This window comes from Pseudochrobactrum saccharolyticum (genome assembly GCF_008801715.1).
Taxonomy (GTDB): domain Bacteria; phylum Pseudomonadota; class Alphaproteobacteria; order Rhizobiales; family Rhizobiaceae; genus Pseudochrobactrum; species Pseudochrobactrum saccharolyticum.
Genome location: NZ_VZPG01000001.1, coordinates 978,133 through 1,034,908 on the forward strand (window position 1 = coordinate 978,133; position 56,776 = coordinate 1,034,908).

The following is a 56,776-nucleotide window of genomic DNA, read 5'->3' on the forward strand; positions in this document are numbered from 1 at the left end:
CGTGTCAAAACCGGAGCGCAGCATCGCACTCACCTGATCAATATGCACAGCGCCTGATGCTCTGATCTCACCGGCAAATCCGTAATGAGAGCGCAGCCGTGCGGCTTTGGAAAAAGAGCGCCCATCATTAAAAGCCGGAAAATCCAGCACCAGCACATCAATCCGGTCGAGACCGGCTAGCAGCGCATCCAGCGTTTCACCGGCTTCCACCCGCACACCGATACGGATATTGCGCAGGCGATTTGGCTGTGTGTTCAGCTCTGCCCAGAGTGTCAGCGATAGCAGCACAGCTGTGTGACCCGCAATTTCCTCAAGCGTCTCAACCGCTACAAATTCATCCTCGGTCAGGCCGCGGCGTGACCAGACGACAGGTAATGCAACATCCGTCATGCATCTGCTCCCTTTGTTTTATCCTGCTGCAAATGCTGCTCCAGCCCACCCAGATGAATACCGCATTCGGTTTTACCGGAACCTGACCAGCGCCCTGCCCGCTGATCTTCATCATCACTGACCGGCCGCGTGCATGGCATGCAACCAATAGAGCGGTAGCCCTGCTCCACCAGCGGATGCGGCGGCAGATGATGCACCTCGCGGTAGGCTTCCAGCTGTTCTGCATTCCAGTCTTTGAGAGGATTGATACGGATATGCTGCCCTACAGCTTCAAAGGCAGGCAGACTGTTGCGCGTTGTCGCCTGAAACTGCTTGCGCCCTGTGAACCATGCCTGAAATGGTGCAATGCCCTGTGCAAGCGGCTGGACTTTGCGTAAATCGCAGCAACGGTCTTTGTCCGTCAGGCACAGAGCGCCCAGCGGATCATGCGTTTTCAAAGCGCTTGCATCCGGCAGAAGATCACGGACATCTGTCAGCCCCAGCTCCTGCACCAGTTGCGCCTGATAGCGCAATGTTGCCGGAAAATGCTTATTGGTTTGCAAAAACAAAACCGGCAGTGACGGCTGCGCCTGCGCAATCAGATGCAGCAAAATTGCAGAATCCGCACCGAAAGAGGATACGGCTGCCAGCCCTGCACCAAATTCCTGCACACTGGCAGCAATAATGTCCTCAGCCGGTGCCTCACCATAAAGATGATTGAGATGCTGAACCCTGTCCGCAACCCGTTGATGCGTATCAGGCTGCATGGGCAGCCTCCCCGTAGAGTGCGGTTTTAAACGGCTGCGCCCCTAAACGCCGATAGGTTTCCAGAAAACTTTCCTGCGGTGCGCTGCGGATAGTCAGATAGGTATTGACCACCGTCTCAATAGCATCCACCACGTCTTCAGATGAGAAGCCGCGACCGGTAATGTCACCGATAGATGTCTGCTCATCACCGGAACCGCCGAGCGTGATCTGGTATAGTTCCTCACCTTTTTTCTCCACGCCGAGAATACCGATATGGCCGACATGGTGATGACCACAAGCATTGATGCAGCCGGAGATTTTGATCTTCAGATCACCGATCTCTTCCTGCCGCGCCTGCGAACCGAAACGCTCGGAAATACGCTGCGCCACAGGAATGGAGCGGGCATTGGCCAGCGCGCAATAGTCCAGACCAGGACAGGCAATAATATCGGTAATCAGCCCTGCATTGGCTGTGGCAAGACCGGCCTGCTGCAATTGCGCATAAAGCACAGGTAAATCGGCCAGTGCTACATGCGGCAGCACCAGATTTTGCTCATGGCTGACGCGGATTTCTGCCTGCGAGTAATGCTCAGCGAGATCAGCCACAATGTCCATCTGATCGGCAGACGCATCGCCCGGAATTTCACCGATCGCTTTGAGCGAGATTGTCACCACACCATAATCAGGGTGCTTATGCGGTGTCACATTACGGGAAAACCATGAGGCAAAACCCGCATCATTTTTACGTGTTGCAGCGACAAGCCCGTGCCCCTCTGCGCGCTCCGGCAAATCAGGCGCAGCAAAATAGGCATTAATGGCCGCAATATCGGCCTCCGGCAGTTTCAGATCACTGTCTTTAATCACCTGCCATTCGGCTTCAATCTGCGCCTGCAAATCCTCCAGTCCGGTTTCATGAACGAGGATTTTGATACGGGCCTTATATTTATTATCACGGCGGCCATGGAGATTATAAACCCGCACAATAGCGGTGATATAGGTCAGCAAATCGGCTTCCGGCAGGAAATCCCGCACCTTCTTGGCAATCATCGGCGTACGCCCCTGCCCGCCGCCGATATAAACCGCAAAGCCACGCTGTCCTTGCTCGTTCTCTTTCAGATGCAGCCCGATATCATGCACCTGAATGGCTGCACGATCTGCCTCAGCCCCTGTTACCGCAATTTTGAATTTGCGCGGCAAGTAAGAGAATTCCGGATGTAATGATGACCATTGGCGTAAAATTTCGGCATAGGGGCGCGGATCGGCCACTTCATCGCGTGCCGCACCGGCGAAATGATCGGCTGTTACATTGCGGATGCAATTACCGGAGGTTTGGATAGCATGCATCTCCACCTCGGCCAGTTCTTCCAGAATGGCGGGAATATCGGTGAGTTTCGGCCAGTTGAACTGTAAATTCTGTCGCGTGGTAAAATGCCCGTAACCACGGTCATAGACACGGGCAATATGCGCCAGCTTGCGCATCTGACGCGAGGATAAAGTGCCGTAAGGAATAGCAATGCGCAGCATATAGGCATGGAGTTGCAGATAGACACCATTCATCAGCCGCAGCGGCTTGAAATGATCTTCGCTCAGCTCACCGCTCAGACGACGTGCAACCTGATCGCGAAACTGTTCCACACGGGCGAAAACAAATTCGCGGTCAAACTCATCATACCGATACATTCAACGCTCTCCCAATGCGCATTAAAATTCAACCAGCTACAGAATGCAGCCGTACAACAGGTGTGATTGTCGGGCCGGACAGACGAATGCGTTCACGCAGGCGAACCGGAAACAGTTCATTGCCACGCTCTTCGACCTCAATCAGATTGATATCCACCACCTCGTCAAAACGGCTGGCCTGCTGACCGGCCGCTTCCAGCGCTGCCACAGCTTCAGGATGACGCGCCAACAATGCCCCGCGAATGGAACTCGCCCAATGACCATCCGCAGCAAGCCAGACCGAAACACCGTCGCTCAGACGATTGGCACTCAGAACTTTGACTGTCATTATGCTTTCTCCTTTTCACCGGCTTGCAAGGCATGCAATACCGGTGTCTGTTGCTGGGCAAGCGGGCGGGCATCTTCCAGAGAGGCACCGGCAACCGCATCGCCGATAATCACCATCACCGGCCCTTGCAGCTCTTTATGATTTTTCAGATGTGCCAGATCTTTTAAGAGGCCGTGCAGCATTACACGCTCGCTCCGTCCGGCATTTTCCACCACGGCCACCGCCGTATCTTCATGCAGACCGGCACCGATCAGGCGGCTCGCAACAGAAGCGGCAACGCTTGCGCCCATATAGACAGCAATGGTTGCGCCGCTGAGAGCAAGCCGCGCCCAGTCCGGCAGTATGTCCCCCGCCATATCGTGACCGGTGGTGAAAATCAGGGAGGATGCAACACCACGCAATGTCAAAGGCAACTGCATATCTGCGGCAGCGGCAATGGCTGAAGTAATGCCGGGCACGATCTCGAAACCGATATTGGCTGCACGCAAAGCGGCCATTTCTTCACCGGCACGGCCAAAGACCAGCGGATCACCGGATTTGAGCCGCACAACGCGCTGCCCTTCCTGAGCAAGCTCAACAAGCAGCTGATTGATCTCGCTCTGGCTTTTGCTATGGCAGCCTTTGCGCTTACCCACAGGAATGCGTACCGCATCGCGCCTGCCCATAGTAACCACGCTCTCCGGCACCAGCGCATCATAAAGGATCACATCCGCCTGCATCAGCACGCGTTGCGCACGCAAAGTCAGCAGATCTTCAGCCCCCGGTCCAGCACCGACCAGCCAGACATAACCGGCAGGGATATTCACCTCAATCAGAGCCTGATCGGCCAGCTCCCGCGCAAGGTTCAGATCACCGCGCTCAACAGCCTGTGTAATTGTGCCGTTGAAAAATACATTCCAGAACTGACGCCGCGCTGTACCTCTCGGCAGTGTGCTTTCCACCTTGTCACGATAATCCGCAGCCAGTTGCGCCAGTGCACCGATCTGCGGAGAAAGCGCTGCACCGATCTCGCGGCGCAGTTTTTGCGCCAATACCGGCCCTGCACCTTCCGTGCCGATTGCCACGGCAACCGGTGCGTGAGCCACCAGCGCAGGTGTGAAGAAATCGCACAGATGCGGCCTGTCGACCACATTGACCGGAATATGCCGTGCTTTTGTCTCATCAGCGATATTCGCATCCTGTGCGGCATCACCTGTCGCCACGAATGCGAGTTTCACCTGAGCGAAATCATTATCCTGCAAAGCACCGGTACGTAAATTATAGCCACCATCCAGCACGAACTGCACCAGATCAGCTTCCGGTGTCTCACCTTCCGGTACCACGATGCGGATTTGCGCTGTTGTTTCAGCAATCAGCCGCGCTTTGTTCAGCGCCTCTTCACCACCGCCAACGATCAGCACTGCCGCGCTGTCCACGCGGAAGAAAGCCGGAAAAGCCGTTAATCTGGTTGGGTGAGCCGTCACAATCAGCACCTTTCAAAGGGTGGTTAAAGATTGTGCCGAGTATCGCGCATTCTGCGACAGCTTATAAGCAACAGGCTTGTGCGCTTGACCGCTGCGCCGCATCGCTTTTGCGAGTTTTGCAAATTTCGTGAAATTTAGTTCCGGAAACTGACAGCCGCCGGAATATGCACCGGCCAGCGGCGCGGCAGCACCGCGATAAGATCAAAGCGAAGAGAAAGCCTGTCATGATCCGGCTGACGGGCAAGCCAATGATCGGCTGCGGACTCAATCCGGTACAGGTTCATAGCACCGACAGCTTCCATTGCCGCTTCAACAGAAGCACGCGCTTTGACCTCAACAATCAGCACCAGACTGCCGCGTCTGGCGATCAGATCAATCTCGCCAAAGCGGGTTTTATAGCGCCGCTCGACAATACGAAAACCTTTAAGCATCAGAGCAAAAGCGGCCAGCCGTTCCGCCCGTATCCCGCGAGAAAATGCCTGTTGCTTTTTCTCACGAGACGTACTCATTATTTTGGAGCCTTCAATATCATCAGGCGCTGATACAGCTCGCCTTTTTGTTTACCGGTCATACGGGAGGCTTCACCCGCAGCTTTAGACGGTGAAAGCTCCTGTGCAAGCGAGAGCAACAGAGCATCAATATCCTGCTCGGTCACCAGCACGGAATTTTGCAACGGCGCACCGACCAGCAACACCACTTCACCGCGAATACGGTCTTCGCCGTCATATTGTTCGCACAGCGCACCCAAAGTCGAGGTTGAAAAAGTCTCATAGGCTTTGGTGAGCTCACGGCACAAAGCGGCAGGACGATCAGCACCAAAGACTGCCGCCATATCCTGCAAAGTATCCGATGCACGGTTAGGCGATTCAAAGAAAATCAGCGTCGTATCAATGGTCTTATAGGTCTCAAGTTTATTGCGGCGCTGCCCCTGTTTCGGCGGCAGGAAGCCGCAAAACATGAAACTGTCGGTCGGCAGGCCGGAGGCCATCAAAGCCGCCATCACCGCCGAGGCACCGGGCACCGGCACCACTTTATAACCGGCATTGCGGGCTTCCTCGACCAGACGATAGCCCGGATCGGAAACCAGCGGCGTACCGGCATCGGAAACCAGTGCCACGCTTTTACCGGCCGCCAGAGCTTCCAGAATTTTTGGCCCGGCTTCAGCAGCATTATGCTCGTGATAGGCCATCGGACGGCGGGCAATTGCAAAACGATTGAGCAGCACACGGGTAACGCGCGTATCCTCACAGGCCAGCACATCACACGATGCCAGCACTTCCAGCGCCCGCAATGTTATATCACCGAGATTACCGATTGGCGTGGCGACAATATAGAGCGCAGGCTCAATCGGGCGGGCACGGAAGTTCTTTTCCCCCACCACATAGCCGCGCGTTTCCTGTAGATTGTCTTCCACGTTCTATCCTTATTTTAAAGGCTTATGCAGTCAGTTCTGCAACCAGCGTATTGAGCAGCAAAGCACCATCCGGCGTTGCCCGCAAGAAACGCTCATCGCGCAGTTCCAGCAATTTTTGCTCCAGCAACTGTTCCAGCCGCTGCGGGTTCAGACCATGGCCGGTCAGCTTCTGATAGCGGTTGAGATCAACACCTTCTTTCAGGCGCAGTCCCATCATCAGAAACTCATCGCCTTCCTGTTCCGCTGTCAGATATTCTTCCTCAATAATACCGTGACCGGAGGCTTCAACCTTATCCACCCATGTTTCAGGATGTTTTTCGGTAATGGTTACCGTGCGTGTGCCATTCTCACGGAAACGCCCATGCGCACCGGGGCCAACGCCGACATATTCGCCATAGCGCCAATAGACCAGATTATGCTGGGACTCACGCCCTGCAACCGCATGATTGGAAATCTCATAAGCAGGCAGACCAAGCTCTGCTGTCACGCGCTGCGTCTCTTCATAAAGCGCTGCCGCATGATCCGGCTCCGGCGTGGTCAGTTTGCCAGCCTTCCAGAGATTATAGAACTGTGTGCCTTCTTCAATCGTCAACTGATAGAGCGACAAATGATCGGCTGCGAGGGCTACGGCCTCACGCAATTCCGCATTCCAGTCGGCAATCGTCTGGTCAGGGCGGGCATAGATCAAATCGAAGGACAGACGCGGGAAAATCTCACGTGCCAGACCGATCGCCACTTTCGCCTCGGCAACAGAATGCAATCGTCCGAGACGCTTGAGATCACGGTCATTCAGTGCCTGCACACCGAGCGATACGCGATTGACACCGGCAGCGCGGTAGCCTCGAAAACGGTCGGCCTCCACACTGGTCGGATTGGCTTCCAGCGACACTTCAATATTGTCAGCAACGGACCAGTATTTGGCGATTCCATCCAGCAACGCGCCGACAGTCTGCGGCTGCATCAGTGATGGTGTGCCACCGCCCAGAAAAATACTGGTAACCGTGCGTGGTCCTGTCCGCTCGCGCAAAGTCGCCATCTCGCGCAAGAAACTCTGCGCAAAACGCGGCTGATCCACCGGCTGATGCCGCACATGCGAATTAAAATCGCAATAAGGACATTTAGCCATGCAGAACGGCCAATGTAGATAAATGCCGAAAGCATGATCCCCGTCTGCCTGCAGTATGGGCAACGGGTTCACACTATTTGCATTAGCGACGGCAGACAGAGACTGCATTATTTAACATCCGCCAAAGCAAATTTTGCTTCGGCAAAAAGTTTGAATGCGCGGGCACGGTGCGACAAGGCATGAGCATCACCCGGCTTCCAGCCGTGTTTTTCCGTTGCTGTCATTTCACCGAATGTCTTGTCATAACCATCCGGCAGGAACAGCGGGTCAAAGCCGAAACCGTCATTGCCGCGTGGCGTTACAATCTGGCCTTCAACTTCACCGCGGTAATATTCCGCGTGACCATCCGGCCAGCACAGGCAGATCACAGAGACAAAGCGGCCCTTGCGCTGTTCCGGCTGCATCGCACCTGCGGCTGCAAGCTTATCGATGACTTTGCCCATCGCCATATTGAAATCACGGCTACCATCCGGCAGCTCCGCCCAATTGGCGGTGTAGACGCCAGGCTCTCCGCCAAGCGCATCCACCATCATACCGGAATCATCCGAGAGAGCCGGCAGACCGGTTGCTTCAGCCGCAGCAAAAGCTTTGATATAAGCATTCTGCTCAAAAGTTGTGCCGGTTTCATCCGGCTCAGGCAGGCCAAGCTGACCGGCTGACTGGGTATCAAAACCAAATGGCCCGATCAGATCGGCAAACTCTTTGAGCTTACCCGCATTGTGACTTGCAACAACCAGTTTGCCTTTGTTCAGCTCTCTCATCAGTTTATCCATTATTCCATAATTTGGGTTCAGCGAATTCCAGTGAATTGCCGGAAGGATCGCGGATGTAAAGTGAGCGCGCGCCATTCGGCCAGTCAAATTCGCGCTCAACCTCGATACCATGTTTTTCCAGATGTTGCTTCCAGTCTGCGATTTCCTCGCGGCTGGCTGCAAAACACATATGGCCTGCACCGGTTGTACCATGGCTCGGGACAGGCAGCGCCCCTTCCGGTGCCGGTTTTACCGTCTCTTTGGCGTCGAAAATCAACAATACGCCCTCGCCGCAGCGAAAAAATGCATTGCGATGATTATAGGGCAATGCCAGTTCCAGCCCCAGAATATCGCGGTAGAACTGCACAGCCTCTTCGATATCGCGCACATAAAGCGCGGTTTCAAGGATCTGTTTCGGTTTCAGCTGTTCGTTCTGCATTATGAATTTCCCACCATCATCATTGTTACGGAAATGCTCCGGCCCGTTATAACAGGTTCCGGAACATTCTCCGCTCACGATCGGGTGAATTATCCAATTAAACTATTGGATAATTTGGAATGCATTCAGAGCCGCCTGTTTCCGAATTAAGAAACAGCCATTTTCTGCAGGTCAACCAGACGCTTAATGCCGTTGCGTGCCAGCACCATCAGCGCCGCAAACTCTTCATCCGAGAATGGTTCACCTTCGGCAGTGCCCTGCACTTCAACAATACCGCCGCGACCGGTCATCACGAAATTCGCATCGGTCTGCGCGGATGAATCTTCCGGATAATCCAGATCAATCACCGGCACACCTTCGTAAATACCGCAGGAAATTGCAGCAACATGGTCCTTGAGAACCTTGTCGACCTTGACCATCTGGCGGGCTTCCATCCAGCGCAGGCAATCATGCAGTGCAACCCAGCCGCCGGTAATCGCCGCAGTACGGGTGCCGCCATCAGCCTGAATAACATCGCAGTCGACGGTGATCTGATATTCGCCCAGAGCCTGCATATCGACAACAGCGCGCAAGGAACGGCCGATCAGACGCTGAATTTCCTGTGTGCGGCCACCCTGCTTACCGCTGGCGGCTTCACGACGCATACGATCGCCGGTTGAGCGTGGCAGCATGCCATATTCTGCTGTGACCCAGCCCTTACCGCTGTTGCGCATCCAGCCCGGAACTTTTTCTTCAAGACTTGCGGTGCAAAGCACATGGGTATCGCCGAATTTCACAAGGCAGGAGCCTTCTGCATGTTTGGAAATACCGCGTTCAAAAGAGATTGCACGCATTTCGTCCGGAGTGCGTTTGGATGGACGCATGGATTTTCCTTTTAAAACAAGACTGCATCGCCAATGAGCGGCAGCCTGACTGTAATCTGATGACACCTTTGAAAGGCAGTTATCCTGCTTCTAAGCCTGTAGTCGCCAAATTTAAAGGAAAATCGAAGGGGAAACATGCAAAGGGCATCTCCCGCCCTTTGCCCGCGCTGCACAATAGCCTATATATTGCTCATAAACGGAGCCAATGAACCTATGATAAGACCGGATCGTGCTGACACTCTGCATGCCCCTTTACAGGTGCTGGATCAGCGGTCACGCGATATTTTCCAACGCATTGTTGAAAGCTATCTGAATGACGGCGAGCCGGTCGGTTCGCGTAATTTGTCACGTCTGCTGCCTTTGTCTTTGTCTCCGGCAACCATCCGTAATGTGATGAGTGATCTGGAACATCTGGGACTGGTCTATTCTCCGCATATTTCCGCAGGCCGGATGCCGACCCAACTGGGTCTGCGCTTCTTTGTCGATGCCTTTATGGAGGTCAGCGACCTTCCCGCTGATGAACGCAGCAGTATTGAACATCAGGTGCGGGCAGCAGGGCAAAATAACTCTGTCGAGCATGTGCTGACCGAAGCCAGCCAAATCCTCTCCGGCCTGTCACGCGGTGCCGGTCTGGTACTGGCGACCAAGGCCGAAGGCGCGCTCAAACATATTGAATTTGTACGGCTCGACCCGACCCGTGCTTTGGCGGTGATGGTCACGCAAAGCGGGGACGTGGAAAACCGTGTGCTTGATCTGCCCGCAGGTGTTACCTCTTCTCAGCTGATCGAAGCCTCGAATTTTCTGAATGCCCATATTCACGGTAAAACCCTTGCCGAAGCCCGCAATCAGATTGCAACTTTGCAAGAGGAAACCCGTCAGGCGCTCGACAGCCTCTCCCAGCATCTGGTGGAACAGGGGCTGGCAGTGTGGAGCGGTGCATCCGGTGACCAGCAAACCCGTTTGATTGTGCGCGGACGTTCCAATCTTCTGGAAAACATCTCCGCGCAGGATGATCTGGAGCGGTTGCGCCTGCTGTTTGACGATCTGGAAACCAAAGAAGGCATGATCCAGCTGCTGGATCTGGCGGAAGCCGGTTCCGGCGTGCGGATTTTCATCGGCTCGGAAAATAAACTCTTCTCCCTATCCGGCTCCTCACTGGTGGTTGCGCCCTATCGCGACTCCGAACAACGGGTCATCGGCGCGCTTGGCGTGATCGGCCCGACAAGGCTCAATTATGCCCGTATCGTGCCGATGGTGGACTATACGGCCTCGCTGGTTTCCCGCCTGTTACGAGGTTAAAACCGGTTTCACCCTGTTAATTTGCCGCGCCACAGAGCGATGGCCTTGATTTTCAGTACACAAACATCGATATCCCAGACAATATGATTCAAGACGGAAGAGAATAATGGCTGACGAAAAGAAAAACGGCGAAACCCCAGATCTTGGCCAGCGCGACCTGAATAATCCGCGTGACCGCGATGCTCTGAAGCGTGCCGCTGATGATTTTCTGAAAGCGCGCAAGGATGAAGCAGTGGCTGAAGCTGCAGAAGATGATGCTGCCGCTGAAGATGCCATCAACCCGCTTGCCGAATTGCAGGTGGAAAATAATGCGCTGAAAGACCAGATGCTGCGTCTGGCTGCGGATATGGAAAATCTGCGTAAACGCACTGCCCGCGAAATGCAGGATGCGAAAGCCTATGCGGTAACCAATTTTGCCCGCGACATGCTTTCAGTTTCCGACAATCTGCGTCGTGCGCTGGATGCTATTCCAACAGATGCGCTTGCTGAAGACACAGGCCTGAAAGCTCTGGCTGAAGGCGTGGAAATGACTGAACGCGCAATGATCAATGCGCTGGAACGTCATGGCGTAACCCAGTTGTCGCCGGAAGGTCAGAAATTCGACCCGAATTTCCATCAGGCGATCTTTGAAGTACCGAATGCTGAAGTGCCTAATAATACAGTCGTTCAGGTCATGCAGACCGGCTATGCCATCGGCGACCGCGTTCTGCGTCCGGCCATGGTCGGCGTATCACGCGGCGGTCCTAAAGAATAAAATTTTCTGACATTGCGGCTTAACATCAGTCTCAGTCGCTCAGTGTAAAGACAAAAACGGACGCAGGGCTTTCCTTGCGTCCGCTTTTTATTGGGCTGAATTTTCATAAAATTGCGCTACACAGGAATAAGCAATCCGGTGCGATTTGCTTAGATAAGGGAGGACAAGACATGACATTTATCGATTTTATCGACTATGCCGGTGTCTTTGTCTTTGCCGCAACCGGTGCGCTGGCAGCCTCGCGCTGCCGTCTTGATATTATCGGCTTCATCTTTCTTGCCAATATGACCGCCGTCGGCGGTGGTGCCCTGCGCGATCTGATGCTCGGTAATACACCGGTCAACTGGGTGCGTGAACCGCTCTATCTGCTGATCGGCACCAGTGCGGCTGTTCTGGTCTATTTCACCGCACACCGTGTTGAATCGCGTTATCGTATTTTGCTCTGGCTTGATGCGATCGGCATGGCGATGTTCAGCGTGATGGGCGCAGAAAAAGCATTGCATCTCGGTTTCAATGCATGGGTTGCCATCGTTGCCGGTATTTTCACCGCAACAATGGGCGGCGTTTTGCGCGATGTCGTGGCAGGGCAGCCGTCCGTATTGATGCGCCGTGAAATCTATATTTCCGCAGCGCTGGCCGGTGCCTGTACGTTTGTGGCGCTGAGTGCACTCAGTGCGCCGATCACATTCTCTGTGCTGGCCGGTACCGGCATCGCTTTTCTGATCCGTGGCGGCGCTTTATATTACGGCTGGGTACTGCCTGCACACAAAGCGCGACGCGGGCGCACAGAAGAAGAACTCAAACGTGACGGTATTGTGCGCGACGAATAAAACGGGAAGTAATATTTCCCTCCCCGTTTCGTTTTATGTCTTTAGCTGGCTTTGATAAGACCGGCCTGTGCAGCAATATCTTTCAGATTATTCTGCGGACGCGGACCGATTTGCTGGATAACAATACCGGCAGCCAATGAGCCGAACGCACCGCATTCTTTCAGCTGATAGTCGTTGGTATAGCCATAGAGAAAACCGGCGGCATAAAGATCGCCTGCACCGGTTGTATCGACCAGCGCGTCAATTTCAATCGCCTGCACTTCCACGGTTTCATCACCACGCAGAATGATCGAGCCCTGCTCCGAACGGGTCACTGCAGCCAGCTTGCAATCGGCACGCAAGGCTTCGAGCGCACTCTCAAAAGATGAAGTTTGATAGAGCGATTTAACCTCCGCCTCATTGGCGAAAACAATATCGACGGTACCGGAGCGCATCAGATCAAGAAACTCATCACGGTAACGATCCACACAGAACGGATCGGAAAGGGTCATAGCCACTTCACGGCCATGCTCATGGGCGATTTTCGCCGCCAGCAAAATTGCTTCTTTGGCGCGTGGCGGATCCCACAAATAGCCTTCAAAATAAACCAGCTTGGATGTGCTGACTTTAGAGCTTTCAATATCTTCAATACCAAGCTCCACGCAGGCACCGAGATAGGTATTCATGGAACGCTCGCCATCGGGCGTCACAAAAATCATGGAACGCGCGGTTGGTACGCCTTCCTGCAATGGTGCCGTATCAAACGCCACACCCTGACTACGAATATCATGTGTAAAAATCGTGCCGAGCTGATCCATCGCAACTTTGCCAAAATAGGCAGAGCGACCGCCCAGACTGGCCACACCTGCCGCAGTATTGCCTGCGCTGCCGCCTGACGCTTCAATCGCAGGGCCTTTGCGGCTGTAAAGCAGCTCGGCTCTTTCGCTGTCGATCAAATTCATAGCACCTTTGATGATGCCGTTATTGACCAGAAAATCATCTTCGGTGCGGGAAATAATATCAACAATTGCATTCCCGATGCATAGCACGTCATATTTGGCGGCAGAAATGGCTTTTACTCCCATAAAAACTTCGCGGCGGATGACCGGAACTCAGCCCTCGCATCCATTGCGGCACCAGTTCTATCTATGGAATGTGTTTTTTGCCAGTGCAGAAAAGCGTTTTCATTTTCATCAATACAGCGGGTGATCTGTAAAACTCATCTTGTTGCCCCTGTACAGGCTCCCTATCTATCGGAAAAAGAGCGCATCCCGAAAAGTGTAAAGCGGTTTTCGGATAAGATGCGCGCCAGACAAAAAAGACGGAGCCCCGATGATCCTCACCGCCGCGCTTAATGCCCTCTACCGCCTGCCCTCACCGGAGTTCCGCTCAGTCCTGTGGAAATCGCTCGGCCTGACCCTGCTGGCACTGATCGCATTATGGGCACTGGCACGGCAGTTCTTTTTCTGGCTGGCATGGCCGTGGTTTGAAAATATGCTGCCTGCTATGCCGGACTGGACAAGCTGGCTCGGCCTGTTTGCCGCGATTGCCGCCGGTTTTGTGCTGGCGCTGTTGCTCGCCTTTCTGATTGCGCCGGTGACTGCATTGATTGCAGGTATGTTTCTTGATGATGTGGCAGAGATTATCGAGCGCGAAGATTACAGCAATGAACCGGTCGGCACACCGATGCCGGTTGGCCGTTCCCTCGTCTATTCGCTCAAATTTCTGGTTGTGGTCATTCTCGGCAATTTGTTCGCATTGCTGATGCTGCTGATACCGGGCGTTAATCTGATCGCCTTTTTCATCGTCAACGGCTATCTTCTCGGACGTGAGTTTTTTGAATTTGCAGCCATGCGCTATCGCGGCGAGGATGGTGCCAAAGCCTTCCGTGAAGAAAACCGGATTACAGTTTTTCTCGGTGGTCTGGTGATTGCCGGATTTATGGCGATACCGCTCATCAATTTGCTGACACCGCTTTTCGCCGCTGCCATGATGGTGCACCTGCATAAAGCCCTGAGCGGTAAGAAACCGGTCACTAGAGCGCCGTGTGCCAGACTTGGCACACGGCGCTCTAACACTTTTAAATTAGAGCATAATTTTACCTTAAACTGATCCAAGTTTAAGGAATTATGCTCTATCAACCGCCATTAATTGAGAGAACCATGCGCATTGCCTGCCTGCATACGGCCGCCAGTAATATTGAAATTTTCGGGAAAGCTGCCTCAGCCTTGCAGCTTGATGCCGGAGATATCAGCCATGCGGTTCACTGTGAGTTGCTGGAAGCAGCAGAAAAGCAGGGAGGCCTTACACGAGCCATTGAAATGGCAACGCTGCATATCATCCAAAACCTCATCACTGAGGCAGATGCAGTTCTTGTGACCTGTTCAACCCTTGGTGCAATCGCTGACAGTGCCCGCACCGCATTTACCAAGCCGGTTCTGCGCACAGACCGTGCTTTGGCAGAGCAGGCTCTGGAGAGCGGTTTATCTGTGAGTGTTCTTTGCACTGCCCCGACAACACTGGAGCCGACGACAGAATTATTCCGTCAGGTCTTTGTCAATGCGCAGGCCGCACCGGATATCAGGCTGATTGACGGTGCATGGGATTTATTCCGTGCCGGTGAGATCAAAGCCTATGAAAGAGCAATCGCAGATGCTGCGAACGCCGCTCATGATACAGGCAGCCAGCTGGTAGTTCTGGCGCAAACCTCTATGGCAAATGCCGCTGCACTTATCCGCCACAAGACACACGTGCTTGATGCACCAACTGCCGCCCTGCGCCAGCTTCTGCACCGTGTTTAATCGTCGATCCGCTTCAGCGGTGCCGGAATCGTATTGGTTTTCTGCGCCGATTTGCAAATATCGGCGATCACGCAATTGACGCAATCCGGCGTGCGGGCCTTGCAGACATAGCGGCCATGCAGGATCAGCCAGTGATGGGCATGCATCATAAATTCTGCCGGAATGATCTTCACCAGCTTGGCTTCGATCTCATCCGGTGTTTTGTAAGGCGCAAGACCGATCCGGTTGCCTATTCGCAGAATATGCGTATCCACCGCCATTGTCGGTTGGCCGAAAGCCATATTCAACACCACATTGGCTGTTTTGCGCCCCACCCCCGGCAAAGTCACCAGCGCATCACGGTCACCCGGCACTTCACCGCCGAAATTATCAATCAGCGCCTGAGACAATAAAATTGCATTCTTTGCTTTATTGCGCCACAGGCCGATGGTGCGAATATAATCACCGACAACCTCTTCACCCAGATCGACCATTTTTTGCGGTGTATCAGCAATGGCAAACAAAGCCCGTGTTGCTTTATTCACGCCCGCATCGGTTGCCTGCGCCGACAGCATCACCGCCACCAGCAGCGTGAAAGTGTTGACGTGCTCAAGCTCGCCTTTCGGCTCCGGACGCTGCACGGAAAACCGCCGGAAAATCTCATGGATTTCTGCCGGTGTATAAAGCGTGCCGCTGACACGACGCTGAGATTTTGCGGGAATCTGGGTCTGGTTGTTCTGCATGGCATTTATATAGTAAGCTATAAGCAAGAAGCCTATCTGCAAGCTTGCCGCAGGCTGGAGTGCCGTGCTCTTTTTCGGGCACACAAAGGTGCTCTAGCATTTCATGCTGCCGAGCTTTTACCAACGATATGTGACCCCGAGAGTTATTGCCATGAATGCACCTTACCATCCGGACGGTGCTGATCCGGACGCCTATGGCGCAGAGTTTTTCAAAGCGACCCTGCTTCCTTACCGCTCGCTTTCACCGCGCGGTTTTCAGATCATGATTTTAAGCCTGCTGCTGCTCTGGGCCTGTATCGGCATGGTTTTCATGCAGATCGGCGCATTGCCAGTAGTCGGGCCGGTGGTCGGACTGTTCGGACTGGATATTGCCCTGATCTATCTGGCGTTCCGGCTTAATTATTATGCCGCCAGACAACGAGAAGAAATTACGGTTTCACGCGAACAGTTGCTCATCAGGCAAGTCTCCGCTTCAGGACGTATCCGCGCATATCAGTTTAATCCTTTCCGCACACGGTTTCACATTACCCGTAAAGATGATATCGGCATTATCCAGATGCAGCTGCATAGTGACGGCAGAACTTTGGATATCGGCAGATTTTTGCCGCCCGATGACCGCGAGAGCTTTGCAAGTGCTTTTTCCAACGCCCTGACACGCAGCCGCCGCTGACGATCGGGTTTAAATACCGGATGTTTTATGATTACGATTATCGGTTCGATTAATTTTGACCTCATCGTCCGCAGTCCGAAACTGCCGGAGCCCGGTGAAACCCTCACAGGCAGAAACTTCTCAACAGCCGCCGGCGGCAAAGGTGCCAATCAGGCACTCGCTGCCGCACGTGCCGGTGCATCCGTGCGTATGGTCGGTGCTGTTGGTGATGATTCCTTCGCTTCGCAGGCCGTTGCATTGCTGCGTGCCGACGGCGTGGATCTGACCCGAGTCGCCACACGCGGCGATGCCACCGGTATCGCGCTCATCACTGTTGAAGACAGCGGCGAAAATACCATTATCGTCATTCCGGGTGCCAATGGTCTGGTTACGCAAGACGATGTAAACACCGCTGATCTGGATGGCGGTTATCTGCTTCTGCAAATGGAAATTCCGCTGCCGACGCTGGAAAAAGCCATCGCTGCATCGGAAACCAGCGACACAACCTGCATTCTCAATACCGCGCCTTGGCGCGATGATGCCGCAAGCCTGTTGCCGCGCGCCGATATTATTATTGCCAATGAAACGGAATTTGATCTGGCCAGTGTTCAGCTTGAATTGTCCGGCGATGACCGTCAGGCCAGAATGATCGACTTTGCCGAACATTATGGCCGTACCATTATCGTAACGCTGGGTGCGCAGGGCATTATGGTGGCAACACCGGACGAGCATTACAGCCTGCCCGCCCTGAAGGTTAAGCCGGTGGATACGGTTGGTGCCGGTGACACATTCTGCGGCTATCTCGCGGCCGGTCTCGACAGCGGCCTGTCTTTGCGTGATGCCTGCCAGCGCGCTGCAAAGGCAGCATCGCTCGCATGCCTGAAAGCCGGTGCTCAGCCTTCCATTCCTTACGCGGCAGAAGTCCAGTAAAAGAAAAGGCCGGAGCAATCTCCGGCCTTTTTTATCGTCTCTATATTTAAAGCGTTGCGATACGCTCAGTCAGCAATGTGAAGAAACCTTCGTGGTCAACATCGCGCATCACGATTGCATTTTTCGGGCGTTTGGTAACACCCCACCAGTCGATTACCGACATACCGAGGCAAAGCTCAGACGCGGTTTCGATCTCAACATTGCAATGACGGCCTGAATAGAGTTCCGGCTTCAGCAGATAGGCAATCACATTCGGATCATGCAGCGGTCCGCCGTCTGTACCGTATTTTTCCTCATCAAAGCGTTCGAAAAACTCTAGCATTGCCACACAGGCATCACCCACCTTGTTACCAAGCGAGCGGAAAGCCTCAATACGTTTTGCGGTTGTCAGCGCCTTATGGGTAACATCCAGCGGCATCATCACAATCGGCACACCGGAGGCATAAACGACTTTCGCCGCTTCCGGATCCACATAGAAGTTGAACTCAGCGGTTGGCGTGATATTGCCGCCTTCAAAGAAACCGCCGCCCATCAGCACGATTTCCTGAATGCGGGAAGCGATTTCCGGTGCCTTGTTCAGCGCCAGCGCAATATTGGTCAAAGGTCCGAGAACGCAAAGCGTGACTGTGCCCGCAGCTTCATGCAGCAAAGTCTCAATGATGAAATCCACACCATGTTGCTTGTGCAGTTTCATCACCGGCTCAGGCAGATCAGGACCATCAAGACCGGTGCGGCCATGGACTTCCTCTGCAGTAACCAGCGGACGAACCAGCGGCTTGGACGCACCTGCAAAAACCTTTGTCTGCGGCTTGCCTGCCAGCTCGGCAATTTTCAGAGAATTATGCTGCGTCAGAGGCAAAGGCACATTACCGGCCACAGCAACAATACCCAGCACATCCAGCTCCGGACTTGCCAGAGCCAGCAGGATTGCCAATGCATCATCCTGCCCCGGATCTGTGTCGATAATAATTTTGCGGGCCATCAAAGCCATCCCTTTCATCAAAAAATCTGCGCATGGCGTCATGTGAACTCATGAGCTTTCAGGCGCACTATAAATGCAGTGAAATTATTTTCAGCACGAATCTTGAACGATAACGCACATATCAGCTGTTGCTCTTGAAGTGGAGCTTTTCTCAAGCCATATAAAGAACAGGAAAACGCCGCTACGGGTTTTCCCCAAACGGTCGCTCTTAAGGACTGAACAATGACCAGACTTACACCTTTCTCCAGCCCGCTGCTGCTGGGTTTCGATACGATGGAAAAAACGCTGGAACGGATTGCTAAATCCGGTGACGGCTATCCGCCATATAATATCGAAAGACTGCGCAGTTCTGCGCAGGATCAGGAACAACCGGTTCCTGAGAAATTACGCATCACACTTGCTGTTGCCGGTTTTTCTGATGACGATCTGGAAGTTACGACTGAAGATAACCAGCTGGTTATCCGCGGACGGCAGACCGATGAATCCGAGCGGGAATATCTGCATCGCGGCATTGCTGCACGTCAGTTTCAGCGTGTTTTTGTGCTGGCAGACGGTATGCGCGTGGTCAACGCGGAACTAAAAAACGGATTATTGTCGATTGATCTCGACAGACCGGAACCAGAACGCCTCGTCAAGCGTATTAGTATAAACGTGAAAGAGTGACCGTTCTCAGGATTATAAAAGAACTGTAAAGGGTTCATTGTTATAATCAGCTCCGTGGTTGCAGTTTTATCGGCTGATAAATGCAACTGCAAATGCTCTCGAAAGGCAGCGTCAATTTTGAGCTGCCAGGACAGGAGGCCTAAAATGACTGCTGACAAACACATTTTTACAGAATTCGAATTTGCCCATCTCGGCGAAGGTGAAATCGCCTATTTGCGCAAAGTTCGCTCCGAAGATTTGTCACGGCGCTTCCCTGCATTACCACCAATGGCGCCGGGCATGGAACTCTGGGCTCTCTTCGGCGCCAGCGGAACTCCGATCATGCTTTCCGATATGCGCGCCACAGCATTGGCCGGAGCACAGGAACATGAACTCCACACAGTGATGCTGCATTAAGCGCATCCTGAAAAGTGAAACCGGTTAAACACATTAAAACCCGCCTGTATCACAGGCGGGTTTTGTTTTTATTCCCGCTTCATGAAAAATGCCGCGCTGCACAGGGCAAACACGGCATTTTTAATTCCACTCAACCCTGCTTACTCAGCAGAATTATCAGCTTTTCAGGCCGCATTGGATGCAGGCGGTGCAATCAAAAACGAATGCAGAGCCTGCGCATCAACGGTGCCGCGCAATTTGGCAACCATATCCGGATCGCGCAGCAAACGCGCAATACGGGACAGTGCCTTCAGATGATCGGCGCCGGCATTTTCCGGTGCAAGCAACAGAAAGACCAGATCAACCGGCTGGTCATCCAGTGCTTCAAAATCCACCGGCTGCTCAAGACGCGCAAAAACACCGGTAATTTTACTGATATTCGGCAGTTTGCCATGTGGTATCGCGATGCCGTTGCCAACACCGGTAGACCCCAAACGCTCACGCTGAGTCACAGTTTCAAAAACTTCTCGCTCAGAAAGACCTGTGAGTTCAGCAGCCTTCTCAGCCAAGATCTGCAATAATTGCTTCTTGGAGCTTGCCTTCAGCGAAGGGATAATCGCCCCTGGCTGAATCAGATCGCTAAGATCCATTTTCTCCATTCCTTCTCTCATGCGGAGTAATCATCTCCGTAACCGGGAGGTGCAGTGATCTACTGCCCATTCAACAGATACTCAAGTCAAATTCGCGATTCTACTCACACTTTTCACGCATCAAATCCGTAACGCATTGATTTCAATCATAAATAAAAATTAAAAAAAGATTACAACACGCATTCACTGACGCCTGCTTCGCGGCATTCCGCTCAAGGTACACCAGTAACACAAAAATTCCTATCTCTAGATATCGTGAATAACAGCTGCAACCACGCAGAAAACAGGGCAGAAAACATTATTTGATTTTTTATATGTTATTTCAGTGAGTTAAAATATGAGAAAAATTTCAAGTTTTTTGATTGATGTATAAATACATCCGGAAACGGGACAGGCACCCCACTCATCGCTTCAATATTCTGTTCCGGAAAAGCAAAACCCCGCTATCTGCGGATTCGCAAATAGCGGGGTCTGTCTGTTCAGCCTTAAACGCGGGCTGCCTGTGCGACTCTGGACGGATCAATCCAGCCAATATTGCCATCCGGACGACGATAGACAATGTTGACTTCTTCACTTCCTGCATTGCGGAAGACCAATACAGGATGCTCTGTCAGATCAAGCTCAACAACGGCAGATGCAACACTCAGCGTGCGCAGGGAAACGGATGATTCCGCGACGATCGTCGGCGCATAATCCTCAGGAAGATCATGATCTTCGTCGGGAGCCGGTTCCATCACGCTATAGGCGATATTCTGATGATTGTTGCGCGCTGACTGAACCAGAGAGCGGGACTTGAGGCGGCGCATATAGCGGCGCATCCTTGTCTCCAGCTTTTCAGCCGCTGCGTCAAAAGAAAATTGCGGATCCTGCGCTTCTGCAGAAGACTGCAGAGTCGCTCCGGTATCCAGATGCAAAGTGCAATCCGTAGTAAAACGGGAACCTGATTTAACGACTGTAATTGTACCGGAAAAGCCACCTTCGTAATATTTGCTAACAGCATCACGGACACGGTCTTCAATTCTGATGCGGAAAGCATCACCGATGTCCATATGTTTACCCGAAACGCGGAGACTCATGTGGCAGTACCTCGCTGTCTATATTCGAACACCTCAATCTAACCACAAGCGAAGGCATTGCGCAAAGCGAACTGACATAAAATAAAATAAACTTTGCATGTGCCAAAAGAATATGCGGACAGCTCTTTGATTGACACAATCAGTCACTATATAAGCGCCTGTCGAAAATTCCGGCGAAATAAACGTCCGTCATCAAAATCATCAACGATTTCAAATAAATTCGGGAGCAGAAACTGCTCCCGGGATTCGCTGACCTGTAGCTCTTAGCGTAAAATTCTGAACTTACAGAGTAAACTGATCGCCCAGATACAATCTGCGCACATCGGGATTGGCGACGATCTCTTTCGGACGGCCATGGGTCAGCACCTGTCCGGCATGGATAATATAAGCGCGGTCAATCAGGCCGAGCGTTTCACGCACATTGTGATCGGTAATCAGCACACCGATGCCGCGGCTGGTGAGGTGACGCACAAGTTGCTGAATATCCGCAACAGCAATCGGATCCACACCGGCAAAAGGCTCATCCAGCAGCATAAAATTCGGGCGGGATGCCAGCGCGCGGGCAATTTCGAGACGGCGGCGTTCACCACCCGACAGTGAAATCGCCTGCGCCTTGCGCAGATGCGTTATATGGAATTCTTCCAGCAGCGCATCGAGTTCAATGGCACGCTTTTTGCGGTCTTTTTCGACCACTTCCAGCACGGCCTTGATATTATCTTCAACCGACAGACCACGGAAAATCGAAGCTTCCTGCGGCAGATAGCCGATGCCGAGCCGTGAACGGCGATACATCGGCATAGATGTGACGTCAAAACCGTCAATCTCAATCGTACCGCTGTCGACCGGCACCAAACCGGTCACCATATAAAAGCAAGTGGTTTTACCGGCACCGTTCGGGCCCAGAATACCGACAGCCTCACCGGCACGCACACCAAAGGACACACCATTCACAACCTGACGGCCGCGATAGCTCTTGCTGATGCCTCTGGCAACCAGCGTTCCTTTAAGCCGTGACAATTCCTGAGGCGGACGCTGTCCTTCCGCACCGGCAGACTGCGCCTGCAAATTGCCCGCGGCATCAGCCGCGGCATTATCGGGAGCATGATCGGTTTGGGCGTTTAAAGAGGACAATAGAAATCCAGACCAGTTATCAAAGCCGGTGCCTGCATTCAAAGCACAAGCAAAATTAAATTTATCAGCTCAGTTGCAGACCAGAACAGCTCTGATCTGCAATTTTATTCGGCTTTAGGAGACAGAATAATGGAGACGCGGCCGGACTGTCCTTTACAGCTTTCCAGATAGGCTTTGCCTGTCTGGGTATTGGCTGTCAGCTTGCACCCGGTGGCAATATTATCACCATCAGACAGCACAACTTTCTGGCCGGTCAGTACCATTGTCTGCGCTTTGGCATCATAAGTGCCGGCATCGCCGGTTGCGACCTGTGTACCGGATTTCAGATAGACTTTTCCGTCCACTTCAATCTTCTCAATGCCGCCGGCATCCAGACCAGCGCCGCTCAGGCCACCGATACCGCCTTTGGCTTTATCAGCACCGGCTTTATCGCCGCCGTCTTTTGTCTTGCCGGTATGAACCTGCATACGACCGGCACGCAGCAGAATATCGCCCTGCTTGACCGAAACATTACCGGTAAGAATGATAATGCCCTCTTTGTCGCGCACTTCCATTTTACCGGCATCAATCGACACAGGTTCTTTGCTGTCAGATAATTTCAATCCGTCAAGGGGAACACCCTGCTGTGCCTGAGCACCTGAAAGGCTCAAAGGCAAAATCAGCAAACCGGACATGAAGAGGGCGGCGATCTGCTTCACGCCTGTCAGGCGCAGCGCAGACTTGCCCGAAACTGTATTCTGTGAGCCTGTTTTCAGCTCGCTGCCTGCCTGTTGCCGCATCATATTCATTCCCTCGAAAATCACCCTTGTTATAAATCGCAAGTTTGAGAATAAAACAACAAACTTCTGAATATATTCTTGCCGCCGGACCATAAGTCCGGCCGGAATATACGCAGTCTGCCAACACATCTATAACAGGCGTATTACTTATTGGTGTAAATCACTATCACACTCTGTTCAACGGCGAAACAAAGACTGCTTTACGGGCAGCAGCACAGGTGCTGCAATCAGCTGCCCTTTTTCGCTGCGGAGACGGTTTCCTTAACAGGCTCAATGGTCAGCTGAACCTGATCATCAAACACCATCACCTTGCCGTTTTCCTTAATGAGCATTTTATTCGCGCGGATATGTGCGTTTTTTGTGCGGATATCGACCGGCTTATCGGTCGACATCTCGCCACTCGACACATTCACATTGGCAGAGCCCAGTTTGGCTTCCATGCCATCGGTTGTCTTCACCGTAAACGCATTATCAAACTGCAAATGACCGTTATTGCTGTCATAGACGCCGGATGCCGCATCAATCTCGGCGCTGTCTTTATCACCCACAGGCAATTGCGCTTTGATTCCTTCCAGCGCGACCACGCCGTTCTGTTTGGCATCCTGCACAGCGCGCTCGGCAACCATCGAAAACGGACGCTTATCCTTGGTGTAGCCTTTAAGCTGCGGGCCGGTCATCACCAGCTTGCCGCTTTCAGACGGATCAAGCTCAACTTTCACCGGTGAAGGAGGCGTAGCCAGAAATGTGTACCATGAGAAAACCGCAGCAACGCCGAGAGCAACAACCGGCAAAGCGGTTTTCAGAACGCGCACGCGCATGCTGTGTCTCTTCGCAGCGTGAAACACAGCGGTACTTTTATGTGACGCTCCGAAAACCATCTTATGGTCTGACACAGTCCAAAACTCCTGAAACCGGCAATTTGCCAGCTGCCTACACGTAAGGTATTAATATTTATCGGTGAAATGCACGACTATTCTGTATAGTGCGCTCAAATCGCTTTTTATTGTGGTATAAATGGGATGATACCGCGTCCAAAACAAGCTGCATTGCTGCAGTTGTGCGTTCCGGAGGTTTAACTCAGATCACTTTTCAATGATATGAGGTTAAAAAACCTGATAATACCATATTCAGGTCTTCCTCGGATATTATCCCCGCTTCCAAAATACATTCTGTTTATGCGACATATAAAGACATCATATAAGCCCAAGAACGGACATATCTCATGACTTATACTGCCGATGCAGTGCTTGAACGTCGTCGAATTCGCCGTAAGCTGACTTTCTGGCGTGCTGTCACTTTGCTGCTTGTTGCGGCAATGATACTCTTCGCTGCGCTTTACATCAACGGCAGCAAGTCTTCCCGCAATGTGCCTCACATTGCAAAAATTTCCATCACCGGCACCATTTATAACAATGAAGAGCTTTTGAAACGTCTCAAAGATGTCGCAGAGAGCGATATGGTGAAAGGCGTCATTCTGGATATCAGCTCTCCCGGCGGCACCACGACCGGCGGCGAAGTGATTTATGATGCCGTGCGCAAAATCGCCGATAAGAAACCGGTCGTCTCACAGGTCGGCACACTGGCAGCATCCGCAGGCTATATGATTGCCATCGCCTCAGATCATGTGATCGCCCATAAGACATCAATGATCGGCTCGATCGGCGTGCTGTTTCAATATCCCGATATCAGCGCGTTGCTGGATAAAGTCGGTGTGAAATTTGAAACCATCAAATCCAGCCCGCTGAAGGCCGAGCCGAATTTTTTCTCTCCGGCCAGCGAAGAAGCCAAGGCCATGATCGATAACACCGTCAAAGACACTTATGACTGGTTTGTCGGTCTGGTTAAAGAACGCCGCCCGATGATTACAGCCGACAAGCTCCCTGCTTTGACCAATGGTTCGGTCTATACCGGCCGTCAGGCATTGCAGCATAAGCTGATTGACGCGATCGGCGATGAGGAAACCTCTGTTGCATGGCTTGAGACCAAAGGCATCGACAAAGAGCTGCCGGTTATCGAGTGGAAAGCTGAAAGCTCATCCTATAATGACCTGCTTTCCTCTGCTGCGATGAAATTATTGTTGCGGAACATGGGCTTGTCCGATCAGACCGGTGCACTATTTGATGAACAGATCGGTCAGCGTATCTTCCTTGACGGCATGCTTTCAGTTTGGCACGGTAGCAACGGAGAAAAACCGCAATAATACCCGTAAAATGCGTTTAACATTAAAGATAATGCGTATTTTCAGATAGTTATGCTATGAAATATTAATAGCATAGGCATATTATTCATACTAAGCTGTCTCTGTTCCGACGGGGACAGCCCGCATACAGGTTCTGAGAGTATTCTTTTAGGGCGCATTCCCCGATCCTTATTAAAGGTGCGGGTCAGATGCGCAGTATATCAAAACCGGAAGCGCAGCGGTCCGTTTCAGACGGCCGGATTAAGCGCTAATATTGCAGAGAGGTCGAACGCAGTGATTAAATCTGAACTCGTGCAGATCATCGCCAGCCGCAATCCGCATCTTTTCCAGCGCGACGTGGAAAATATTGTCGGTGCAGTTTTCGATGAAATTACTGAAGCTCTGGCGGAAGGAAACCGCGTAGAGCTCCGTGGCTTCGGCGCCTTTTCCGTGAAAAACCGCCCTGCCCGCAACGGACGCAACCCGCGCACGGGCGAATCGGTCGATGTTGAGGAAAAATGGGTTCCGTTCTTCAAAACCGGCAAAGAACTGCGTGATCGCCTCAATAACGGCCACGATTAATCAATAATAGCTGCAGCGCATATACAAGCGTCTTTATGCGCAACATGCGAGCGGTGATATAAAATCAGGCACTTCTGCTATCGGGCATATTTATGCCTGATAGCACTTATATTTTATGCAGTGCAGCCCGAGAATTACGGATATTAAACATGACCAACCGTTTTCTGACACTTGTCATTGCCTTGCCGCTCGCAGTGATTTTAATTGTACTGTCGGTCGCCAATCGCAGTGCAGTCAGTGTAACGCTTGATCCGTTCAACCCCGGCAATCCTGCTCTGACCTATACAGCACCATTGTTTCTCTGGGTGCTGGGGGCTTTTCTTGTTGGTATTGTTACCGGCGGTCTGTTGATCTGGTTCACACAGGGACGGCACCGCAAACTGGCACGCAAGCGTAAAGCAGAAGCCGATGCACTCCTGACCCGTGCCAAACAGGCGGAAGCCAAGAACCTGCCATCCGCATCTTCCCTGTCCTGATCTCGGCGCTGTATCCATACAGACCACATATATTATCAGGCTTTTTCATCAACTTCATACAGATCGGCGCTTGTCTCCCACCCTCAGGCATGGGAACAATCTGTTGTTGTGAGAGCGCGTTTTGTGCGCCCGATCGGGCACACGGCGCTCTAAAGCATGTCTCGGAAAAACGGGCACCGGTTTTCCGATAACGACATGCGTGAAAACAAGGAGATCGAGCGAGCGCAGTGGGTATAATTAAATGCGCTACGCTCTAGATTCTTTATTTGGTCGCATTATCACGGGCGTCAAGTTGATCCAACTTGACTGTGAAATGCTCTAATGAAAATAAATGCCCGTGCATTGCAGGAGACAATGGGCGGCATCATAAAAGGCCTGACAAATAATGCTTCATATTTCCGCTGCTGCCGTTGATGATCTGATGACCTGGCCGGAACTGGTCGATGCGCTGGACAGCGCCTTCCGTAACGGTATGATCCAGCCTGTGCGTCATCACCATCCGGTTGAACGCCCTGAGGGCAGCCCGTCCATGTTGTTGCTGATGCCTGCATGGTCAGATTTCCATAAACTTGAGCATCAGTCGCAAGGCTATATGGGCGTTAAAATCGTCACCGTGTCACCGGATAACGGTCTGATCGACAAACCTGCGGTTATGGGTGTGTACCTGCTGCTTGACGGCATTACCGGCGAACCAAAAGCACTGATTGACGGCCAGAGCCTGACCCGCTGGCGCACGGCCGCAGCCTCCGCTCTTGCCGCCCGCTATCTGGCACGGGAAGATGCATCGCGTCTTGTCATTATGGGTGCCGGAGCGGTTTCTTCCAATCTCGTCCGAGCCCATAGTTCTGTGCGTCCGATTACCGATATTGCGCTTTGCGTGCGCAATCCGAAACGGGCAGAAGCAACACTCAAAGAACTGCGTGATGAAGGCTATAATGCCTATATTGCTGAAGATCATATCGCAGCCATTCAGCAGGCGGATATTGTTGCCGCCGGCACTCTGGCAACCGAACCATTGATTCACGGGAAACATTTGCGTCCCGGCACCCATGTGGATCTGGTCGGCGCTTTCACACCGGACATGCGTGAAAGCGATGACGAAGCCGTGCTGCGCTCCCGTGTTTTTGTCGACACCAAAGACGGTGCCCTGAAAGAAGGTGGCGACATTACACAGCCTTTGCGTGACGGCATTATCAAGCCGGATCATGTGCTCGGCGATCTGTTTGATCTGGCACGCGGAACAGTCAAAGGCCGCGTAAGCGATCAGGATATTACACTGTTCAAATCCGTTGGTGCAGCCATGGAAGACCTTGCCGCCGGTATTATGGTCTATGAAAAGAGCCTGAAACAACAAGGCTGATCCTGTCGATCTCTTGCCCTGAAGAACCTCAAATATGGCGGCTTTTCAGGGCAAAGATGCATTTATAAGATATTTGCGCTTAAATTCAGCTTTCCCAAAAGGCTGCCATGCTCTACGAAACAGAAAATATTGCACCATCTGATGGTATAGTATTTTGAGTTTAACAGTTTCGGAGCAAACAGGGTGAAACCGCCAAAAGGAAAAGCCGCCAAATCTCATAATGGTTCATCAGCGCGATTTGCGGGCAAACCGGCCGCACAGTCACGCGATAACCGTAAAGCGGTATCGGCTGCACCTTCGCAGGGTTTTAAAAAACCGCGCCCGAAATTTGCTAAAACCGAACAGAATGCTGCGGCTTTTGAAAATGCAGCACCGGCTGCACCGAAAAAAGTAACGGCTGAACCGGCTGTCGCCCAGCGCTCATTGCTGAAACTGACAGGCGACCGACCTCAGCAAAATCTGCCGGTTATTCTCGAGACCAGCCCGAGCGAAGATTATGCGCTGCTTGACAGCGGCAACAGTCTCAAGCTTGAACAATATGGCCCTTACCGCATCATCCGCCCTGAGGCGCAGGCAATCTGGCAGCCTGCATGGCCGCAAAGCGAATGGGATAAGGCAGACGCGATCTTCACCGGCAATACCGATGAAGAAGGCATGGGACGCTGGCATTTTCCGAAACAGCAATTGGGTGAAACCTGGCCGATGGCGCTGCAGGATGTGCGCTTTTTCGGCCGCTTCACCTCGTTCCGCCATGTCGGTGTTTTTCCGGAGCAGGCCGCGCACTGGGCTTTCATGGCGCAGCAGGTGCGCGATGCCCGTAAAAAACAGATCAACCGCTCCGTGCGTGTCCTCAACCTGTTCGGCTATACCGGCGTTGCCTCGCTGATTGCCGCCCATGCCGGTGCTGAAGTGACCCATGTGGACGCTTCCAAAAAAGCGATCAACTGGGCGCGTGAAAATCAGGCGCTGGCCGGTCTGGAAGACAAGCCGATCCGCTGGATCTGCGAAGACGCAACCAAATTTGTGGCGCGCGAAGAGCGCCGTGGCAATACTTACGACATTATCCTGCTCGACCCGCCCGCCTATGGCCGCGGTCCGAATGGCGAAGTCTGGCAGCTTTTCGACAATCTGCCGCAGATGGTCGATATGTGCCGCGCTATTCTCTCGCCGGATGCCCTCAGTGTTGTACTGACCGCCTATTCGATCCGTGCCTCGTTCTTTGCCATTCACGAGCTGATGCGCGACCGCTTTACCGGTCGCGGCGGCGTGATTGAATCAGGCGAGCTGATCCTGCGTGAACGCTCTGCCGAACGCGCACTTTCCACTTCCATGTTCTCCCGCTGGATTGCCAATTCATGACCCAGAATAATGATTTTTCCCGCAAAGATACTCCGCGCACCGGTAGCGTTAAAGAAGTTACCAGCCTGACCAATCCGATCGTCAAAGACCTGCGTGCTTTGTCGATGAAGAAATTCCGTGACCAGCAGGGCGTGTTTCTGGCGGAAGGTCTGAAACTGGTGATCGATGCCATTGATCAGGGCTGGCGCATCCGCACTTTGGTGTTTTCCAAAGCCGGTAAAGGCAACCCGCTGGTAGAAAAAGTGGCAGCCCGCACCAAAGCCGGTGGCGGTCTGGTGCTTGAGGCTTCAGAAAAAGTGATTGCGGCGATCACCCGTAAAGACAATCCGCAAATGGTTGCCGGTGTTTTTGACCAGCGTTTTGAAACACTGGATCATCTGCGCCCGCAGGGCAATGACACCTATATCGCTCTTGATCGTGTGCGCGATCCCGGCAATCTCGGCACTATCATCCGTACCGCTGATGCGGTCGGTGCCAAAGGTATTATTCTGATCGGTGACTGTACTGACCCTTATTCGATGGAGACTGTGCGCGCGACCATGGGGTCGGTTTTTGCCGTGCCGCTCTATCGCGCCAAGCATGACGAATTCGTCAACTGGCGCAAATCCTATAAGGGCGTGCTGGTAGGAACGCATCTCAAAGGCGCGGTTGATTACCGGACCATTCCTTACAACAAACAGCCGGTTGTACTGATGATGGGCAATGAACAGCAGGGTTTGCCTGATGATCTTGCTCAAATTTGCACACATTTGGCACGTATTCCTCAGGCTGGCCGTGCGGATTCGCTTAATCTTGCCATTGCCACAGGCGTCATGCTCTATGAAATCCGCCGTGATGCTCTGGTTCTGGATGATCGCTAAACTAAGACACGCAGGAGTTTAAGCCCCTATGTCCCAACGTGCCACTCTCTGGTCTGTTCTGATTATCGTTTTCGCTGTCACCTCAGACCAGTATATCAAATTTCTGGTTGAGAGCGGCATGGACTATAATCAGCAGATTGATCTGCTGCCGTTTCTGGCGCTTTACCGCACCCATAATGAGGGCATCGCTTTTTCCATGCTGTCCTGGCTGCATGACGGCGGCCTGATAGCCATGACTGTTGCTGTCATCGGTTTCGTCTCCTATCTGTGGTGGACAACCGCACCGGAACGGGTGATCAGCCGCATCGGCTTTGCACTGATTATTGGTGGTGCATTAGGCAATCTCATCGACCGCAGCCTGCTCGGCTATGTGGTTGATTACATCCTGTTCCATCTGCCAAGCTGGTCTTTTGCTGTCTTCAATATGGCTGATGTTTACATTTCTACCGGTGCCGGACTGATTATCCTCGACGAACTGGTGCAATGGAGAAAGTCCCGCTCTGCGGGCTGAGGGGAAAAAATCCCGCACTGCAGGTTGAGGGGAAGCACTTCCGCTCTGCGGGCTGAAACACCTCAAAATCTTCACCAAATCCGGTCATTTCCCTGACAAAATCTCCGGCAAATCAATTTAAACGGATTTGCCGGCGGCTTTTTCACATGCTGCCGTTCTCCATACCTGTCAGTTTCACCGGCCTGACAAGACAATCTAAAAGGCATATGTCACATGCCTGACGCAGACATCCTCTATAAATACCGTAACTCAGAAACGTGGCTAAGCAGACAAAATACTTGCGGACAGCACTGAGACAGTTGAATCCGGCGGAGGATATATCTTGCCACAGGCTCTTGGAATTTTTTCACAAACCGCGCATGATGCACGCATGAAGCAAACACCACCAGATACGCTTGAAATAGGCGCCATTTTAGCTGATGCCGGTTTTTCTTCACTGGCCGGCCAGATACTGGGGCGTATGGGCAGTCTTATTGTGCGGATTGCGGATAATCCGGACACAATCCGTATTGCGCAAAAACTGCGCTACGATGTTTTTTACACCGAGCTCGGTGCGCAAAAATCTCAGAATACCATTCTCGAAGAACGCGACAGCGACCATTATGATGCGATTTGCGATCATCTGGTGGTTTATGACACATCAATCTCCGGTGGCGAGGCAGAGCAGCTTGTCGGCACATACCGCCTGATGCGCAGCGACATGCTCGCGGCTGGGCATACATTCTATTCTGCCGGTGAATATGAAATCACCAAACTGCTTGAACGCAAGCCCGGCCTGCAATTTCTTGAGCTCGGCCGCTCCTGCGTCAAGCCGGAATACCGCTCCAAGCGTACGGTTGAATTGCTGTGGCAGGGCATCTGGTCCTATTGCCGCCAGCACAGGATTGAAGTGATGTTCGGCTGCGCCTCTTTCCACGGTACGGTGCCGGAAGCCCATGCGCTACCGCTGTCTTTCCTGCATCATAATTGCCGCGCTGATGCGGAATGGGATGTCCGTGCGCTTGAGCAACATTACCGCTCGATGGATATTGTTCCGCAGGAAGCCATCAACCCGAAAGTGGCGCTGTTTTCCATGCCACCACTGATCAAAGGCTATTTGCGCCTTGGCGCAATGATCGGTGACGGTGCCGTGGTTGACCATCAGTTCGGCACTACGGATGTGCTGATTGTTCTGCCGGTCGAGCGTATTTCCAGTCGTTACATCAATTATTACGGCGCTGAAGCTGACCGTTTTGTATGATGTAATGAAAACAAAAAGACCGGCAATATACCGGTCTTTTTTATATCTGATGCGATAAGATATTTATGACATATCCGAGCGGATCACGGACATAAAAACGCTGCACACCCCACGGTTCTTCCGTGAGCGGATAGATGATCTCAAATCCTGCAGCCTGTGCGCGATGATAGACTTCATCCAGATTATCGACCTCAATGGAAAGACGGGGCACATCCGTTCCGCCACCGCCCTCTGTCGCTAAACTGAGCTGTTGGACAGGTCTGTTTTCTGCGGCCGCTCCGGCAGCCAGCGTTACGATCCACCCGTGATCCATAATCACATCCAGCCCCAGCAGTTCCTCATAGAAGACCCGCGCAGCCTGAAGATCAGAGCCTGCGAGATTAGCTACGATCCTCAGAACTGCCATATCGTCTCTCCTGCCGGTTTTTAGTTTTTAACCGATAGTTGTTTCAGGCGGTATAAGGCTTCCAGTGCCTCGCGCGGTGTCAGATCATCCGGATTAATCTCATTCACGGCATTCAGCAAAGCGCTATCCTGCGCAGGTTTTGCCACTTCACGCGGTTTGGCAACGACTGCAAAGAGCGGCAGATCATCAATGATCTTCTCAGCCTTGCCGGAGGTTTCGCCTTCCTCTAAGCGATGCAGCACATCGCGCGCCCGTTCAACCACCGCATCAGGCAGACCGGCAAGGCGCGCAACCTGCACACCATAAGAACGGTCAGCAGCACCTTTGGCCACTTCGTGCAGAAACACAACATCGCCTTCCCATTCCTTCACTCGCATAGTGACATTGGCAAGCCGTGCCAGCTTCTCTGAAAGTGCCGTCATTTCATGAAAATGCGTGGCGAACAAAGCGCGACAACGGTTTTTCTCGTGCAGATATTCCACGCTAGCCCAGGCAATCGACAACCCGTCGAAAGTCGCGGTACCACGACCGATTTCATCGAGAATGACCAGTGAGCGTTCACCGGCGAGATTGAGAATAGCGGCGGTTTCGACCATTTCCACCATGAAAGTGGAACGGCCACGCGCCAGATCATCCGATGCACCGACACGACTGAACAGACGATCAACAATACCGATATGCGCAGATGTGGCCGGAACGTAAGAGCCCATTTGCGCGAGAATTGCGATGAGCGCATTCTGGCGCAGGAAGGTCGATTTACCGCCCATATTCGGACCGGTCAAAAGCCAGATCGCACCGAATTTCTGATCGCCCAGCGGTGACAAATCGCAATCATTGGCCACAAAAGGATTAGCGGCCTGTTTTTTCAGCGCCTGCTCGACCACTGGATGACGGCCGCCATCAATGGCAAAATTCAGACTATCATCGACTTTCGGGCGGCAATAGCCCTGTTCATCGGCCAGAACACCCAGCGCTGCCGATACGTCCATCACGCCAAGCGCTGCAGCACCGGCACGAATAGCATCAGCATTTTCAACTGTGTGACGGATTAATTCTTCGAAAATTGCCAGTTCAATCGACAGTGCACGATCAGCGGCATTGGCAATTTTGGTTTCAAGTTCCGCCAGCTCCGTGGTGGTGAAACGCATGGCGCTGGCCATGGTCTGACGATGGATAAAGCGTGCTTTGGCCTCATCCGTATCGGTCAGTGCACCGGCATTATTGGCGGTCACTTCGATGAAATAGCCCAGCACATTATTATGTTTGATCTTGAGCGATTTAACGCCCGTCTCTTCCATATAATCGGCCTGAAGACCGGCAATCACACGGCGCGACTGATCGCGAAGGCTACGCATTTCATCCAGCTCGGCATGATAGCCCGTGCGGATAAAACCGCCGTCACGTTTCAGCAATGGCAGTTCTTCCGCCAAAGTCTGATCAAGCAATTGCGCATAATCTTCCGGCAGCGCAAGAATAGAGCGGCAAGCCTGTGCCAGTTCTTCCGGCAATTGCTTATCCTGAAAGAGTTGGCGCACCAGATGTGCGGCCTGAAAACCGGCATGCAAAGCGCCGAGATCACGCGGGCCACCGCGCCCGACCGCCAGACGTGACAAGGCACGCGGCATATCCGGCACACCGCGCAAAGCAGCACGCAGCCCCTGTGCCAATGATGTTTCACTTAGAAAAAACGCAACGGAATCCTGTCTTGCAGCAATTTTTTCCGGCTCAGTCAGCGGCGCAGTCAAGCGCTCGGCCAGCAAGCGTGCACCGGCACCGGTGACTGTGCGGTCAACGGCTTTGAGCAGTGAGCCTTCACGATTGCCGGAGAGCGTGCGCATCAGCTCCAGATTGGCGCGGGTTGCCGGATCAATAAACAGCGACGACCCATCTGTTTCGCGCTCTGGGCGCATCAGCGGCGGGCGCTCGGCAATCTGGGTTTTCTCAAGGTAAGCAATGGCACCGGAAATGGCGGAAAGTTCGGTGCGGTTGAACTCGCCAAAACCATCCAAAGTTACCACGCCGTAATAGCGCTTGATGCGTTCTTCTGCAGTTGAACTTTCAAACAGGCTCGGATGCTGTGGCATGACAATACGCCCGAGCAGATCCAGTACCGGACGGATTTGCGGATCCTGAAAGGCGGTTTCCGGCACGATCAGCTCGCTCGGATCAACGCGCATAATATCGGCATAGAGTTTTTCAGGCGTGGTTTCCGTCATACGGAACTGGCCGGTGGAAATATCAATCCATGCCAGCGACAGCCTGCCCTCTTCCGCACCTCTTACGCCACTTCCCATTTGTGCGCTACGCACACGGCCGAGGATCATCAGAAAGTTTGCACGCGCCGGATCAAGCAGCTTTTCTTCTGTGATCGTGCCCGGTGTGACAAGTCGGATCACATCGCGTTTGACCACCGATTTCGAGCCGCGCTTCTTCGCCTCTGCCGGATCTTCCACTTGCTCACAGACGGCCACGCGGAAGCCCTTGCCGATCAGACGCTGCAAATAATCATCTGCCGTATGCACCGGCACACCGCACATCGGAATATCTTCGCCCAGATGTTTGCCGCGTTTGGTGAGTGTAATCCCGAGAGCCTCTGATGCCTCAATCGCATCATTGAAAAACAGCTCATAAAAATCGCCCATACGATAGAACAACAGGCTGTCGGGATAGGCAGCCTTGATCTCAATATATTGTTCCATCATCGGCGTCGGACGCGCGGTGAGGCCTGCATCATAAGTGCTCTGCGGCTCATCTGCGAGTTCAGGCGTCCGGTCAGATTTTACTGAGGCTGTATCATGCTGCGTCATAGGGAATACACATGTTCCTGAAATAATTTTTCAAAATCCTGCACGAGCATTTCCGGTTTTGATTAAACCAATAGGAAATGCTCTGCCATTTTGTTTTCCGCGTATCTTGTTCCGAAAACCGCTTAACACTTTTCGGGATACGCTTCAGTTTAAAACTTCCAACAAAGCCCTGTGAAGCAGCCAGTTGCTTATATCCCCGTGATTTTCGCCGGAATGCGTCGATTATACGAATATTGTCTTTAAACATCGGAATCTTTTCAAATATTGCGCTACACAAACAGGCCGACTTGATATAAACACACTGCCCAGCCATCCGAAGGATGTTTCAATATATTATAATACTATGGCCGTTCACGCTGCATAAGCTGACAACCGCCCTCGCAGAGAAAATCGGAGGGGTCAATGACCAACGATAAGACCACCCAGAAGCCGCAATCTGGCCAGAAACCACAAGCCGGAAAAGGCACATCCCTGACGGAGCAAGAGGCGCTGGATTTCCACTCCCGCGGACGTCCGGGCAAGCTGGAAATTACTCCGACCAAGCCAATGGCTACGCAGCGCGATCTGTCGCTGGCCTATTCTCCGGGTGTTGCTGTACCGGTCAAAGCGATCGCAGAAGATCCGGCCAAAGCCTATGACTATACATCCAAGGGCAATATGGTTGCCGTGATCTCCAACGGCACCGCCATTCTGGGTCTTGGCAATCTCGGCGCACTGGCTTCCAAGCCGGTGATGGAAGGCAAGTCCGTGCTGTTCAAGCGCTTTGCCGATGTGGATTCCATCGATCTCGAAGTCGATACCACCGATGTGGAAGAATTCATCAATTCCGTACGTTATCTCGGCCCGAGCTTCGGCGGTATCAATCTGGAAGATATCAAAGCGCCTGAGTGCTTTGTCATCGAAAGCCGCCTGCGCGAACTGATGAATATTCCGGTTTTCCACGATGACCAGCACGGCACTGCAATCATCGCCGCTGCCGGTATGATCAATGCGCTGCACCTCACCGGCCGCGACCTGAAGTCCACGAAAATGGTTTGTAACGGTGCCGGTGCTGCCGGTATTGCCTGTATCGAACTGGTCAAAGCCATGGGCTTTGCGTCCGAAAATGTAACGCTGTGTGACACCAAGGGCGTGGTCTGGCAGGGTCGTACCGAGGGTATGAACCAGTGGAAATCTGCCCATGCAGTCAAGACTGACAAGCGCACACTGGCGGAAGCCATGGAAGGTGCAGATATTTTCTTCGGTGTTTCCGCTAAAGGTGCACTGACCGAAGATATGGTTCGCTCCATGGCCGATAATCCGATTATCTTCGCCATGGCCAATCCTGATCCGGAAATTACACCGGAAGAAGTAGCCGCCATCCGCTCCGACGCAATTGTTGCAACCGGTCGCTCCGACTATCCGAACCAGGTCAACAACGTTCTCGGCTTCCCGTATATTTTCCGCGGTGCGCTCGATGTTCGCGCTACCACTATCAATGATGCGATGAAAGTTGCTGCGGCCAATGCGCTGGCAGAACTGGCACGCACGGATGTGCCGGATGATGTGGCTGCTGCCTATCAGGGCAACCGTCCGCGTTTCGGCCCGAATTACATCATTCCGGTGCCGTTTGACCCGCGCCTGCTCTCCACCATTCCGGTTGCTGTTGCCAAAGCCGCAATGGACAGCGGTGTTGCCGGTAAGCCGATTGAAGATCTGGATGCCTATGCACGGTCTCTGGCTGCACGCCGCGATCCGATCGCCTCGACCATGACCGGCATTTATGACCGTATCCGCCGTCATACCAAGCGCGTGATTTTTGCCGAAGGTGAAGAACCGCAAATCATCCGTGCTGCCGTTTCCTTCACATCGCAGGGTCTGGGCAAAGCCATTCTGCTCGGCCGGGAAGACCGCATTCGTGAAACAGCCGAACAGGCCGGTATCGACCTTGGCAAAATCGGCATTGAAATCACCAATGCCCGTCTGTCCAAGCGCACCTCGGAATATGCCGATTATCTCTATGAGAAATTGCAGCGTAAAGGCTACCTGTTCCGCGACTGCCAGCGCATGATTAACAATGACCGCAACCATTTTGCGGCTTGCATGGTCGCCATGGGCGATGCGGACGGCATGGTTACCGGCGTAACGCGCAATTATGCCACCAGCATTGAAGATGTGCGTCGCGTGATTGATGTGAAACCGGGTCACCGGATGATCGGTGTATCGCTGGCTCTGTGCCGTGGCCGTACCGTTTTCATCGCCGATACTGCGGTGCATGAACAGCCGACAGCGGAAGAACTGGCTGATATCGCTGTGGAAGCCGCCAATGTTGCACGCCGCATGGGTTATGTGCCGCGCGTTGCCATGCTGGCTTATTCCACCTTCGGTCATATGTCCGGTGCGCGCTCGGAAAAAATTCAGGAAGCCGTGCGTATTCTCGAAAAACGCCATGTGGATTTTGAATTTGACGGTGAAATGAGTGCTGATGTGGCTCTCAACGGCAAGCTGATGGAATCCTATCCGTTCACCCGCCTGACAGGCCCAGCCAATGTGCTGGTGATGCCGGATTATCATGCGGCCTCCATCGCCGCGGATATGCTGCAGGAACTGGGCGGCGCAACACTGATCGGCCCGTTGCTGACCGGTCTCGACAAAGCTGTGCAGATCGTACCGCTGAGTGCCAAGGATTCCGACATTGCCAATATGGCGGCCTTTGCCGCCTATGCGGCAACCAACTGATTATTTCAGTACCCGAAATCAAAAGGCCGGAGCACTCTCCGGCCTTTTTTGTTAGAGCATTTCACAGTCAAGTTGGAACAACTTGTACCTTCTAGATTTAGTCAAGTTGGAGCAACTTGACGGCCGTGATAATGCGACCACTAAAGAACCTAGAACCAGCACCGCGATCCACAGCTGGACGTAAACTGTTCTAGGTACAATGCAGACTTACCGTTGCGTTCAGCTTTAATCCATGCTCAGTTTTCTGCATCGTAACTTTGCTACTACGGAACCATGATCCATGCGCTTGTCCGATCTTCATCTTGACCGCATCATTGACAAGCAGGCGCTTGCTGCCGCGCTCACAGAGATCGTCAACGCAGATGCAAGCAAAGACCAAATGCGCAATCAGGTTCTGAAAACACTAAAAACCACATGGAAAGACGGTAAAGCCCGTGCCGAGACCATGCTGCTGGAAGACGGCGGCGGTATTGCCTGTGCCAGACGCATCAGCGGATTGATGGATCAGATCATTGCCGCACTTTATGATTTTACCGTTGAGCATATTTATCCGGCGGTGAACCCGTCCAAAGCGGAAAGCCTCGCCGTTATCGCTGTCGGCGGTTACGGACGCGGCGGTCTGGCACCGGGTTCTGATATCGATCTGCTGTTTCTGCTGCCCTATAAGCAAACGCCATGGGGCGAACAGGTTGTGGAATATATGCTCTATATGCTTTGGGATATGGGGCTGAAAGTCGGGCATTCCACGCGCAATATTGATGATGCTATCCGTCTGTCCCGCGAAGATATGACCATCCGCACTTCACTGCTGGAAGCGCGTTTTCTCACCGGCAGCCAAGAACTTTTTGACGAACTCACCACCCGTTTCGATCAGGAAATCGTTGCCGACAGCGGTGCGGAATTTGTGCAGGCCAAGCTGATTGAGCGCGATATCCGCCACAAGAAAGCGGGTTCAACGCGCTATCTGGTCGAGCCAAATGTCAAGGAGAGCAAAGGCGGGCAGCGCGACCTGCAAACCCTGTTCTGGATTGCCAAATATATTTACCGTGTTCACTCCACGGAAGAGCTGATCAAGCGTGGCGTTTTCTCCCGCAGCGAAGCAAAATTGTTCAGCAAGGCCGATGATTTTCTCTGGGCAGTACGCTGCCATATGCATTTTCTCTATGGCAAGGCGGAAGAACGCCTGTCCTTCGACATTCAGCGCGAGATTGCCACCCGCCTCGGCTATACCGATCATCCGGGGCAGACCGGTGTTGAACGCTTTATGAAACATTATTTTCTGGTTGCCAAAGATGTCGGTGATCTGACCCGCATTATCAGTGCCGCACTGGAAGAAGAGCAGTTCAAAGAAACACCGGGCACCGGCCAGATCTATTCCACACTGACCCGCAAAAAGCGCAAAATTACCGGCAGTACAGATTTTATTCTCGACCATAACCGCATCAATATTGCTGATGATGAGGTGTTTCAGCGCGATCCGGTTAATCTGATCCGGCTGTTCTATCTCGCCGACAAGCACGGGTTGCAATATCACCCGCATGTCATTCAGCGCGTCAGCCGCTCGCTGAAACTGATCAAAAGCGATGTGCGCAATGATAGGCAAGCCAACCGGCTGTTTCTGGAAATTGTTGCCTCGCCGCGCACGCCGGAATGCACATTGCGCCGCATGAATGAATCCGGCGTGCTGGGGCAGTTCATTCCTGATTTTGGCAAGATCGTCGCGATGATGCAGTTTAATATGTATCATCATTATACCGTCGATGAGCATCTGCTGCGCTGCATCGCTATCATGTCTGAGATTGAACATGAGACGCTGAAAAACGAACATCCACTCGCCCACAGCCTGTTGCCGACACTCAAAAACGACCGGCATCTACTCTATGTGACCTTGCTGCTGCACGATATTGCCAAAGGCAGGCCGGAAGATCACTCCACCGCCGGAGCCAAAATCGCCCGTAAATTATGCCCGCGTTTCGGGCTTAATCCGTCAGAAACAGAACTGGTGGCATGGCTGGTGCAGGAACATCTGACCATGAGCAAGGTTGCGCAATCGCGTGACCTCAACGATCGCAAAACCATTGCCGATTTTGCCGCTATTGTGCAAACCACCGAACGGCTGAAGCTGCTGTTGCTGATCACCATCTGCGATATTAAAGCGGTCGGCCCCGGCGTCTGGAACGGTTGGAAAGGCCAGTTACTGCGCACCCTCTATCATGAAACAGAATTACTGCTGACCGGTGGTTTCTCGGAAGTGAGCCAGACTGAACGCAGCAATCAGGCGCGCTGCCAGCTGGCCGAACAACTCGGCGACTGGCCGGAGGACAAGCGGAAAGCTGTTCTGGCGCTGCATTATGATAATTACATGCTGACCGTGCCGCAGGAAGACCAGAAGCGCCATGCGGATTTCATCCGCGCCAGCGATGAAGCAGGAAAAATCCTCAATATTCTGGCACGCCCGCATGAGTTTGAAGCGGTGACCGAACTGACAATTCTGTCGCCCGATCATCCGCGTTTATTGTCGATCATTGCCGGTGCTTGTGCAGCGGCAGGTGCCAATATTGTTGATGCGCAGATTTTCACCACCACGGACGGGCGGGCGCTCGATACCATCCTCATCAGCCGTGAATTCGATACCAATGATGATGAGATGCGCCGTGCGGCGCGGGTTGGTCAACTGATTGAAGATGTGCTGACCGGCACTACCTATCTGCCGGAGGTTCTGGCACGCAAGACCAAAGCACGGCGCTCTGCCCGTGCCTTCCATGTTACCCCGCGGGTGCATATCAATAATACGCTCTCGGAGAAATTCACAGTGATTGAGGTCAAAGGGCTGGATCGTACCGGCCTGTTGTCAGAAATTACCAATGCGATTTCCGATCTTTCGCTCAATATTGCCTCGGCGCATATCACGACATTCGGTGAGAAAGTGATTGATACTTTCTATGTTACCGGTCTCGACGGGCAAAAAATCACCGGTACGACCAAGCAGGCCAATATCCAGAAACGCCTCCTCAGCTTGTTTGACAAGAGCGGGAGTGATAGCAGAGCACCAGATAACAAAAACGGCGATCCGAAAAAATTGCGCGAAACGGCAGGTTAATCCGGCTTGCGTCTTTTTAAAGTGTGCCGCACTGCCTGTCTGTCCTTCCCTATTCACGAGATGAATTCATGAGCCTGCTGAAAAAATTCGCAACTGTTGCTTCCGGCACGCTGATGAGCAGAATCTTCGGCTTTACCCGTGAAATGCTGATGGCAGCGTTTCTCGGAACCGGCCCTGTTGCGGATGCTTTCAACACCGCTTTCCGCTTCCCGAATACTTTCCGGCGTTTATTTGCTGAGGGTGCATTCAACGCCGCTTTCGTGCCGCTCTTTGCCAAAGAGATCGAGCAAAATGGTATGGATGGTGCCAAGCGCTTTTCTGAAGAAGTCTTCGGTGTGCTGTTCACCATTCTTCTCGGACTGACCATTGCCATGGAGCTTTCCATGCCGTTTCTGGTCAGTACAGTTATTGCACCGGGCTTCACCAGTGATCCGGTGAAGTTTGAGAATACGGTCAATCTGGCGATGATCATGTTCCCCTATCTCGCCTGTATGTCGCTGGCAGCGATGATGGGCGGTATGCTCAACAGCCTGCATAAATATTTCGCGGCAGCCATTGCGCCGGTTTTCCTGAATTTCATTCTGATCGGCGCGCTGCTGCTGGCATGGGCGCAGAATTACGACCCGCTGCAAATCGGTTATGCCCTGTCCTGGGGCGTGATGGCGGCAGGCGTTGTACAGCTCGCCATTGTCTGGTTTGCAGTACGCCGTGCCGGTATCAAAATCGGCTTTCGCCGCCCCAAATTGACCCCAAATGTACGCCGCCTGCTCGTGCTGGCGCTTCCTGCCGCAATTACCGGCGGCATTACCCAGATCAATCTGCTGATTAATACCAATATTGCATCCGGCTCAGCCGGTGCCGTATCCTCTCTCGTTTATGCTGACAGGTTTTATCAGTTGCCGCTCGGCGTGGTCGGTATTGCTGTTGCCACCGTTCTGCTGCCGGAATTGTCGCGTGCCTTGCGCGGCGGCCATATGCAGGAAGCCGGAAATCTGCAGAACCGTTCTGTCGAATTCACGCTGTTCCTGACATTGCCTGCGGCGGCAGCCCTGCTGGTTTTCTCCGAACCACTGGTGCGCCTGTTGTTTGAACGCGGGCAGTTCGGCCCGGAATCCACATTGATTGTTTCACAAATTCTCGCAGTGTATGGCCTCGGACTGCCAGCCTTTGTGCTGATTAAAGCTTTTATTCCGGGGTTCTTTGCCCGTGAGGATACCCGCACACCGATGATCTTTGCCGGTATTTCGGTGGTGGTGAATGTGACACTGGCGCTGATCCTGTTCCCGCGTCTCGGCCCAACCGGCATTGCCACGGCGGAAATTACCGCCGGTTGGGTCAATGCCATTCTGCTGCTGTCCGTTCTGATCTGGCGCAAACATTGGGATTATGATGCCGGTCTCATCCGCCGTATTCCGCGCCTGATTATCGCAGCAGCGATCATGGCCGCAGCTCTGTATTTTTCCGCTCAATATTTTGAGACCTATTTGAGCAGGCAGGCAGGACTACTGGTACAGGCAACAACGCTCGGCCTTCTCGTGATCGGCAGCATGATTGTTTATTTTGCGACGGTTTTTGCCATTGGCGGTGCCAGCCTCTCCGCCCTGAAAGGCAATATGCGCCGCCGTAAAAAAGCAGCGGCAACGCCGGAGAATACAGATATTTCCGCTTGATTGCTTTTCAGCACTCTGGCAGTAATAACGCATCCGGAAGACAGGATTACACGCCTGCCTTCCGGATATTTTTTATAATCCAAACTTTTTAGCCAAGACTGGCAGCATGCGTCCAAACCACATATGCCAGCCTTAAAAGCAACCCCAGAGCATCCCTGATTATCAAACCTTACGTTTCGACGATAATCACGCTCGACCGGCTCTCCACCAGCTTCAGGATTTATCAAGAATGAACACCTTCAAAGAACGCATTTTCTCCGGCGCACAACCAACCGGCAATCTTCACCTCGGCAATTATCTTGGCGCATTGAAGCGTTGGGTCGCCTTGCAGGACGATAAGGATTGCATTTATTGCGTCGTTGATATGCATGCGCTGACAATTCTGCCGGATCCTGTGGAACTTTTAAATTCCACACGCGAAATCACCGCCGCCTATCTGGCTGCAGGTCTTGATCCGAAGAAGAGCATTGTCTTCAATCAGAGCCGCGTGCGCCAGCATGCGGAACTTGCATGGGTGTTCAACTGTATTGCACGTATCGGCTGGATGAACCGCATGACGCAGTTCAAGGACAAAGCCGGTAAAGACCGCGAAAATGCCTCGCTGGGTCTGCTGGCCTATCCGAGCCTGATGGCTGCTGACATTCTGCTCTACCGTGCTACCGCCGTGCCGGTTGGCGACGACCAGAAACAGCATCTTGAACTGACACGTGACATTGCGCAGAAATTCAACAATGACTATTCCGACCGCATTGCCTCGCTCGGCATCGGCGTGGAAATGGCTGTTGGTGATGAAACTGTATCTGGCTTTTTCCCGATCACAGAGCCGCTGATTTCCGGCCCTGCGATGCGCATCATGTCGCTGCGTGACGGCACCAAGAAAATGTCGAAATCCGATCCGTCCGATCTGTCGCGCATCAATCTGATTGATGATGAAGACACCATCACCAAAAAGATCCGCAAAGCCAAGACAGATGCCGATGCTATTCCTTCAGAAGTGGAAGGGCTGGAAGGCCGTCCGGAAGCGGATAATCTGATCGGTATCTTCGCAGCTCTGACCAACACGGACAAGGCAGCCGTGTTGCGTGATTTCGGCGGCAAGCAGTTCTCTGAGTTCAAAGCATCACTTGCAGAACTCGCTGTTTCGCAGCTTTCTCCAATCACGCATGAAATGCGTCGACTGGTAGCCGATCCGGCCTATATTGATGCCGTTCTGCGTGACGGTGGTGAACGCGCAAGCGTGATTGCCGAAGAAACCATGCACAATGTCCGCGACATTGTCGGCTTTCTGCAGAAATAAAAATACAAAAAAGGCAGGGAATTCCCTGCCTTTTTTATTTCTATTGAGCCTCGAAGGTCAGAGTACCAACTGAGCCCGTATCAAAATCGCCTGACTGATAATCGCCGTAGATTTTGATTTGCGTAAAACCTGCCTCACGCAGTGCCAGTTCCAGCTCAAACACGCCCCACCAACGTAAAGAAAATAATTCCATCTCCGTTGCCACCAGTTGCGTATCTTGCCATAGCTCATAACGCAGCTGCGATATCACCACCTGTTTGACGTAGTCCGTTGCGGTGCGCATTTCCTGCAAGGTCAGCAAATCCTCGCCATCCTGCCAGTGCCGCGCACGTGGTGCGTGATCCATGAAATCACCGACAACAGAAATATCCAGCAACAACTTACCATCCTGCATCAGTGACTGCCTGCACAGGTGCAGAAAATGCATTGCATCAACCGGATCGGTCATAAGCTGGAAAGAACCGGCTGGTAGCACAATCGCCGCAAATTTTTGCGCATAATGAAATGTCGTGAAATCCTGCAGGCTCAGCTCTGCATTTACACCATATTGCGCACAATTTGCTTTGCACAGATCAAGCATTTCAGGAGACAGATCAAAACCGCTGACGCTATGCCCCGCCTGTGCCAGCGGCACCAGCATACGGCCATTGCCTGTGGCCGGTTCCAGAACCGGCCCTGTGATGGTTTTCAGGCGTTCGAGATAGAATTCCACATCGCCGAAAGAGCGCCCGACCGGTTTATCCAACTCGTAAACACGCGAGGCCAGCTTGCCATAAGTCTTCGTCATTTTTTGAATTTTTCCTTGTCCGCAGCAAGCAGAGACAGACTTAAAAGCCGCAAAACTCTGCCGCACATAAAAAATCATCCCGTTACACAGCAATGTGAAACAGCAAGAAATGCAGGACGATAGCCTGTCCTTTCAAACACAAAGTGCCTGAAAACACAATATAAACGACGGGCATAGATTTTACGGCACAGGTTCAGGGACAGAAAATTGCGCAATTTTCATAAGGCAAATATGTAAAATTTCGCCCCGCCACAAAATTGTCATCTTGCAGTCGGGCCTATTGAGTGGCAAATTCCCGCGCATGGTTTCAAAACGTCTTAGCCGGGAAGCCGGCCACCGCCGTAAATTTCTTGTCTCAATTGATGAAACGCCCGAATGCGGACGTGCGGTTGCCTATGCATCACGCCGTGTGCGCAATACCGGCGGCGCATTGGTGTTGCTGTTCGTCATCGACCCGTCAGATTTCCAGCAATTCCTTGGTGTCGGCAATATTATGCGGGCAGAGGCACTGGAACGGGCGCAGACAGCCCTGAATAAATATGCAACGCAATTACGTGAGCAATACGGCATTGAGCCTGAGCTGATTGTGCGCGAAGGGCAGACTGCGGAAGAAATTCACAGCCTGATTGAAGAAGATCAGGATATTGCCATTCTGGTACTGGCTGCCGGTTCCGGCAAAGAAGGTCCGGGACCGCTGGTACAGTCGATTGCAGGGCGCGGCGCATCCTTCCCTGTTCCGGTCACAGTCATTCCGTCAGATCTTTCTGACGATGACATTGATGCCGTCGCCTGAAACACCTATATTAAGAGCAATCACGCAACTCTGTGGTCATGGTTGCCGTATTTTCTTTACAGCCCTCATTTAACACGGGAGAACTTCAATGTTCATCCAGACTGAAGCCACACCTAATCCGGCGACCCTGAAATTCCTGCCGGGTAAAGTGGTTATGCCGGAAGGCACTGCTGATTTCCGCGATGCGGACAGCGCCGCCAACACCTCGCCTCTCGCCGCTAAACTCTTCGCAGTACCAGGCGTAAACGGCGTATTTTTCGGCTATGATTTCATCACTGTCAGCAAAGACGGTGCGGAATGGCAGCATCTCAAACCGGCGATCCTCGGTACGATTATGGAACATATGATGTCCGGCGCACCGGTCATGGCGTCAGAACAGTCCAAAGGTCACGATCATACCGAAGGCGAGTTCTTCGCCGATGCGGATGCGGAAATCGTTGAAACCATCAAAGAACTGATCGAAACCCGCGTGCGCCCTGCTGTGGCGCAAGACGGTGGTGACATCACATTCCGTGGTTTTGAACATGGCGTTGTTTATCTGCATATGAAAGGCGCCTGCTCAGGCTGCCCGTCTTCAACAGCAACACTGAAACACGGCATTCAGAACCTGCTGAAACATTTCGTTCCGGAAGTTCTGCAGGTTGAAGCTATCTGAGATTTCAGAAATATCATCAATAAAAAACGCGGCTTAAAAGCCGCGTTTTTTATTGTCTCTGCCATACCAGATTACAGCACAACAACCTTGGCACCGACACCGGCACGATCATATAGATCCATAATATCCTGATTAATCAGACGGATGCAGCCGGAAGATACATTCTTGCCGATGGACCACCATTCCGGCGTCCCATGGAGACGATAGCCGCTGTCACGTCCGCCTTTATACAGATAGAGCGCACGGGCCCCCAGCGGATTGTTCAGACCCGGTTTCATGCCACCGGCATATTTTGCCAGTTCCGGCTGGCGCTTGATCATCGGTGCCGGTGGTGTCCATGTCGGCCATTCACGTTTCATGGCAACTTTGGCATTGCCTTTCCACTGAAAGCCCTCACGACCAACACCGATACCATAGCGCATCGCCTTACCATCCGGCTCAACATGATATAAAAACTTGTTCTGCGTATCGACGACAATTGTACCGGGCGCTTCTGTCGTTTCATATTTAACCTGTTGGCGACGATATTCCGGTGCGATTTTCTGAACAGGAACCGTCGGCAGCACATAGGCTGCATCTGTAACACTGGAATAGGATGCCGTACTGGTCTGAAAAGGTGAGGTTGTCGAACAACCGGCCAGCGCCATTGTCAAAAAAAGACCCGCGGCAGAGAGTGCATTTCTGTATACCATTTTTCCCCTCAAAAAACCGTAATGACAGTCAACATTTGTTGGGAACAAGTTAACCATTGATCCTTAATCAATCATTAACCATGATTATCTTTTATAAAATCCGTTATCCAAGATAAACGGACACCTATACTGACAGAGACACATGCCAATTATCTCGCCTTTTCAACAACATCCTCTCAGTGACGGCCGTCAGTCTGAACTGGCATTGCTGGTGCGGCGCGGCGTGCAGCGCCTGTGCCTTGATCTGAATATTCATGTTTTGCCTGAAATTTCTCTGCGTTCAGGCAGGCGCGCCGATCTGGTCGGGCTGACGCGCAAAGGTGAAATCTGGATTATTGAAATCAAATCATCGGTCGAGGACTGGAAAGCCGATCAGAAATGGCCGGATTACCGCAATTATTGCGACCGGCTGTTTTTTGCCACCCATGCACAGGTGCCGCGCGAGATCTTTCCGGAAGATTGCGGTTTTATACTCTCGGACGGTTATGGCGGGGAAATTCTGCGCGATGCACCGGAGCACAAACTGGCACCGGCGACACGCAAAGCGCTGACATTACAACTGGCGCGGATCGGCGCAAACCGGCTGACACTTGCAGAAATGGCAGGCGTGTCGATGCCGCTCAGTGATGCCGACTGATGAACCAGTCGGCATGATTATAAAGATAAGGCTTAACGCGGAGCGCGTTTGGCCAGAATACGCTGCAAAGTACGGCGATGCATATTCAGACGACGTGCGGTTTCAGAAACATTGCGTTCGCACATTTCATAAACGCGCTGAATATGTTCCCAACGCACACGATCTGCCGACATCGGGTTTTCCGGAGGCGCAATCTTCTCACCGTCACGGCGGGTCAGCGCTGCAAAAACCTCATCAGCATCCGCAGGCTTGGAAAGATAATCAATCGCACCGATTTTGACGGCATTCACAGCGGTGGCAATATTGCCGTAACCGGTCAGCACAATGGCGCGGGTATCTTCACGCTTGCTGCGGATAGCTTCAATAATGTCCAGACCATTACCGTCACCGAGGCGCATATCAACAACGGCATAGGCCGGAGCTGCCAGCTTCACAGCAGCAATGCCTTCCTCAACGGATTCAGCTGTTGTTACTGTAAAACCACGGCTTTCCATAGCACGCGCGAGCCGTTGCAGAAACGGTTTGTCGTCATCAACCAGAAGAAGCGAAGGATCACTGCCGATGGCAAGGTGATCATCCTGACTCATATCATCCATCAGGTATTCCTTACTCGTCTTTTGTCTTTTTACTTATTGCTGCGCCTGCGTCAAAAAGTCAAATATGCAATGTAACTATTCATGTAAAACGACAAAATTCATAGCATTTCACAGAGATTTTACTCAAAATATGCCTGTAAAGGCCACAGTTTCAAACACTGAAAAACGAATCTTTCAGTCTCAGACACCCTCCCTGCTTCTCCGGAGAATCGGATTTATGCTGTCAGCGCCTGCCGCGACCAGACAATCGTAATTTCCGCACCGCTTTGGCCTGGTTCAGGACGATTGGCAAAGGAGATATGCGCACCGGAACGCTCCAGCAGTGTCTTGGCAATGAACAGCCCAAGCCCCAATCCGCCACCATTGCGCTCATCGCTGCGGCGCGACATGTAAGGTTCACCGATCCTGTCGAGCATATCCACTGAAAAGCCTTTGCCGTCATCACGGATCGTGATACGCACCGAATTCTCGTCCCAACCCCAGACGACTTGTGTCTCGGTCTTGGCAAAATCCACGGCATTCTCGATCAGATTACCCAGACCATAGATCACCCCCGGATTGCGTCGGACAACCGGCTCGGCAATCATTGATTTGGGATCAGGTTTTTTCTCAACATCAATCTGAATGCCGAAATTGCGATGCGGCGCGATCACCTCTTCGATCAGCGAGGACAATGCCAGTTTCGACATATGCTCTTCGCCTTCCGAAGATAGGCTGGTGAGACGTTGCAGAATTTCGCGGCAACGCTGCGCCTGAGAGGACAGCAGCTGAATGTCCTCGGCATAACGGTCATCATTTTTCAGAGCACGCTGCATCTCCTTGACCACCAGTGTGATGGTCGCCAGCGGTGTTCCCAATTCATGAGCAGCAGCAGCGGCAAGACCATCCAGCGCTGACAAATGCTGCTCACGCTGCAGAACCAGTTCCGTCGCACTCAGAGCATCGCCCAACAGGCGCGCTTCTTCAGCAATACGATAGACATAGACACCGCTGAAAATCAGCGTCGAAACAATGGCACACCAAACGCCGATGACGAACATCAGCGGCAGTTCCAGCGTCATGCCGCTATACCAAGGCAAAGGCAGATGCCACACCACCAGTACGCTGGCACAGGCAATAGCCATCAGACCGAGCAGCAAAATACTGCGTACAGAAAGTGCGGTTGATGCAATAATCACCGGCACGACCAACAGCACGGCAAACGGATTTTGCAGACCGCCGGTCAGATAAAGCAGGCCGGTGAGCTGCAAAATATCAAAGGCTAAGACCAACAGAACCGTACGTAAATCCAAACGATGATTGAGCTGGTAGCGGAAAGATAAGAACAGGTTCAACCATGCCGATACGGCAATAAGCGCGAAGCTGATACCCAGCGGAAACACAAAATGCAGCGACAGAGAAACGAACAAAACGGCGGCAGTCTGACCGGTAATGGCAAACCAGCGCACACGCACCAATGTTGTCAGACGCAAGCGACGGGAAAGCGACGAGGCCCGGTTAATCAGATCACCATTTGCCATTCAGTCTTCCCCGTAAATTATCGCGCATAAAATGCCTTATGCGGCAAAATCGACATGTACGCAAGCAAATCTGCGCCATCCTGCCGCAGGCTAATTTCCCCCGAACGCTCCCGCCATATTTTGGTTATGGCGAGCCGAAAATGGTGCTCTGCGAGAACCGGAGCGGAGCGTACAATAGTACGTGAGCCTAGGTAAGCGCAGAAGAGTGCCATTTGCAGGCCGCCAGAGCCGAAATATTCAAGTCCCGCGTGGTTTGGCACGCCGAGTGGGATCCGCCTCTGCGGGATTTTCCGGCCAGACATGGCGGGGATAACGGCCGCGCATATCGGTGCGCACATCGGCCCATGAGCCTTTCCAGAAATTCGGCAAATCGCGGGTGATCTGGATCGGCCTATGTGCCGGAGATAGTAGCTCCAGCAGCAGCGGCACCGTATCGCGGGCAATGGAAGGATGCGTCGTCAGACCGAACAATTCCTGCACCCTCACGGCAATCACCGGCTCATCGCCTTCATAATTAATCGCGATATTGGAACCGGTCGGAACAGTAAAATGTGTTGGTGCCAGCGTATCAATCTGCCGTTGCAGATCAAACGGTACGAGAGAGCGCAGGCCATTCATCAAAGCAGTTTGACTGATTTTATCGAGCCGCGCCTCACCAGTCAGAAACGGCAGCAACCAGTCTTCCAATGTTGCCAGCAGATGCTCATCATCCATCGACGGCCATGACTCACCAAGCCCGCGATAAAGCCAGCCAAGGCGACGGCGCAGCGTTAAAGAAGACTTGTCCCAAGGCAGAATATCCAAACCATATTGGCGCACAGCCTGAATAACACCCAAATCGGCGGCCTCTCCTGATGGTGTCGCTAAATTTTTCTCCGACAGAGTTATAGCTCCCAGCCGCACCGCTTCACGGGCACGCAGAGCTTTGCGTTCAGGGTCATAGATGATCTGTTGTCCGCCCTCGATCTGGCTCACCAAACTCTTGCGGATATCCTCTTCACTCACCTCAGCGGCAGAGAGAATACGCTGCGCCCCCGCCCGTCCGGTCAGATCAGCAACCACCAGCCACTGCACGCGGGAGAGATGCTGGCTGGCATCCAGCTCACCACCGCGCCCATTGGCCAGAATAAACTGTCCACCATTGCCACGCGCTTTGGCCACGCGATCCGGAAAAGCATCCAGCAGCAGACGCCCCGCGTGGACTTCTTCTTTGTTTTGCGCATTGGCTGCTGGCAAATCTTTAATCAGCGAGCGTGCCAGTCCGCGTGCCTTTTGCGCACGATCACCACGATCCCGGCGAAAACGGGAAAGCCGCGCATCGAGATCAACATCATTACCGCCAAGGCCGCGCTCGGTCATCAGCACGGCAAGCTCTGCCGCCTGCAATGCCTCGCCGCGATTGGCAGCCTCTGCCACCATATGCGCCAGTCGCACCGGCAAAGCCAGTTTCCTGATCTGCTCGCCGGATGTTGTCAGCCGCCCGTCTGCATCCAGTGCGCCAAGCCGTTTCAGCAAGGTCGCCGCTTCTTTCAGACTGGCCGCTGAGGGTTGATCGAGCAAACGCAAGTCGCTGACATTTTGCACACCCCATGCTGCACAATCGAGCAGCAGCGACGACAAATCAGCTTCCAGAATTTCCGGTGTGGTAAAGCGTGGCAGAGAAGATGTTTGCCCCTCATGCCAGAGCCGGATCGCTATACCGGATTGGGTTCGTCCTGCACGTCCTGCCCGCTGGGTAATCGCCGCCTGCGATGCACGCACGGTTTCCAGCCGTGTCAGGCCGGTTGCCGGTTCAAAACGCGGCTGACGCGATAACCCGCTGTCGATCACCACCCGCACACCGTCGATAGTGATCGAAGTTTCCGCAATCGAAGTTGCCAGCACCACTTTACGCATGCCTTCCGGTGCCGGTTTGATCGCCGCATCCTGATCGCGCCCGTCCATAGCACCATAAAGCGGGCAGAGCATCACATGCTCGCCAACGCGCCCCTCCAGTGCACGGACTGTGCGCTCAATCTCGCCCTGACCGGGTAGGAAGCACAGCAGGCTCCCCTGTTCATCCGCCAGAACGGCACGAATTGTCCGCGCCATAGCATCTTCAATCCGCTCATCGGTTTTGCGTTCCTGATAGCGGATTTCAACCGGAAAACTGCGGCCTTCACTCTCCACCACCGGCGCATTATCGAGCAGTTCCGCCACCCGCGCACCGTCAAGCGTTGCCGACATCACCAGAATTTTGAGATCGGGGCGCAAGGCTCCCTGCACGTCCAGAGCCAGCGCCAATCCGAAATCAGCATCCAGACTGCGCTCATGGAATTCATCAAACAGCACCGCGCAGATACCGGATAATTCCGGATCATCAAGGATCATGCGGGCGAACACGCCTTCCGTCACCACCAGAATTTGCGTCTGTGCATTATAGCGGCTGTCGAGGCGCATCCGGTAGCCGACCGTTTTGCCAACCTCTTCGCCCAGCAGGCGTGCCATTTGCGTGGCTGCTGCACGTGCTGCCAGCCTGCGCGGTTCCAGTACGATAATCCGCCCACCATTGCGCCAGTCTGCCTGTAAAAGATGCAGCGGCACCAAAGTCGTCTTACCCGCACCGGGCGGCGCAACCAGAACGGCAGAACCGCCAGTCTGCAAGGCATGATCCAATTGCGGCAGCGCCTCACGAACAGGCAAAAGCGGAAGGGATGAAACGGACTGCTGAGGCAAAGACAACGCACCTGATAAATGATTCTGATTGCTGCGAATTATAAACAGCCGCGTTATGCTTTACTATTCTTGAGGAGCAGATATGGCACATCAATTGACATACTCCCCCATAGTATATATTTTCATCATAACGATCAGCAACGGAAAACTATGCCCCACTCACCGGAAGCCAAGAAACGCGTCATGACACGCCTGCGCCGCATCAAAGGTCAGGCGGAAGCGCTGGAGCGCGCGGTTGAGGAAGGCACAGAATGCGGTGCGCTTTTACAGCAGCTTGCCGCCATGCGTGGTGCCGCTACCGGCCTGATGGCTGAAGTTATGGAAAGCCATTTAAAAGAGACCTTCCAACAGCCGCAGAAAGCCCTGTCTCCGGCTGAAATGGATACAGAAATCGACCAGCTTATGCGGATTATCCGCTCTTATCTGAAATAAAAGACCACTGACTTAAGAGGAACAAAGCCATGAAATCGCGCGCAGCCGTTGCCTGGGAGGCCAATAAGCCCCTCACTATTGAAACAATTGAAATCGGTGGTCCGAAAGCCGGTGAAGTTCTGGTGGAAGTAATGGCAACGGGTGTATGCCACACCGACGCCTATACGCTGTCCGGCCTTGATTCAGAAGGCAAGTTTCCGGCCATTCTCGGCCATGAAGGTGCAGGTATCGTGCGCGAAGTCGGTGCCGGTGTTACCACGCTGCGTCCGGGCGACCATGTGATCCCGCTTTACACACCGGAATGCCGTTCGTGCAAAACCTGCCTGTCGCAGCGTTCCAATCTCTGCACCTCGATCCGCGCAACGCAGGGTCAGGGTCTGATGCCGGATCGCACCACTCGCTTCTCCTGCGACGGCGGCGAAATCTTCCATTATATGGGCTGCTCAACATTCTCGAACTTCACCGTTCTGCCGGAAATCGCGCTGGCCAAAGTGCGTGAAGATGCGCCTTTCGACAAGATCTGCTATATCGGCTGCGGTGTCACCACCGGTATCGGCGCTGTGATTTATACCGCCAAAGTGCGTCCGGGTTCGAATGTTGTGGTATTCGGCCTCGGCGGTATCGGCCTCAACGTTATTCAGGGTGCCCGCATGGTTGGTGCCGATAAGATCATCGGCGTTGATATTAATCCGGCCAAAGTGGAAATGGCGAAGAAATTCGGCATGACCGACTTCATCAATCCGCGTGAAATCGGCAATGACAAGGTGGTACAGGCCATTCAGGATCTGACCGATGGCGGTGCTGACTATTCCTTTGACGCCACAGGCAATACCGATGTGATGCGTCAGGCACTGGAATGCTGCCATCGCGGCTGGGGTGAAAGCATCATCATCGGTGTGGCTGAAGCAGGTAAAGAAATCGCCACCCGTCCGTTCCAGCTGGTCACCGGCCGCGTCTGGAAAGGCACAGCATTCGGCGGCGCACGTGGTCGTACCGATGTACCGAAAATCGTTGACTGGTATATGGAAGGCAAGATCAATATTGATGATCTGATCACCCATAAAATGCCGCTTGATGAGATCAACACCGCGTTTGATCTGATGCATGAAGGCAAGTCGATCCGTTCGGTGATTACATTCTGATGAAACAGTTTGTTTCCCGCTGGAACGAAATCGACGATCTGACACCACGCGCACTCTATGCAATGCTGAAGCTGCGCATGGATGTGTTCATCGTCGAGCAGAATTGCGCTTTTGCAGAAATTGACGGCAAGGATATTGGTGCATTTCACCTGAGCATTCTTGATGGTGAGGAACTCGCGGCAACGCTGCGGGTTCTGCCACCGGAAGAGAATGAAGCATTAAAAATCGGCCGTGTTGTGGTAGCGCCAAACTATCGGGGCTACAAACTCGGCCAGCGCCTGATGCAGGAAGCTGTTGATTTTGCGCAAGCACGCTTTCCTGACCAGCCAATTGAGCTGGGCGGACAAAGCCATTTGCAGAAATTCTACGGTTCTTTTGGTTTTGTCGCCATTTCCGAAGAATATCTGGAAGACGGCATTCCGCATATCGACATGCGTCTGGAACCGGCAAACGGAGCCTCTGTATGAATTTTCTGCTGCGCCGTCATATGTCCTTCTATATTGCAGCGGCATGCGGCGCGGCAGTCTTTCTGATCTGCCGGGTTTTCTCCCTTTCACCGGCACCGGTAATTGCGGTCAATTGTTTCTTCATTCTCTATCTGCTCATGGCTTTAAGAGCCTTGCCGCATTTAAGTTCAGCTTACTTGAAGAAACATGCTGCAAGCACTGACGAGCCGGTCTGGATTATTTTTCTGGTCACGTTTGCGACTGTGATTTCCTCCATCACCTCGCTGTTCATTCTGATAAATCAGCAGCAACAACAGCATGATCTGTTCACATTTGCAGCGACACTGGCAGCGGTGCCGCTTGGCTGGTTTACCATTCATATGATGACAGCCCTGCATTATGCGCATCTGTATTGGGAACCTGATCAGACCGCGCTCAAAGACGGAAGCTCAGGACGCAAACATAAAGGCGGCTTTGAATTTCCGAACACGCCGGAGCCCTCCGGTTATGACTTTGTCTATTTTGCTTATGTGATAGGCATGACCGCACAAACCTCCGATACCAGCGTCACGACACCGGCCATGCGCAAGGTCACTCTGCTGCACAGTATCGTTTCCTTTTTCTTCAATACCGTACTTGTGGCCGCAGCCGTCAATGTTGCTGTGGCTCTGGGGAGTTAGTTCATGGAAATCATTTCAAAGGCAAAAGCCTTCGGCGGCACTCAGGGCGTCTATCGTCATAAAAGTGAGGCCTGCCAGTGTGATATGACTTTTGCTTTGTTCCTGCCACCGCAGGCAGAACACGGCCCTGTGCCTGTTCTCTGGTATCTCTCCGGCCTGACCTGCACACATCAGAATGTGATGGATAAAGGTGAATATCGCCGTCTTGCCGCCGAGCTTGGCATTGCTATTCTCTGCCCTGATACCAGCCCGCGTGGCGACGACGTGCCGGATGAACCGGATAACTGGCAGTTCGGCAAAGGCGCAGGCTTCTATCTCGATGCCACAGAAGCGCCTTTTGCCAAAAACTATCAGATGTACAGTTATATTACGGAAGAACTGACAGAACTGGTGGCTCAGGAATTCCCGTTGGATATGTCCCGTCAGGCAATTACCGGCCACTCCATGGGCGGTCATGGGGCAATCACCATTGCTCTGAAAAATCCTGAGCGTTTTAAATCTGTCTCCGCTTTTGCACCGATTGCCCAGCCTTCTACTGCCGGATGGTCAAAGCCTGCCTTTGAGAAATATCTCGGGCACGATCAGAGTGCATGGCGCACTTATGACACAACCGCGCTGATTGAAGACGGTCACCGGATTGAAAGCCTGCTGGTCGATCAGGGCACAGCGGACAGTTTTCTGGATGATGGTCTGCGCCCGTGGCTGTTGCAGGAAGCCTGTGCCAAGGCGGCCATTCCGCTCACATTGAGTATGCGGGAAGGCTATGACCATTCCTATTATTTCATCTCAACCTTTATGGATGAGCACTTACGCTGGCACGCTGCCCGCCTGTGATATTTCGGTTTTAACGGTCTGCAAATGGCGCGTTTCTGCGCTTCCGGTGCTCATGTACTAAAGTACACTGCGCGCCGGTTCTCGAACCACACCATTTTCGTCACATCAAAAACGGAATATGTGTCATGTGCCGCGCTGAATTTCAGCGCGGCGTCACCTTCATCAGCAAACCGTTTTTAGGCTGAGTGGTCAGTTTCTGTACCGGCCATGGCTTCGCATTTCCCACCATATCAAAACGATGCTTTGACAACAGAACCGCCAGAGCAATCACCGCTTCCTGCATAGCAAAACTGCCGCCGATACACACACGCGGGCCTGCACCAAATGGCAGATATTGAAAACGGTCGATCTTATCGCGGTTTTGCGGATGGAACCGCGCCGGAATAAATGCCTCTGGATTATCCCAGTATTTCCGGTGCCGGTGGATTGTCCACGGCATCACGATCACCGCCGTACCTGCCGGAATTTTCAGGTCGCCAAACTGATCATCCGCAAGCGCCTCACGGTTGATCGACGGTGCAGGCGGATAAAGCCGCATCGCCTCCTCAAAAGCGGCGCGGGTCAGAGGAAGCTTTTCCAGCCATTGATGCGGCGGTAAATCCTTGCCTTCACCATTCATGAATGCATCAATTTCCGCCTCAACAACAGCACGTTCCTGCGCATCCTGCGCCAGAAGATAAAGCGTCCAGCCAAGGGCACGGGCAGTCGTTTCATGCCCTGCACCGATAAAGGTAATCAGATTATCCTCAATCTCATCCCGCGACAGACCATCCGGTTTTTCAGCGGAGGTTTCCGTCTGCAATAACAGTGTCAGGAAATCATTCGGCACGGCTTCACCACGATCCATCCGCTCTTTGCGCAGCTGAATCGTCTCCGCCACAATGGAACGGAAAAAGCCTAATGAACGGCGGCCACGCAATTGTGTCAGGCGCGGCAGCCACTCAGGCGCACCAAGCAGGTCAAACGGATCAACCCGCCCCATCGTTTCAAACAGCCGGTCTGTCTGGCGGGCAAATTCCTTCGGATCACCGGCAATCTCGCCGGAAAATAATGTCTCTGCCAGAATATCATAGGTCAGCAATGTCATATCCCGCGACACATCTGTCACTGTGCCTGATATGCGATAGCGGTTGGTGAAGGTCTGTGCGCTTTTCAGCATGGCATCGGCGAAGCCGTGAATATGACGCGGTGTGAACACCGGTGCCATAGCTTTGCGTGAACGCCGCCATGTGGAGCCTTCGGCGGTCAGCAACCCGTCACGCAGGATCGGGCGCAACACGCGTTGACGGATGGTGCCCATCGGATAGTTTTGCGGATTTTCCACTAAAACATGACGGATCAGCGCCGGATCATTGGCGATAATCGTATGCATACCGAGCCAGCTTACCTCAACCCACGGCTCATTATAGGAAGGCTCGCCCCAAAGCTCTAACGGATTACGATAGACAATCCGCATCAGCTCCAGCCGCCCGACCGGATCT

The 56,776-nt window shown here is 52.9% G+C and carries 56 protein-coding genes (2 of these 56 running past the window's edge); 29 read left to right on the forward strand and 27 right to left on the reverse strand.

Annotated elements, in window-relative coordinates; all coding sequences use genetic code 11:
* The 11 genes from F7P81_RS04360 to rph form a co-directional block, all read right to left on the reverse strand.
* Positions 1 to 390: the 5' portion of a DUF934 domain-containing protein gene (locus F7P81_RS04360; protein WP_151158681.1), read on the reverse strand. The gene continues 150 nt to the left of window position 1, outside the view; the window shows 390 of its 540 coding nt (coding positions 1-390); it begins with the start codon at positions 388 to 390; the stop codon falls past the left edge of the window.
* A complete protein-coding gene (locus F7P81_RS04365; RefSeq protein ID WP_151158682.1) occupies positions 387 to 1,136 on the reverse strand; it encodes a phosphoadenylyl-sulfate reductase in 750 nt (249 codons plus the stop codon). Before F7P81_RS04365 ends, F7P81_RS04360 begins: the two co-directional genes overlap by 4 nt.
* On the reverse strand, positions 1,126 to 2,796 hold the full coding sequence (locus F7P81_RS04370) for a nitrite/sulfite reductase (RefSeq protein ID WP_151158683.1): 1,671 nt from the start codon (positions 2,794 to 2,796) through the stop codon (positions 1,126 to 1,128). The genes F7P81_RS04365 and F7P81_RS04370 overlap by 11 nt, the downstream gene beginning before the upstream one ends.
* A gap of 28 nt (positions 2,797 to 2,824) precedes the next feature.
* On the reverse strand, positions 2,825 to 3,124 hold the full coding sequence (locus F7P81_RS04375; protein ID WP_022710725.1) for a DUF2849 domain-containing protein: 300 nt from the start codon (positions 3,122 to 3,124) through the stop codon (positions 2,825 to 2,827).
* Positions 3,124 to 4,596: a siroheme synthase CysG gene (gene cysG, locus F7P81_RS04380; protein ID WP_151158684.1), complete on the reverse strand. Its 1,473-nt coding sequence runs from the start codon at positions 4,594 to 4,596 to the stop codon at positions 3,124 to 3,126. Before cysG ends, F7P81_RS04375 begins: the two co-directional genes overlap by 1 nt.
* A 125-nt stretch (positions 4,597 to 4,721) precedes the next feature.
* Positions 4,722 to 5,096 (reverse strand): YraN family protein, encoded by a 375-nt coding sequence (locus F7P81_RS04385; protein ID WP_151158685.1) that lies wholly within the window; start codon positions 5,094 to 5,096, stop codon positions 4,722 to 4,724.
* Entirely contained in the window at positions 5,096 to 6,001 is a 906-nt protein-coding gene (rsmI, locus tag F7P81_RS04390; RefSeq protein ID WP_151158686.1) for a 16S rRNA (cytidine(1402)-2'-O)-methyltransferase, read from the reverse strand. The genes F7P81_RS04385 and rsmI overlap by 1 nt, the downstream gene beginning before the upstream one ends.
* 22 nt (positions 6,002 to 6,023) lie before the next feature.
* The gene (gene hemW, locus F7P81_RS04395) at positions 6,024 to 7,235 is read right to left on the reverse strand and encodes a radical SAM family heme chaperone HemW (RefSeq protein ID WP_022710721.1); all 1,212 of its coding nucleotides are present in this window, start codon (positions 7,233 to 7,235) and stop codon (positions 6,024 to 6,026) included.
* Positions 7,235 to 7,888: an RdgB/HAM1 family non-canonical purine NTP pyrophosphatase gene (gene rdgB, locus F7P81_RS04400; RefSeq protein WP_121992264.1), complete on the reverse strand. Its 654-nt coding sequence runs from the start codon at positions 7,886 to 7,888 to the stop codon at positions 7,235 to 7,237. The genes hemW and rdgB overlap by 1 nt, the downstream gene beginning before the upstream one ends.
* A gap of 4 nt (positions 7,889 to 7,892) precedes the next feature.
* Positions 7,893 to 8,303 (reverse strand): VOC family protein, encoded by a 411-nt coding sequence (locus F7P81_RS04405; RefSeq protein WP_151158979.1) that lies wholly within the window; start codon positions 8,301 to 8,303, stop codon positions 7,893 to 7,895.
* Positions 8,304 to 8,464: 161 nt separating this feature from the next.
* A complete protein-coding gene (rph, locus tag F7P81_RS04410; protein ID WP_022710718.1) occupies positions 8,465 to 9,181 on the reverse strand; it encodes a ribonuclease PH in 717 nt (238 codons plus the stop codon).
* Between the two features lie 213 nt (positions 9,182 to 9,394).
* Between rph and hrcA the strand changes: the two genes are divergently transcribed.
* The 3 genes from hrcA (at position 9,395) to F7P81_RS04425 (ending at position 12,064) form a co-directional block, all read left to right on the forward strand.
* On the forward strand, positions 9,395 to 10,480 hold the full coding sequence (gene hrcA, locus F7P81_RS04415) for a heat-inducible transcriptional repressor HrcA (protein ID WP_075654098.1): 1,086 nt from the start codon (positions 9,395 to 9,397) through the stop codon (positions 10,478 to 10,480).
* 106 nt (positions 10,481 to 10,586) lie between these two features.
* Positions 10,587 to 11,234: a nucleotide exchange factor GrpE gene (grpE, locus tag F7P81_RS04420; RefSeq protein ID WP_022710716.1), complete on the forward strand. Its 648-nt coding sequence runs from the start codon at positions 10,587 to 10,589 to the stop codon at positions 11,232 to 11,234.
* A 170-nt stretch (positions 11,235 to 11,404) separates the two neighbouring features.
* Positions 11,405 to 12,064 carry a trimeric intracellular cation channel family protein gene (locus F7P81_RS04425; RefSeq protein ID WP_121991953.1) on the forward strand — a complete coding sequence of 220 codons (660 nt, stop codon included), beginning with the start codon at positions 11,405 to 11,407 and terminating at the stop codon, positions 12,062 to 12,064.
* Between the two features lie 41 nt (positions 12,065 to 12,105).
* On the opposite strand, the gene F7P81_RS04430 is transcribed toward F7P81_RS04425, so the two are convergent.
* Positions 12,106 to 13,128, reverse strand: coding sequence for an adenosine kinase (locus tag F7P81_RS04430; protein WP_022710714.1), 1,023 nt, complete (start codon positions 13,126 to 13,128; stop codon positions 12,106 to 12,108).
* A 247-nt stretch (positions 13,129 to 13,375) separates the two neighbouring features.
* Between F7P81_RS04430 and F7P81_RS04435 the strand changes: the two genes are divergently transcribed.
* Positions 13,376 to 14,155, forward strand: coding sequence for a sulfate transporter family protein (locus F7P81_RS04435; RefSeq protein WP_151158687.1), 780 nt, complete (start codon positions 13,376 to 13,378; stop codon positions 14,153 to 14,155).
* Positions 14,156 to 14,172: 17 nt separating this feature from the next.
* Entirely contained in the window at positions 14,173 to 14,844 is a 672-nt protein-coding gene (locus F7P81_RS04440; RefSeq protein WP_151158688.1) for an aspartate/glutamate racemase family protein, read from the forward strand.
* Here the strand turns inward: F7P81_RS04440 and nth are convergent.
* On the reverse strand, positions 14,841 to 15,566 hold the full coding sequence (gene nth, locus F7P81_RS04445) for an endonuclease III (RefSeq protein WP_151158980.1): 726 nt from the start codon (positions 15,564 to 15,566) through the stop codon (positions 14,841 to 14,843). The two genes, F7P81_RS04440 and nth, sit on opposite strands and share 4 nt — an antisense overlap.
* Positions 15,567 to 15,717: 151 nt before the next feature.
* Between nth and F7P81_RS04450 the strand changes: the two genes are divergently transcribed.
* Complete coding sequence (locus F7P81_RS04450; RefSeq protein WP_151158689.1) at positions 15,718 to 16,236, forward strand: DUF2244 domain-containing protein; 519 nt, start codon at positions 15,718 to 15,720, stop codon at positions 16,234 to 16,236.
* A gap of 27 nt (positions 16,237 to 16,263) precedes the next feature.
* Complete coding sequence (locus F7P81_RS04455; protein ID WP_151158690.1) at positions 16,264 to 17,145, forward strand: ribokinase; 882 nt, start codon at positions 16,264 to 16,266, stop codon at positions 17,143 to 17,145.
* 46 nt (positions 17,146 to 17,191) lie between these two features.
* On the opposite strand, the gene F7P81_RS04460 is transcribed toward F7P81_RS04455, so the two are convergent.
* Entirely contained in the window at positions 17,192 to 18,127 is a 936-nt protein-coding gene (locus F7P81_RS04460; RefSeq protein WP_028233580.1) for a nucleoside hydrolase, read from the reverse strand.
* Positions 18,128 to 18,349: 222 nt separating this feature from the next.
* Between F7P81_RS04460 and F7P81_RS04465 the strand changes: the two genes are divergently transcribed.
* Positions 18,350 to 18,790: an Hsp20 family protein gene (locus F7P81_RS04465; protein WP_022710706.1), complete on the forward strand. Its 441-nt coding sequence runs from the start codon at positions 18,350 to 18,352 to the stop codon at positions 18,788 to 18,790.
* 144 nt (positions 18,791 to 18,934) lie between these two features.
* A complete protein-coding gene (locus F7P81_RS04470) occupies positions 18,935 to 19,186 on the forward strand; it encodes a BQ00720 family protein (protein ID WP_075654091.1) in 252 nt (83 codons plus the stop codon).
* 164 nt (positions 19,187 to 19,350) lie between these two features.
* On the opposite strand, the gene ptsN is transcribed toward F7P81_RS04470, so the two are convergent.
* The 5 genes from ptsN to lptC all read right to left on the reverse strand — a co-directional run bounded on the left by ptsN (position 19,351) and on the right by lptC (position 23,679).
* Complete coding sequence (ptsN, locus tag F7P81_RS04475) at positions 19,351 to 19,815, reverse strand: PTS IIA-like nitrogen regulatory protein PtsN (RefSeq protein WP_028233579.1); 465 nt, start codon at positions 19,813 to 19,815, stop codon at positions 19,351 to 19,353.
* 485 nt (positions 19,816 to 20,300) lie between these two features.
* Positions 20,301 to 20,891 (reverse strand): ribosome hibernation-promoting factor, HPF/YfiA family, encoded by a 591-nt coding sequence (gene hpf / locus F7P81_RS04480; protein WP_075654090.1) that lies wholly within the window; start codon positions 20,889 to 20,891, stop codon positions 20,301 to 20,303.
* Between the two features lie 282 nt (positions 20,892 to 21,173).
* A complete protein-coding gene (gene lptB / locus F7P81_RS04485) occupies positions 21,174 to 21,956 on the reverse strand; it encodes an LPS export ABC transporter ATP-binding protein (RefSeq protein ID WP_051139016.1) in 783 nt (260 codons plus the stop codon).
* 170 nt (positions 21,957 to 22,126) lie between these two features.
* Positions 22,127 to 22,696, reverse strand: a complete 570-nt coding sequence (locus F7P81_RS04490) for an LptA/OstA family protein (RefSeq protein WP_051139015.1) — start codon at positions 22,694 to 22,696, stop codon at positions 22,127 to 22,129.
* A gap of 332 nt (positions 22,697 to 23,028) precedes the next feature.
* A complete protein-coding gene (gene lptC / locus F7P81_RS04495; protein ID WP_075654089.1) occupies positions 23,029 to 23,679 on the reverse strand; it encodes an LPS export ABC transporter periplasmic protein LptC in 651 nt (216 codons plus the stop codon).
* Positions 23,680 to 24,023: 344 nt separating this feature from the next.
* Here lptC and sppA point away from each other — a divergent pair, with 344 nt between their 5' ends.
* From sppA to olsB, 8 genes are all read left to right on the forward strand, one after another.
* Complete coding sequence (gene sppA, locus F7P81_RS04500) at positions 24,024 to 25,001, forward strand: signal peptide peptidase SppA (RefSeq protein WP_151158691.1); 978 nt, start codon at positions 24,024 to 24,026, stop codon at positions 24,999 to 25,001.
* Between the two features lie 273 nt (positions 25,002 to 25,274).
* Positions 25,275 to 25,562, forward strand: coding sequence for an integration host factor subunit beta (locus F7P81_RS04505; RefSeq protein WP_033315997.1), 288 nt, complete (start codon positions 25,275 to 25,277; stop codon positions 25,560 to 25,562).
* 149 nt (positions 25,563 to 25,711) lie between these two features.
* Positions 25,712 to 26,038: a lipopolysaccharide assembly protein LapA domain-containing protein gene (locus F7P81_RS04510; protein ID WP_022710697.1), complete on the forward strand. Its 327-nt coding sequence runs from the start codon at positions 25,712 to 25,714 to the stop codon at positions 26,036 to 26,038.
* Positions 26,039 to 26,423: 385 nt separating this feature from the next.
* On the forward strand, positions 26,424 to 27,398 hold the full coding sequence (gene lhpI / locus F7P81_RS04515; protein WP_116086319.1) for a bifunctional Delta(1)-pyrroline-2-carboxylate/Delta(1)-piperideine-2-carboxylate reductase: 975 nt from the start codon (positions 26,424 to 26,426) through the stop codon (positions 27,396 to 27,398).
* A 183-nt stretch (positions 27,399 to 27,581) separates the two neighbouring features.
* Positions 27,582 to 28,757, forward strand: coding sequence for an RsmD family RNA methyltransferase (locus F7P81_RS04520; protein ID WP_151158692.1), 1,176 nt, complete (start codon positions 27,582 to 27,584; stop codon positions 28,755 to 28,757).
* The gene (locus tag F7P81_RS04525) at positions 28,754 to 29,617 is read left to right on the forward strand and encodes a TrmH family RNA methyltransferase (protein WP_151158693.1); all 864 of its coding nucleotides are present in this window, start codon (positions 28,754 to 28,756) and stop codon (positions 29,615 to 29,617) included. The genes F7P81_RS04520 and F7P81_RS04525 overlap by 4 nt, the downstream gene beginning before the upstream one ends.
* A gap of 28 nt (positions 29,618 to 29,645) precedes the next feature.
* Entirely contained in the window at positions 29,646 to 30,128 is a 483-nt protein-coding gene (gene lspA / locus F7P81_RS04530; RefSeq protein WP_022710695.1) for a signal peptidase II, read from the forward strand.
* Positions 30,129 to 30,498: 370 nt separating this feature from the next.
* On the forward strand, positions 30,499 to 31,368 hold the full coding sequence (olsB, locus tag F7P81_RS04535) for a l-ornithine N(alpha)-acyltransferase (protein ID WP_028233573.1): 870 nt from the start codon (positions 30,499 to 30,501) through the stop codon (positions 31,366 to 31,368).
* A 40-nt stretch (positions 31,369 to 31,408) separates the two neighbouring features.
* Here the strand turns inward: olsB and F7P81_RS04540 are convergent, their stop codons facing one another.
* The gene (locus tag F7P81_RS04540; RefSeq protein WP_075654084.1) at positions 31,409 to 31,774 is read right to left on the reverse strand and encodes a VOC family protein; all 366 of its coding nucleotides are present in this window, start codon (positions 31,772 to 31,774) and stop codon (positions 31,409 to 31,411) included.
* 20 nt (positions 31,775 to 31,794) lie between these two features.
* Positions 31,795 to 34,476, reverse strand: a complete 2,682-nt coding sequence (mutS, locus tag F7P81_RS04545; RefSeq protein ID WP_246176050.1) for a DNA mismatch repair protein MutS — start codon at positions 34,474 to 34,476, stop codon at positions 31,795 to 31,797.
* 507 nt (positions 34,477 to 34,983) lie between these two features.
* On the opposite strand from mutS, the gene F7P81_RS04550 reads away from it, so the two are divergent.
* The 4 genes from F7P81_RS04550 to trpS all read left to right on the forward strand — a co-directional run bounded on the left by F7P81_RS04550 (position 34,984) and on the right by trpS (position 43,366).
* Complete coding sequence (locus tag F7P81_RS04550) at positions 34,984 to 37,299, forward strand: NADP-dependent malic enzyme (RefSeq protein ID WP_151158695.1); 2,316 nt, start codon at positions 34,984 to 34,986, stop codon at positions 37,297 to 37,299.
* Between the two features lie 280 nt (positions 37,300 to 37,579).
* Positions 37,580 to 40,399 (forward strand): [protein-PII] uridylyltransferase, encoded by a 2,820-nt coding sequence (locus F7P81_RS04555; RefSeq protein WP_151158696.1) that lies wholly within the window; start codon positions 37,580 to 37,582, stop codon positions 40,397 to 40,399.
* A 68-nt stretch (positions 40,400 to 40,467) separates the two neighbouring features.
* Complete coding sequence (gene murJ, locus F7P81_RS04560) at positions 40,468 to 42,069, forward strand: murein biosynthesis integral membrane protein MurJ (protein ID WP_151158697.1); 1,602 nt, start codon at positions 40,468 to 40,470, stop codon at positions 42,067 to 42,069.
* Positions 42,070 to 42,298: 229 nt separating this feature from the next.
* Positions 42,299 to 43,366 (forward strand): tryptophan--tRNA ligase, encoded by a 1,068-nt coding sequence (trpS, locus tag F7P81_RS04565; RefSeq protein WP_022710686.1) that lies wholly within the window; start codon positions 42,299 to 42,301, stop codon positions 43,364 to 43,366.
* 40 nt (positions 43,367 to 43,406) lie between these two features.
* On the opposite strand, the gene F7P81_RS04570 is transcribed toward trpS, so the two are convergent.
* Positions 43,407 to 44,153 (reverse strand): class I SAM-dependent methyltransferase, encoded by a 747-nt coding sequence (locus F7P81_RS04570; RefSeq protein WP_151158698.1) that lies wholly within the window; start codon positions 44,151 to 44,153, stop codon positions 43,407 to 43,409.
* A gap of 301 nt (positions 44,154 to 44,454) precedes the next feature.
* Here F7P81_RS04570 and F7P81_RS04575 point away from each other — a divergent pair, with 301 nt between their 5' ends.
* Together F7P81_RS04575 and F7P81_RS04580 are read left to right on the forward strand one after the other, a co-directional pair.
* Positions 44,455 to 44,946 carry a universal stress protein gene (locus tag F7P81_RS04575; RefSeq protein WP_022710684.1) on the forward strand — a complete coding sequence of 164 codons (492 nt, stop codon included), beginning with the start codon at positions 44,455 to 44,457 and terminating at the stop codon, positions 44,944 to 44,946.
* Between the two features lie 88 nt (positions 44,947 to 45,034).
* Entirely contained in the window at positions 45,035 to 45,601 is a 567-nt protein-coding gene (locus F7P81_RS04580; protein WP_075654080.1) for a NifU family protein, read from the forward strand.
* 71 nt (positions 45,602 to 45,672) lie between these two features.
* On the opposite strand, the gene F7P81_RS04585 is transcribed toward F7P81_RS04580, so the two are convergent.
* The gene (locus F7P81_RS04585; RefSeq protein ID WP_116086295.1) at positions 45,673 to 46,293 is read right to left on the reverse strand and encodes a L,D-transpeptidase; all 621 of its coding nucleotides are present in this window, start codon (positions 46,291 to 46,293) and stop codon (positions 45,673 to 45,675) included.
* Between the two features lie 142 nt (positions 46,294 to 46,435).
* Between F7P81_RS04585 and F7P81_RS04590 the strand changes: the two genes are divergently transcribed.
* The gene (locus F7P81_RS04590) at positions 46,436 to 46,930 is read left to right on the forward strand and encodes an MmcB family DNA repair protein (RefSeq protein ID WP_022710681.1); all 495 of its coding nucleotides are present in this window, start codon (positions 46,436 to 46,438) and stop codon (positions 46,928 to 46,930) included.
* Between the two features lie 32 nt (positions 46,931 to 46,962).
* Here the strand turns inward: F7P81_RS04590 and F7P81_RS04595 are convergent, their stop codons facing one another.
* The 3 genes from F7P81_RS04595 to hrpB all read right to left on the reverse strand — a co-directional run bounded on the left by F7P81_RS04595 (position 46,963) and on the right by hrpB (position 51,761).
* On the reverse strand, positions 46,963 to 47,526 hold the full coding sequence (locus F7P81_RS04595) for an ActR/PrrA/RegA family redox response regulator transcription factor (RefSeq protein WP_075654077.1): 564 nt from the start codon (positions 47,524 to 47,526) through the stop codon (positions 46,963 to 46,965).
* Positions 47,527 to 47,741: 215 nt separating this feature from the next.
* The gene (locus tag F7P81_RS04600) at positions 47,742 to 49,046 is read right to left on the reverse strand and encodes an ActS/PrrB/RegB family redox-sensitive histidine kinase (RefSeq protein WP_151158699.1); all 1,305 of its coding nucleotides are present in this window, start codon (positions 49,044 to 49,046) and stop codon (positions 47,742 to 47,744) included.
* A gap of 237 nt (positions 49,047 to 49,283) precedes the next feature.
* Positions 49,284 to 51,761 carry an ATP-dependent helicase HrpB gene (gene hrpB, locus F7P81_RS04605; protein ID WP_151158700.1) on the reverse strand — a complete coding sequence of 826 codons (2,478 nt, stop codon included), beginning with the start codon at positions 51,759 to 51,761 and terminating at the stop codon, positions 49,284 to 49,286.
* 150 nt (positions 51,762 to 51,911) lie between these two features.
* Here hrpB and F7P81_RS04610 point away from each other — a divergent pair, with 150 nt between their 5' ends.
* Genes F7P81_RS04610 through fghA form a run of 5 tightly spaced genes read left to right on the forward strand, consistent with a single transcriptional unit; the run spans position 51,912 to position 55,295 of the window.
* Positions 51,912 to 52,193, forward strand: a complete 282-nt coding sequence (locus F7P81_RS04610; RefSeq protein WP_151158701.1) for a metal/formaldehyde-sensitive transcriptional repressor — start codon at positions 51,912 to 51,914, stop codon at positions 52,191 to 52,193.
* Between the two features lie 29 nt (positions 52,194 to 52,222).
* Positions 52,223 to 53,335 (forward strand): S-(hydroxymethyl)glutathione dehydrogenase/class III alcohol dehydrogenase, encoded by a 1,113-nt coding sequence (locus tag F7P81_RS04615; RefSeq protein WP_151158702.1) that lies wholly within the window; start codon positions 52,223 to 52,225, stop codon positions 53,333 to 53,335.
* The gene (locus F7P81_RS04620; protein WP_151158703.1) at positions 53,335 to 53,802 is read left to right on the forward strand and encodes a GNAT family N-acetyltransferase; all 468 of its coding nucleotides are present in this window, start codon (positions 53,335 to 53,337) and stop codon (positions 53,800 to 53,802) included. The genes F7P81_RS04615 and F7P81_RS04620 overlap by 1 nt, the downstream gene beginning before the upstream one ends.
* On the forward strand, positions 53,799 to 54,461 hold the full coding sequence (locus tag F7P81_RS04625) for a DUF1345 domain-containing protein (protein ID WP_151158704.1): 663 nt from the start codon (positions 53,799 to 53,801) through the stop codon (positions 54,459 to 54,461). Before F7P81_RS04620 ends, F7P81_RS04625 begins: the two co-directional genes overlap by 4 nt.
* 3 nt (positions 54,462 to 54,464) lie before the next feature.
* Positions 54,465 to 55,295 (forward strand): S-formylglutathione hydrolase, encoded by an 831-nt coding sequence (gene fghA, locus F7P81_RS04630; RefSeq protein WP_151158705.1) that lies wholly within the window; start codon positions 54,465 to 54,467, stop codon positions 55,293 to 55,295.
* A 142-nt stretch (positions 55,296 to 55,437) separates the two neighbouring features.
* Here fghA and F7P81_RS04635 read toward each other — a convergent pair whose 3' ends face one another.
* A protein-coding gene (locus F7P81_RS04635; protein WP_151158706.1) for a cytochrome P450 crosses the window boundary here: on the reverse strand, positions 55,438 to 56,776 show its 3' portion. 89 nt of this gene lie beyond the right edge of the window; the window shows 1,339 of its 1,428 coding nt (coding positions 90-1,428); its start codon lies beyond the right edge, outside the window — the gene reads right to left on this strand; the stop codon is at positions 55,438 to 55,440.

What these genes read in the sequence shown, in the direction of transcription:
- fghA (WP_151158705.1), top strand. Translation starts at nt 54,465, where the DNA reads ATGGAAATCATTTCAAAGGCAAAAGCCTTCGGCGGCACTCAGGGCGTC.
- F7P81_RS04375 (WP_022710725.1), bottom strand. Translation starts at nt 3,124, where the DNA reads ATGACAGTCAAAGTTCTGAGTGCCAATCGTCTGAGCGACGGTGTTTCG.
- F7P81_RS04370 (WP_151158683.1), bottom strand. Translation starts at nt 2,796, where the DNA reads ATGTATCGGTATGATGAGTTTGACCGCGAATTTGTTTTCGCCCGTGTG.
- F7P81_RS04510 (WP_022710697.1), top strand. Translation starts at nt 25,712, where the DNA reads ATGACCAACCGTTTTCTGACACTTGTCATTGCCTTGCCGCTCGCAGTG.
- hpf (WP_075654090.1), bottom strand. Translation starts at nt 20,891, where the DNA reads ATGAGTCTCCGCGTTTCGGGTAAACATATGGACATCGGTGATGCTTTC.
- F7P81_RS04550 (WP_151158695.1), top strand. Translation starts at nt 34,984, where the DNA reads ATGACCAACGATAAGACCACCCAGAAGCCGCAATCTGGCCAGAAACCA.
- F7P81_RS04555 (WP_151158696.1), top strand. Translation starts at nt 37,580, where the DNA reads ATGCGCTTGTCCGATCTTCATCTTGACCGCATCATTGACAAGCAGGCG.
- F7P81_RS04385 (WP_151158685.1), bottom strand. Translation starts at nt 5,096, where the DNA reads ATGAGTACGTCTCGTGAGAAAAAGCAACAGGCATTTTCTCGCGGGATA.
- rph (WP_022710718.1), bottom strand. Translation starts at nt 9,181, where the DNA reads ATGCGTCCATCCAAACGCACTCCGGACGAAATGCGTGCAATCTCTTTT.
- ptsN (WP_028233579.1), bottom strand. Translation starts at nt 19,815, where the DNA reads ATGGATCTTAGCGATCTGATTCAGCCAGGGGCGATTATCCCTTCGCTG.
- F7P81_RS04460 (WP_028233580.1), bottom strand. Translation starts at nt 18,127, where the DNA reads ATGGCCCGCAAAATTATTATCGACACAGATCCGGGGCAGGATGATGCA.
- hemW (WP_022710721.1), bottom strand. Translation starts at nt 7,235, where the DNA reads ATGCAGTCTCTGTCTGCCGTCGCTAATGCAAATAGTGTGAACCCGTTG.
- F7P81_RS04490 (WP_051139015.1), bottom strand. Translation starts at nt 22,696, where the DNA reads ATGTCCGGTTTGCTGATTTTGCCTTTGAGCCTTTCAGGTGCTCAGGCA.
- rdgB (WP_121992264.1), bottom strand. Translation starts at nt 7,888, where the DNA reads ATGAGAGAGCTGAACAAAGGCAAACTGGTTGTTGCAAGTCACAATGCG.
- F7P81_RS04570 (WP_151158698.1), bottom strand. Translation starts at nt 44,153, where the DNA reads ATGACGAAGACTTATGGCAAGCTGGCCTCGCGTGTTTACGAGTTGGAT.
- F7P81_RS04590 (WP_022710681.1), top strand. Translation starts at nt 46,436, where the DNA reads ATGCCAATTATCTCGCCTTTTCAACAACATCCTCTCAGTGACGGCCGT.
- F7P81_RS04595 (WP_075654077.1), bottom strand. Translation starts at nt 47,526, where the DNA reads ATGGATGATATGAGTCAGGATGATCACCTTGCCATCGGCAGTGATCCT.
- F7P81_RS04365 (WP_151158682.1), bottom strand. Translation starts at nt 1,136, where the DNA reads ATGCAGCCTGATACGCATCAACGGGTTGCGGACAGGGTTCAGCATCTC.
- F7P81_RS04610 (WP_151158701.1), top strand. Translation starts at nt 51,912, where the DNA reads ATGCCCCACTCACCGGAAGCCAAGAAACGCGTCATGACACGCCTGCGC.
- F7P81_RS04470 (WP_075654091.1), top strand. Translation starts at nt 18,935, where the DNA reads ATGACTGCTGACAAACACATTTTTACAGAATTCGAATTTGCCCATCTC.
- mutS (WP_246176050.1), bottom strand. Translation starts at nt 34,476, where the DNA reads ATGATGGAACAATATATTGAGATCAAGGCTGCCTATCCCGACAGCCTG.
- F7P81_RS04465 (WP_022710706.1), top strand. Translation starts at nt 18,350, where the DNA reads ATGACCAGACTTACACCTTTCTCCAGCCCGCTGCTGCTGGGTTTCGAT.
- murJ (WP_151158697.1), top strand. Translation starts at nt 40,468, where the DNA reads ATGAGCCTGCTGAAAAAATTCGCAACTGTTGCTTCCGGCACGCTGATG.
- F7P81_RS04625 (WP_151158704.1), top strand. Translation starts at nt 53,799, where the DNA reads ATGAATTTTCTGCTGCGCCGTCATATGTCCTTCTATATTGCAGCGGCA.
- F7P81_RS04580 (WP_075654080.1), top strand. Translation starts at nt 45,035, where the DNA reads ATGTTCATCCAGACTGAAGCCACACCTAATCCGGCGACCCTGAAATTC.
- F7P81_RS04425 (WP_121991953.1), top strand. Translation starts at nt 11,405, where the DNA reads ATGACATTTATCGATTTTATCGACTATGCCGGTGTCTTTGTCTTTGCC.
- lptC (WP_075654089.1), bottom strand. Translation starts at nt 23,679, where the DNA reads ATGGTTTTCGGAGCGTCACATAAAAGTACCGCTGTGTTTCACGCTGCG.
- F7P81_RS04575 (WP_022710684.1), top strand. Translation starts at nt 44,455, where the DNA reads ATGGTTTCAAAACGTCTTAGCCGGGAAGCCGGCCACCGCCGTAAATTT.
- F7P81_RS04540 (WP_075654084.1), bottom strand. Translation starts at nt 31,774, where the DNA reads ATGGCAGTTCTGAGGATCGTAGCTAATCTCGCAGGCTCTGATCTTCAG.
- lhpI (WP_116086319.1), top strand. Translation starts at nt 26,424, where the DNA reads ATGCTTCATATTTCCGCTGCTGCCGTTGATGATCTGATGACCTGGCCG.
- F7P81_RS04615 (WP_151158702.1), top strand. Translation starts at nt 52,223, where the DNA reads ATGAAATCGCGCGCAGCCGTTGCCTGGGAGGCCAATAAGCCCCTCACT.
- F7P81_RS04435 (WP_151158687.1), top strand. Translation starts at nt 13,376, where the DNA reads ATGATCCTCACCGCCGCGCTTAATGCCCTCTACCGCCTGCCCTCACCG.
- olsB (WP_028233573.1), top strand. Translation starts at nt 30,499, where the DNA reads ATGAAGCAAACACCACCAGATACGCTTGAAATAGGCGCCATTTTAGCT.
- F7P81_RS04440 (WP_151158688.1), top strand. Translation starts at nt 14,173, where the DNA reads ATGCTCTATCAACCGCCATTAATTGAGAGAACCATGCGCATTGCCTGC.
- trpS (WP_022710686.1), top strand. Translation starts at nt 42,299, where the DNA reads ATGAACACCTTCAAAGAACGCATTTTCTCCGGCGCACAACCAACCGGC.
- hrcA (WP_075654098.1), top strand. Translation starts at nt 9,395, where the DNA reads ATGATAAGACCGGATCGTGCTGACACTCTGCATGCCCCTTTACAGGTG.
- F7P81_RS04585 (WP_116086295.1), bottom strand. Translation starts at nt 46,293, where the DNA reads ATGGTATACAGAAATGCACTCTCTGCCGCGGGTCTTTTTTTGACAATG.
- F7P81_RS04620 (WP_151158703.1), top strand. Translation starts at nt 53,335, where the DNA reads ATGAAACAGTTTGTTTCCCGCTGGAACGAAATCGACGATCTGACACCA.
- sppA (WP_151158691.1), top strand. Translation starts at nt 24,024, where the DNA reads ATGACTTATACTGCCGATGCAGTGCTTGAACGTCGTCGAATTCGCCGT.
- grpE (WP_022710716.1), top strand. Translation starts at nt 10,587, where the DNA reads ATGGCTGACGAAAAGAAAAACGGCGAAACCCCAGATCTTGGCCAGCGC.
- lspA (WP_022710695.1), top strand. Translation starts at nt 29,646, where the DNA reads ATGTCCCAACGTGCCACTCTCTGGTCTGTTCTGATTATCGTTTTCGCT.
- F7P81_RS04600 (WP_151158699.1), bottom strand. Translation starts at nt 49,046, where the DNA reads ATGGCAAATGGTGATCTGATTAACCGGGCCTCGTCGCTTTCCCGTCGC.
- F7P81_RS04455 (WP_151158690.1), top strand. Translation starts at nt 16,264, where the DNA reads ATGATTACGATTATCGGTTCGATTAATTTTGACCTCATCGTCCGCAGT.
- F7P81_RS04430 (WP_022710714.1), bottom strand. Translation starts at nt 13,128, where the DNA reads ATGGGAGTAAAAGCCATTTCTGCCGCCAAATATGACGTGCTATGCATC.
- nth (WP_151158980.1), bottom strand. Translation starts at nt 15,566, where the DNA reads ATGCAGAACAACCAGACCCAGATTCCCGCAAAATCTCAGCGTCGTGTC.
- F7P81_RS04525 (WP_151158693.1), top strand. Translation starts at nt 28,754, where the DNA reads ATGACCCAGAATAATGATTTTTCCCGCAAAGATACTCCGCGCACCGGT.
- F7P81_RS04450 (WP_151158689.1), top strand. Translation starts at nt 15,718, where the DNA reads ATGAATGCACCTTACCATCCGGACGGTGCTGATCCGGACGCCTATGGC.